Below are 54,415 nucleotides of genomic sequence, written 5' to 3' on the forward strand. Positions count from 1 at the left end.
TCGTTGCCCAAAACCGCTGCGCGTTTTGGGCAACAGGCATTAGACGCGGCGCTTCTTGCGCGGGCGGCAGCCATTGTGCGGGATCGGCGTCACGTCACGGATCGAGGTGATGGTGAAGCCGGCTGCCTGCAATGCGCGCAGCGCCGATTCACGACCGGAGCCAGGTCCGCAGACCTCGACCTCAAGCATGCGCATGCCGTGTTCCTGGGCCTTCTTGGCAACGTCCTCGGCAGCCATCTGGGCAGCGAACGGGGTCGACTTGCGAGATCCCTTGAAGCCCTGGGCTCCCGCCGACGACCAGGCAATCGAATTGCCCTGCGCGTCGGTGATGGTGATCATCGTGTTGTTGAAGGTCGAGTTGACGTGGGCAACGCCCGACGAGATATTCTTGCGTTCGCGACGGCGAACACGTGTGGCTTCCTTGGCCATGATGGTCCTTTCAGTTGATCTCTACACCGCCGTAATGCCAGCGGCTCCACCAGGGAGAAGGCAGTAGGGGAATACGGCAGTAGGGCAGTATGTCTGCCGATCCTATTGCCTTACTGCCCTACTCCCGTACTGCCCTAAATTACTTCTTCTTGCCGGCGATCGACTTGGCCGGACCCTTGCGGGTGCGCGCATTGGTATGCGTGCGCTGGCCGCGAACCGGCAGCGAGCGGCGATGACGCAGGCCGCGGTAGCAGCCAAGGTCCATGAGCCGCTTGATGTTCATCGACACTTCGCGGCGCAGATCGCCCTCGACCTGGTAGTCACGGTCGATCGTCTCGCGGATCTGCAGCACTTCCGCGTCGGTCAGCTGGTTGACGCGGCGCTCGGCCGGGATGCCGACCTTGTCGACGATCTCCTGGGCGAAGCTCTTGCCAATGCCGTGAATGTACTGAAGCGCGATGACGACGCGCTTGTTGGTCGGAATGTTGACGCCGGCTATACGAGCCATGTTCTTCTCTTCTCCATGTGGGCCGGACAAGCCGGCGCTGTCAAAGTTGCCCCGCGTCCGGTGGAGGCCGGCCCATGCGGGAGTTTCCAGTTCAAAGCGGCTGCCTTGCCCTTGCGGGCAAGCAAGCCTCGTGCCTGATAGGAAGACGGGCCGCCATACCCCAGCGAACCGCTCCAGTCAAGCGTAATCGTTTATTTTCCGTACGCAGACCCTTGCGCCGCCACTGGGGTCGCAGCCATGAGCACCGCTTCGATCTGCCGCGTCACCGCATCGATGTCGGCCATGCCGTCGACACCTCTCAGCTTGCCCTTGGCATAGTAATAGCCGATCAGCGGCGACGTCTTCTTGTAGTACTCCTTCAGGCGCTCTTCGAACACCGCCGGATTGTCGTCCTTGCGCACCGGCAGACCCGCGGCCTTGGCCTCTTCGGCGCGCTTGCCGATTCGACCAACCAGCGCCTTGTCGTCGACGACAAGTTCGATGACGGCGTCGAGAGTGAGGCGGCGAGCCGAGAGCATCGATTCAACCGCGTCCGCCTGCACCAGGGTTCGCGGATATCCGTCAAGGATGAATCCCCTTGCGCAATCGGCCTGATCGATACGCTCGGCGACGATAGCGTTGACGATGGCGTCGGAAACCAGTTCGCCAGCGTCCATCACCGCCTTGGCCCGTTTGCCGACTTCGGTGCCGGCCTGGACAGCAGCGCGCAGCATATCGCCCGTGGAGAGTTGGGGAATGCCGTATTTTTCTACCAGTCTTTGTGCTTGCGTCCCCTTGCCCGCCCCTGGCGGCCCAAGCAATATTAACCTCATCTGGCCTTCTTCCCCCCGCGCAGCTTCGACTTCTTGATCAGGCCCTCATACTGGTGCGCGATCAGGTGACCCTGAATCTGCGCCACCGTGTCGAGCGTTACACTGACCACGATCAGAAGCGATGTGCCACCGAGGTAGAATGGTACGCCAGTCGCTGAAATCAGGAACTCGGGCAGCAGACACACCAGCACCAGATAAATGGCGCCGACGACAGTTATGCGGGTAAGGACATAATCGATGTAATCGGCGGTGCGCTCGCCCGGACGGTAGCCCGGAATGAAACCCGAATGCTTCTTGAGCTGATCGGCGGTGTCCTTCGGGTTAAAGACGATCGCCGTATAGAAGAAGGCGAAAAATACGATCATCGCCGCATAGAACGCCATGTAGAGCGGCTGGCCATGACCGAGTGCCGCCAGGACGGTGCTGGCCCAGGCTGGCATGTTGGTCGTCTGCGAGAAGCCGGCGACCGTCGCCGGCAGCAACAGCAGCGAGGAGGCGAAGATCGGCGGAATGACGCCGGCGGTGTTGAGCTTGAGCGGCAGGTGCGAGGTGTCGCCCTGGAACATGCGGTTGCCGACCTGGCGCTTGGGATACTGGATCAGCAAGCGCCGCTGGGCGCGCTCGAAGAACACGATCAGCGCGATGACGACGACGGCAAGAACGATGATCGCCAGGATCAGGCCGGTCGACAGCGCGCCGGTGCGGCCAAGTTCCAGCGTACCGGAAATGGCTTGCGGCAGGCCAGCGACGATGCCGGCAAAGATGATCAGCGAAATGCCGTTGCCGATGCCGCGGGCGGTGATCTGCTCGCCGAGCCACATCAGGAACATGGTGCCGCCGACCAGCGTGATGACGGTCGAGATGCGGAAGAACATGCCGGGATCGCTGACGATGCCGCTGCCGCCTTCCAGTCCGACCGCAATGCCGTAGGCCTGGACCAGCGCCAAAAGCACGGTGCCGTAGCGAGTATACTGGTTGATGACCTTGCGGCCCTGCTCGCCTTCCTTCTTCAGCGACTCCAGTGACGGGATGACGGAGGTCATCAGCTGCATGATGATGGAAGCGGAGATATAGGGCATGATGCCGAGGGCAAAGATCGCCATGCGCTCGACGGCGCCACCGGCGAACATGTTGAACATGCCAAGCACGCCCTTGCTTTGCGACGAGAAGGCCTGGGCGAAAGCGTCGGGATTGATGCCGGGCAGCGGGATATAGGTGCCGAGGCGGTACACGAGCAGCGCGCCAACTGTGAACCAGATGCGCTTCTTCAGATCCTCCGCCTTGGCGAAGGCCGAGAAATTCAGATTCGAGGCTAGTTGTTCAGCAGCCGAAGCCATGCCTGATTCTCCGCTTGGTCACGCTCGATGGCCCGCAACTCAGGCGGCGCGTGTCACCGAAGCTCACGAGATAAGCTCCGGACTGCAAACATGCAAGCGGCCGCGTTGACGCGGCCGCCATATTGATCGGATCAAAGCGCAATCAAAAGCGAAACGTGTCCCGCTCTTGCCGATCGCGCTTCAAATCGCCGTTACTCGGCTGCTGCCTTTTCCGGCAGCTTCACCGAACCGCCGGCCTTTTCGATCTTCTCGACGGCAGCCTTGGAGGCGCCGGCCACGTCAAAGGCAAGCTTCGACTTGATCTCGCCGTCGGAGAGGATGCGCACGCCGTCCTTGACGCGGCGGATGACGCCGGCCGCGACCAGCGCTTCGGCGGTCACGGTCGTCTTGGCGTCGAGCTTCTTGGCATCGAGCGCAGCCTGGATGCGGGCCAGCGACACGACGGCAAAGCTCTTGGCGAAGATGTTGTTGAAGCCACGCTTCGGCAAGCGCCGGTAGAGCGGCATCTGGCCACCCTCGAAGCCGTTGACGGCGACGCCGGAGCGCGCCTTCTGGCCCTTGACGCCGCGACCGGCGGTCTTGCCCGAGCCGGAGCCGATGCCGCGGCCGAGACGCTTCCTGGAATGCGTCGCGCCGTCCTTGTCACGCAGATCGTTGAGTTTCATCTGAGTTCTCCTGCGCTCTGGTTCAGCCCTCGTCCACGACGCGGACGAGATGCTGGACGGCAGCGATCATGCCGCGCACGGAGGGGGTGTCCTCCAGCGTGCGCTGCTTGTGCATCTTGTTGAGGCCGAGGCCGACCAGCGTCGCGCGCTGCTCCTTCGGCCGGCGGATCGGCGAACCGATCTGCTCGACGGTGATGGTCTTGGTTGCTTTCTTGGCCATGGTCAATATCCCTGGTCAGCGCGACTATTCTTCGGCCGCAACGGCGGTGCCGCGGCGGGCCTGAAGGGTCGAATACTTGATGCCGCGCGCGGCAGCCACATCCTTGGGATGCATCTGGCTCTTCAGCGCGTCGAAGGTGGCGCGAACCATGTTGTAGGGGTTCGACGAACCCATCGACTTGGCGACCACGTCATGCATGCCGAGCGTCTCGAAGACGGCGCGCATCGGGCCGCCGGCGATGATGCCGGTACCCTGCTTGGCAGCGCGCAGCAGAACGCGTCCGGCGCCCCAGCGTCCTTCGACGTCGTGATGCAGCGTACGGCCCGAGCGCAGCGGCACGAAGATCATGTCGCGCTTGGCCGATTCGGTCGCCTTGCGGATCGCCTCTGGCACTTCGCGCGCCTTGCCGTGACCGAAGCCGACGCGGCCCTTCTGGTCGCCGACGACGACGAGTGCTGCAAAGCCGAAGCGCCGGCCGCCCTTGACGACCTTGGCGACGCGGTTGATGTGGACGAGCTTGTCCACCATGCCGTCGTCGCGCTCTTCGCGATCACGGCCGCGGCCGCCATCCCTACGTTCCTGTGCCATATCCTGTTCCTTGTTTTTTTCCGGAAGCACGGTTGATGATGATATCCGGTTCCCTCTGTGGGTTGCCGGGAGCGAAATTCATTTTTCCCTTCGCATGATCTTATCCAAAAAGTCTGCAACTTTTTGCTGCGCTGACCTCCGGTTCGGGATCATGCTTTAGAAGCTCAAGCCACCTTCACGGGCGGCCTCGGCCAGCGCCTTGACGCGGCCGTGATAGATGTATGGTCCGCGGTCGAAGACGACTTCCTTGACGCCGGCTTTCGAAGCGCGCTCGGCAATCAGCTTGCCGATTGCCACAGCGGCGGCAGTGTCGGCACCGGTCTTGAGCGAACCCTTGAGGTCCTTCTCCAGCGTCGAGGCGGCAGCGATGGTGTGGCCCTTGGCGTCGTCGATGACCTGGACGTAGATGTTCTTCGACGTGCGGTGGACCGACAGACGCGGACGCTCGCCGGCGACCTTCTTGATCTGGCGGCGGACGCGCTGAGCGCGGCGTTGGGTGGAGTCTTTCGAGCCCATGATATCAGTTCCTTGCCTTCAAAAAACGGGGGCAACCCTGTGCGGTAGGGCAAGCCTCCCGCGACCGCTCCCCGCGGCGTTGATTTGCAGTGAATGGTGAATGGAAAATGGTGAAAGGTAGAAACCAGGTGCCGCCCGGCTCCTGCTCTATCCTTCTGCCATTTTACCATTCACCGTTCACCATTGATGAAACTACTTCTTCTTGCCTTCCTTGCGGACGATCTTCTCGCCAGCGTAACGGACGCCCTTGCCCTTGTACGGCTCGGGACCGCGATATTCGCGGATCTCGGCAGCAACCTGACCGACCTTCTGCTTGTCGATGCCGGTCACGGTGATTTCCGTCGGCTTCGGCACGGTGATCGTGATGTCCTGCGGCGTTTCGTAGACGACGTCATGGCTGAAGCCGAGTGCCAGCTGCAGGTTCTTGCCCTGCATGGCGGCGCGATAGCCGACGCCGGTAATCTCGAGCTTCTTTTCGAAACCGTCCTTGACGCCCTGCAGGATGTTGACGATCTGCGTGCGCGACATGCCCCATTTGGAACGGGCGGTCTTGGTCTGGTCGCGTGGCTGGACAGCGATCTCGCTGCCTTCCATCTTGACCAGCACTTCGTCGTTGACCACGAACTTCAGCTCACCCTTGGGGCCCTTCGCCGTGACGGTCTGGCCGTCGACGGTCGCGGTCACGCCCTGCGGCAGCGAAACGGGTTTCTTTCCAATACGAGACATTTTGTTGTCCTCGTCACTTCTCTTGTTTCAGGTCTCTGTTTCGAGCGTGATCTTGTGCGAATCCGGGTTCCACTTTTCACTGCGTGGTTCGGTTCGGGATCGCGCTCCAGATCAGAAGATCTGGCAGAGGATTTCCCCGCCGACATTCTGTTCACGCGCTTCGTGGTCGGCCATCACGCCCTTCGGCGTCGAAAGGATGGCGATACCGAGGCCGTTGGCGACGTGCGGGATCGACTTCGCCGAAACGTAAACGCGACGGCCCGGCTTCGAGACGCGGGCGATTTCGCGCACCACCGGCGCACCGTCGAAATACTTCAGCTCGATCTCGATTTCGGACTTGCCGTTGTCGAAGTCGGTCTGGCTGTAGTCGCGGATATAGCCTTCCGCCTTCAGCACGTCGAGGACGCGGGTGCGCAGGCGCGAGGCCGGCGTCGAAACGCTCGACTTCTTGCGGCCATAGGCGTTGCGGATGCGGGTCAGCATATCGCCGAGAGGATCGCTCAATGACATGTTATGTCCTCCTTACCAGCTCGACTTGACCAGGCCCGGGATCTGGCCGTTATTGCCGAGATCACGAAGCGCGATGCGCGATACTTTGAGCTTGCGATAATAGGCACGCGGACGTCCGGTGACTTCGCAGCGGTTGCGGATGCGGATCTTGGCCGAGTTGCGCGGCAGTGCCGCAAGCTTCAGCTGAGCGCGGAAGCGCTCTTCCATCGGCTTGGACTGATCCATGATGATCGCCTTGAGGACCTTACGCTTGGCAGCGTACTGGTCCACAAGCTTGCGGCGCCTGTTGTTCTTCTCGACTGAGCTGGTCTTTGCCATTTCAGATTTTTCCTTTTCTCGCTGCCGTTACTGGCGGAAGGGGAAGTTGAAGGCCTTGAGCAATGCCCTGGCTTCGTCGTCCGTCTTCGCAGTCGTACAAACGATGACGTCCATGCCCCAGATCTGATCAACCTTGTCGTAGTTGATCTCCGGGAACACGATGTGTTCCTTGATGCCCATGGCATAATTGCCACGGCCATCGAAGCTCTTCGGGTTGAGCCCGCGGAAGTCGCGGACGCGCGGCAGCGCGATGTTCACGAGGCGGTCAAGGAACTCGTACATGCGTTCCTTGCGCAGCGTGACCTTGGCGCCGATCGGCATCTTTTCGCGGACCTTGAAGCCGGCGATCGAATTGCGCGCATGGGTGACGACGGCCTTCTGGCCGGCGATCAGCGCCAGATCTTCCGCCGCGATCGAAGGCTTCTTCGAATCGCCGGTCGCCTCGCCGACGCCCATGTTCAGCACGATCTTGTCGATGCGCGGAACCTGCATCTCATTCTCGTAGCCGAACTGCTCCTGTAGCGCCTTGCGGATGGTCTCGTTGTAGACCTGCTTGAGGCGCGGCGTGTTCTGGGCAGTCGCCTGCTTGGTTTGAGCCTTAGCCATTGATGACTTCTCCCGAGCGCTTGGCGACGCGCACCTTCTTGCCGTCCTTCTGGAAAATGAAGCCGACACGGGTCGGCTTGCCATCCTTGGGGTCGGCCAGCGCGATGTTCGACAGCTGGATCGGCGCTTCCTTGGTGATGATCCCGCCCTCTTGGGACTGGGACTGCTTCTGGTGACGACGGATCATGTTGACGCCGCGCACCAGCGCGGTGTCTTCCTTCGGCTGTACCGAGAGGACTTCGCCCGAACGGCCCTTGTCCTTGCCGGCCAGCACGACGACCTTGTCGCCTTTTCTAATCTTCTGCATTGGTCCGGCTCCTTACAGCACTTCAGGCGCGAGCGAGATGATCTTCATGTGGTTCTTGGCGCGGAGTTCGCGCGGAACCGGTCCGAAGATACGCGTGCCGATCGGCTCTTTCTTGTTGTCGACGAGAACGGCCGCGTTCTTGTCGAAACGGATCACGCTGCCGTCCGGGCGGCGGATGTCCTTGGCCGTGCGAACCACGACCGCCTTCATCACATCGCCCTTCTTGACGCGGCCGCGCGGGATGGCTTCCTTGATCGACACCACGATGATGTCGCCCACGGAAGCGTATTTCCGCTTCGAACCGCCCAGCACCTTGATGCACATGACACGACGGGCGCCGGAATTATCCGCGACGTCGAGGTTTGTTTGCATCTGAATCATGACTGGCCGCCTTCTTCTCTTCTAACGGGACGGGCGCAAAGCCCCTCCCCGGTCTGTCCAAAATTCGTTGTTTACGCCTGGTCCGAAGACACGACGGTCCAGCGCTTGTCCTTGGAAATCGGCTTCGATTCCTGGATGAACACCTGATCGCCGACCTTGTGGGCGTTGTTCTCGTCGTGCGCCTTGTACTTCTTGGTCATGCGCACGGTCTTCTTCATCACTGGATGCGTGAAGCGCCGTTCGACCTTCACGACAACCGTCTTCTCGTTTTTGTCGCTGACGACGGTGCCCTGCAGAATGCGCTTTGGCATGGTTTTCGTCCTTAAGCCTTCTTAGCCGCGGATTTTTCCGCAGCGATGGTCTTGATACGCGCAATGTCCTTGCGGACCTGCCTCACGCGCGCGGTCTTCTCGAGCTGGCCGGTGGCCTTCTGGAAGCGCAGGTTGAACTGCTCCTTCTTCAGGCTGGCCAACTCGTCGGTCAGCTGGTCCTGGGTCTTGGTCCGGATGTCTTCGGCTTTCATGATCAGCCCGTCCTTATTCTGCGATGCGCTGTACGAAGCGCGTCCTGACCGAGAGCTTGGCCGCGCCGAGACGCAGCGCCTCACGGGCGGTTTCCTCATTGACGCCGTCGATCTCGAACATGATCCGGCCAGGCTTGACGCGCGCCGCCCAGTAATCGACCGCGCCCTTGCCCTTGCCCATGCGGACTTCGGTCGGCTTCGACGTCACCGGCACGTCCGGAAAGATACGGATCCAGACACGGCCGGCGCGCTTCATCTCGCGGGTGATCGCGCGGCGGGCCGCCTCGATCTCACGCGCGGTGACGCGGTTCGGCTCAAGCGCCTTCAGCCCGAAACCGCCGAAATCCAGATTGGTGCCACCCTTGGCGGCACCGTGGATACGACCCTTGAACTGCTTGCGGAACTTTGTGCGCTTTGGCTGCAGCATCGTTCTAACTCCAAATTCTCAACTGTCTCAGGCGTTTTCGCGACGGCGACCGCGTTCGCGCTCACCACCACCGCCATGCGCATGATCGCCCTCGGTGGCGCGGCGCTCCGAAGCCATCGGGTCGTGCTCGAGGATTTCGCCCTTGAACACCCAGACCTTGACACCGCAGATGCCGTAGGCGGTGTGTGCTTCGGCCGTGCCGTAGTCGACGTCGGCGCGCAGCGTATGCAGCGGCACGCGACCTTCGCGATACCATTCCATGCGCGCGATCTCGGCGCCGCCGAGACGGCCGGCGCAGTTGATGCGGATGCCTTCGGCACCGAGGCGCATCGCCGACTGCACGGCGCGCTTCATGGCGCGGCGGAACGCGATACGGCGCTCGAGCTGTTGGGCGATCGACTGGGCGACCAGCGTCGCGTCGATCTCGGGCTTACGCACTTCGACGATGTTCAAATGCGTCTCGGACTTCGTCATCTCCATCAGCTTCCTGCGAAGCTTCTCGATGTCGGCGCCCTTCTTGCCGATGATCAGGCCCGGACGCGCCGCATGGATGGTGACGCGGCACTTCTTGTGCGGACGCTCGATCACGACCTTCGAAATCGCAGCCTGCTTGAGTTCCTTCTCAAGATACTTGCGGATCTTGATGTCCTCGTGCAGCAGCTTGCCGTATTCGCCGGTGTTCGCGAACCAGCGCGAATCCCAGGTGCGGTTGATGCCGAGACGCAGACCGATCGGATTGATTTTCTGGCCCATTATGCGGCCTCCACTTTTTCTTCGACTTCACGAACGACGATCGTGAGGTGCGAGAACGGCTTCTCGATACGGCTGGCGCGGCCACGGCCACGGGCATGGAACCGCTTCATGACGATCGACTTGCCGACATAGGCTTCCGCCACGATCAGCGCATCGACGTCGAGGTCGTGGTTGTTTTCCGCGTTGGCGATCGCCGATTCCAGCGTCTTCTTGACCGTGCCGGAAATCCGCTTGGCCGAGAATTCGAGATCGGAAAGCGCTGTCGCGACCTTCTTGCCGCGGATCAGCGCGGCAACCAGGTTCAGCTTCTGCGGGCTGATACGGATCGTGCGCAACACGGCGCGCGCTTCGTTGTCAGCAAGCCTGCGCGGAGCTTTGGCCTTGCCCATGATTATTTCCTCTTCGCCTTCTTATCCGCGCCGTGACCGTAATAGGTCCGGGTCGGAGCGAATTCACCGAACTTGTGACCGACCATGTCCTCGTTCACCGAAACGGGAACGTGCTTCTGGCCGTTGTAGACACCGAAGGTGAAGCCGACGAACTGCGGCAGGATGGTGGAGCGACGGCTCCACATCTTGATCACCTCATTGCGACCACCTTCACGAACCTTGTCCACCTTCTTGAGAAGGTAGCCGTCGATGAAGGGGCCTTTCCAAATCGAACGAGTCACTTGGCGTTACCTCTTCTTAGCTCTTGCGCTGATGGCGCGAGCGCAGGATGAACTTGTCGGTCGCCTTATTGGACCGCGTCTTCTTGCCCTTGGTCGGCTTGCCCCAGGGCGAAACCGGATGGCGGCCACCCGAGGTGCGGCCTTCGCCGCCGCCGTGCGGGTGGTCGACCGGGTTCATGGTCACGCCGCGGTTGTGCGGACGTTTTCCCCGCCACACCGTGCGGCCTGCCTTGCCGTCATTGATGTTGCCGTGGTCCGGGTTGGACACGGCGCCGACAGTGGCCATGCACGAGCCGTGGACGACACGCTGCTCGCCGGAGTTGAGGCGCAGGATCGCCATGCCCTGGTCACGGCCGACGAGCTGGGCATAACCGCCAGCCGAACGGGCAACCTGGGCGCCCTTGCCCGGCTTCAGCTCGATGTTGTGGACGATCGTGCCGACCGGCATCGAGGCCAGCGGCATCGCATTGCCCGGCTTCACGTCGACCGCTTCGCCGGCCACGATCTTGTCGCCGGCAGCAAGGCGCTGCGGGGCGATGATGTAGGACAGCTCGCCATCGTCATACTTGATCAGCGCGATGAAGGCGCTGCGGTTCGGATCGTATTCGATACGCTCGACCGTGCCGACAATGTCGAACTTGCGGCGCTTGAAGTCGATGATGCGGTACGTACGCTTGTGACCGCCGCCGATGAAGCGGGCCGTGATGCGGCCGTAATTGTTGCGGCCGCCCGATTTGGTCAGGCCCTGGGTCAGGCCCTTGACGGGCTTGCCCTTGTAGAGGCCCGAGCGGTCGACGATGACCAGCTGGCGGGTGCTCGGCGTTATCGGGTTGAATTTTTTCAGTGCCATGTCTGTTGTCCTCGCGGTCTTGCTCAGAGACCCGTCGCGACGTCGATCGACTGGCCGTCGGCCAGCGTCACAATCGCCTTCTTGACGTCGCTCTGGCGGCCGATCGTGCCGCGGAAGCGCTTGATCTTGCCCTTGCGGACAAGCGTGTTCACGGCCATCACCTTGACGCCGAACAGCGCTTCGACGGCAGCCTTGATTTCCGGCTTCGACGCCTTCTTGGCGACGTTGAAGACGACCTGGTTCTGCTCGGAAGCCATGGTCGACTTTTCGGTGATCGCCGGCGAGACGATCACGTCGTAGTGACGAAGGTCGGTCATTTGAAGCGCTCCTCGAGAGCCTCGACGGCGGCCTTCGAAAGGACCAGCGTGCCGCGGCGCAGAATGTCGTAGACGTTGATGCCCTGGATGGGCAGCACGTCGATGTTCGGGATGTTCGTCGCCGCCAGCTTGAAATTCTTGTCGAGCTCGGCGCCGCCGATCAGCAGGGCGTTGGACAGGCCCAGCGTCGCGAAATTCGCGATCAGCGCCTTGGTCTTGGCCTCGGTCAGCATCAGCTCATCGATGATGATGAGCGAGGCGCTCTTGGCCTTGGCCGAGAGAGCATGCTTGAGGCCCAGCGCACGCACCTTCTTCGGCAAATCGTGCTCGTGACTGCGGACGACCGGGCCGTGGGCCTTGCCGCCGCCGCGGAACTGCGGAGCGCGTGCCGAATGGTGACGGGCGCGGCCCGTACCCTTCTGCTTGTACATCTTGGCGCCGGTGCGGGCGATCTCGGCGCGACCCTTGGTCTTGTGCGTGCCCTGCTGCTTCTTGGCAAGCTGCCAGCGCACGACGCGCTGCAGGATGTCCTCGCGCGGATCAAGGCCGAAAATCTCCTCGGAGAGTTTCACCTTGCCGGCGTCCTTGCCGCCAAGCGTTGTGATCTTGAGGTCCATTATTCCGCTCCCTCTGTGGCCGGGGCATCTACTGTGGCCGGGGCATCGTTCTTGGCGCCATCACTGGTTGCAATGGCGCGGATTGCGGCGGGCTTCGGCGCATTGGCCGGCAGCGCAACCTTGGCTGCGTCACGGACCAGGATCCAGGCGCCCTTCGAACCGGGAACCGCGCCGCGGATCAGGATCAGACCGCGATCGGCATCAGTCGAGACGACCTCGACATTCTGCGTGGTGACGCGGGTGTCACCCATGTGGCCGGCCATATGCTTGCCCTTGAACACCTTGCCCGGGTCCTGGCGCTGGCCGGTCGAGCCGTGCGTACGGTGCGAGACCGAGTTGCCGTGGGTCGCGCGGCCGCCGCCCATGTGGTGCCGCTTGATGACGCCCTGGAAACCCTTGCCGATCGTGGTTCCCGTCACATCGACCTTCTGGCCGACGACGAAATGATCGACGGTGATCTCGGCGCCGACATCGATCATGTTGTCGGCGGAGACGCGGAACTCGGCAACCTTGGCCTTCGGCTCGACGGAAGCGGTCGCGAAATGGCCGCGCATCGCCTTCGACGTGTTCTTCACCTTGGCAAGGCCAACGCCGAGCTGGACGGCGGTATAGCCGTTCTTCTCCTGCGTGCGCTGCGCCACGACCTGGCAGTTCTCCATCTGGAGAACGGTGACGGGAACATGTTCCCCGGCATCGTTGTAGATGCGGGTCATTCCCACCTTCTTTGCAATCACACCTGAACGCATCGGTTCATTCCTTTAGAGTTCCCTGTCGGGGCTTTCGCCCCTCCACGCCTCTTGTTCCTTCAGAGTTCCCTGTCGGGGCTTTCGCCCCTCCACGCCTCTTGTTCCTTCAGAGTTCCGGGTCGCCCCGCCGCTCTGGTTCCTTAGAGCTTGATCTCGACGTCGACACCGGCGGCAAGATCGAGCTTCATCAAAGCGTCGACCGTCTGCGGGGTCGGATCGACGATGTCGAGCAGACGCTTGTGCGTGCGCATCTCGAACTGCTCGCGGCTCTTCTTGTCGACGTGAGGCGACCGGTTGACCGTGAACTTTTCGATCCGCGTCGGCAGCGGAATGGGGCCGCGGACGTTGGCGCCGGTGCGCTTGGCCGTCGACACGATTTCCCGCGTCGAGGCGTCAAGCACCCGGTGATCAAACGCCTTCAGGCGGATGCGGATATTCTGTCCGTTCATGCGTCACTTCCTTGTTCTGGCGCGGCGCGGGCAGCGCCCGCGACAGATCGGTTTAAGTCCAAATTACTCTTTGATGGTGACGACGATGCCGGCACCGACGGTGCGGCCGCCTTCACGGATGGCGAAGCGCAGCTTCTCTTCCATGGCGATCGGCACGATCAGCTCGACATCGACGGTGATGTTGTCGCCCGGCATCACCATCTCGGTGCCTTCCGGCAGCGACACGATGCCGGTCACGTCGGTCGTGCGGAAGTAGAACTGCGGCCGGTAGTTGGTGAAGAACGGCGTGTGACGGCCGCCCTCGTCCTTGGTCAGGATGTAGGCTTCAGCGACGAACTTCTTGTGCGGCTTGACCGTGCCCGGCTTGGCCAGAACCTGGCCGCGCTCGACACCTTCACGGTCGACACCGCGCAGCAGCGCGCCGATGTTGTCGCCGGCCTGGCCCTGGTCGAGCAGCTTGCGGAACATCTCGACGCCGGTGCAGGTCGTCTTGGTGGTCGGACGGATGCCGACGATCTCAAGCTCCTCGCCGACCTTGACCACGCCGCGCTCGACGCGGCCGGTCACAACCGTGCCGCGGCCGGAGATCGAGAACACGTCCTCGATCGGCATCAGGAACGGCTTGTCCAGCGGGCGAACCGGCGTCGGGATGTAGTCGTCGACCGCAGCCATCAATTCGCGGATCGAATCCTCGCCGATCTTCTTGTCGGAATCTTCCAAAGCCGCAAGTGCCGAACCCTTGACGATCGGAATGTCGTCGCCGGGGAACTCGTTCTTGGTCAACAGCTCGCGCACCTCGAGCTCGACCAGCTCGAGCAGCTCGGCGTCGTCGACCTGGTCGACCTTGTTCAAGAACACCACGATCGACGGCACGCCGACCTGGCGGGCCAGCAGGATGTGCTCGCGGGTCTGCGGCATCGGGCCGTCGGCGGCCGACACGACCAGGATCGCGCCGTCCATCTGCGCAGCACCGGTGATCATGTTCTTGACATAGTCGGCGTGGCCGGGGCAGTCGACATGGGCGTAGTGGCGGTTGGCCGTCTCGTATTCGACATGCGCCGTCGAGATGGTGATGCCGCGCGCCTTCTCCTCGGGCGCCGCATCGATCTGGTCGTAGCGCTTGTATTCGCCAAAATACTTGGTGATCGCCGCCGTCAGCGACGTCTTGCCATGATCGACATGGCCAATCGTGCCGATGTTCACATGAGGCTTTGTACGCTCGAATTTACCTTTTGCCATGTGATCTCTCCATTCCTGCTCGCCCGTGCGGGCTTTGAATTAAGTTAGCGCTGCAACCCGTTGGGGTTACGCGTATTTCTTCTGGACTTCCTGAGCGACCGCGGTGGGGACCGGCTCGTAGTGATCGAACTGCATCGTGTAGGCCGCGCGGCCCTGGCTCATCGAGCGCAAATTGTCGACGTATTTGAACATGTTGGCGAGCGGCACCATGGCGTTGACAACAACCGCCACGCCACGCGATTCCTGGCCCTGAATCTGGCCGCGACGGCCGTTCAGATCACCGATGACGCTGCCGACATAATCTTCCGGCGTCACCACTTCGACCTTCATGATCGGCTCGAGCAGCTGCACGCCAAGCTTGGGCGCCGCTTCACGGAAGCAGGCACGGCCGGCGATTTCGAAGGCGAGCACCGAGGAGTCGACATCATGGTAGGCGCCGTCGATCAGCGTCGCCTTGACGCCGATCATCGGGAAGCCGGCGAACGGGCCGGAGGTCATGACGCTGTTGATGCCCTTTTCGACACCGGGGATGTATTCCTTCGGCACGGCGCCGCCGACGATCTTGGATTCGAACAGGAATTCGCTGCTTTCCGGATTCGGCTCGAAGAGGATCTTGACACGGGCGAACTGGCCGGTGCCGCCGGTCTGCTTCTTGTGGGTGTAGTCCTGCTCGTGCCTGCGGGTGATCGTCTCGCGATAGGCCACCTGCGGCGCGCCGACATTGGCCTCGACCTTGAACTCGCGACGCATGCGGTCGACGATGATGTCGAGGTGCAGTTCGCCCATGCCGGAGATGATCGTCTGGCCGCTTTCCTCGTCGGTCTTGACGCGGAAGGACGGGTCCTCGGCGGCCAGGCGATGCAGCGCAAGACCCATCTTCTCCTGGTCGTTCTTGGTCTTCGGCTCGATGGCGATCTGGATGACCGGATCGGGGAACTCCATGCGCTCGAGGATGACCGGATGCAGCGGATCGCAGAGCGTGTCGCCAGTAGTCGTGTCCTTGAGGCCGGCCAAGGCGACGATGTCGCCGGCGAAGGCCTCTTCGACGTCAGCGCGCGAATTCGCATGCATCTGCAGCATGCGGCCGATGCGCTCCTTCTTGCCCTTCACCGTATTGTCGACCGAGATGCCCTTGGTGAGCTTGCCCGAATAGATGCGGGCAAAGGTGAGCGAGCCGACGAACGGGTCGTTCATGATCTTGAAGGCGAGCATCGACAGCGGCTCGCTGTCGTCGGCGTGACGCTCGATCTCGGCGTCGGTCTTGGCGTCGACGCCCTTGATGGCCGGAACGTCGGCCGGCGACGGCAGATATTCGACGACTGCGTCGAGCAGCGGCTGCACGCCCTTGTTCTTGAAGGCCGAGCCGCAGAACATCGGGTAGAACTTCACCGCGATGGTGCCCTTGCGGATCAGAGCGCGGATCTCGTCATTGCTGGGCATCTTGCCTTCGAGGTAATTCTCGAGCGCCGTCTCGTCCATTTCGACGGCGGCCTCGATCATCTTCTCGCGATATTCTTCGGCGCGAGCCTTGAGGTCGTCGGGGATCTCGACGACGTCCCAGGCGGCGCCCAGCGTCTCGTCGCGCCAGACCAGCGCGTTCATCTCGACGAGATCGACGACACCCTTGAACTCGGTCTCAGCGCCGATCGGCAGCTGCATGACGACAGCCTGCGCACCGAGGCGCGAGCCGATCATTTCGACCGAGCGATAAAAATCCGCGCCGATCTTGTCCATCTTGTTGCAGAAGATCATGCGCGGCACGCGGTACTTGTCGGCCTGGCGCCAGACGGTCTCCGTCTGCGGCTCGACACCGGCGTTGGCGTCGAGCAGCGCAATGGCGCCGTCGAGCACGCGCAGCGAACGCTCGACCTCGATGGTGAAGTCGACATGGCCGGGAGTGTCGATGATGTTGAAGCGGTGCATCTTGCCGTCACGAGCCTTCCAGAAGGTCGTGGTCGCGGCGGACGTGATGGTGATGCCGCGCTCCTGCTCCTGCTCCATCCAATCCATGGTGGCAGCGCCGTCATGGACTTCGCCGATCTTGTGCGACTTGCCCGTGTAGTAGAGGACGCGCTCGGTGGTCGTCGTCTTGCCGGCGTCGATATGCGCCATGATACCGAAATTGCGGTAGTCTTCGATTTTATATTCGCGGGCCATGGGAGGTGCCTCTTCAGTCTCGTTCGCGCTTTACCAGCGGTAGTGCGCGAAGGCGCGGTTGGCTTCTGCCATCTTGTGGGTGTCTTCACGCTTCTTGACGGCGGTGCCGCGGTTGTTGGCCGCGTCCATCAGCTCGCCGGAGAGGCGGTCGACCATCGTGGTCTCGTTGCGGTTGCGGGCGGCGGCGATCAGCCAGCGGATGGCCAGCGCCTGACGGCGCTCGGGGCGCACGTCGACCGGAACCTGATAGGTGGCGCCGCCGACGCGGCGCGAACGCACTTCCACATGCGGCGCGACATTGTCGAGCGCCTGATGGAAGACCGTGACCGGCTCCTGCTTGGTCTTGGACTGGACCTGGTCGAGCGCGCCGTAGACGATGGTCTCGGCAACCGACTTCTTGCCGTCATACATGACGGCGTTCATGAACTTGGTGACGATCAGATCGCCGAACTTCGGGTCCGGATTGATCTCACGCTTTTCTGCACTGTGACGACGGGACATTTTTTCTCTGCCTCAATTCTGCGTGGTGGCCTGGATCCCGGATCGTCGCCTGGCGCCGTCCGGGATGACCTTGGCTACGCTTCGGTCACTTCGGACGCTTGGCGCCGTACTTCGAACGGCGCTGCTTGCGGTTCTTCACACCCTGCGTGTCGAGCACGCCGCGGATGATATGGTAGCGGACGCCCGGAAGATCCTTGACGCGGCCGCCGCGGATCATCACCACCGAGTGTTCCTGAAGGTTGTGGCCTTCGCCGGGGATGTAGCCGATCACTTCAAAACCATTGGTCAGGCGGATCTTGGCCACCTTGCGCAGCGCCGAGTTCGGCTTCTTCGGCGTCGTTGTATAGACGCGCGTGCAAACGCCCCGCTTCTGCGGGTTCTGCTGCATGGCCGGGACCTTGTTGCGCTTCACCGGCGCAATGCGCGGCTTGCGGATCAGCTGGTTGACGGTAGGCATTAAACCCTCTTGTCTCTCAATTCCGTGTCTCGCCCGGTCAGGGCCGCTCAAAGGGTCATTTCCATACGCAAAGTCGGGCCACAAACCGCGCCTCGCGGTCTTGCCCGAACAAATGGCAGAGGAAGCGGAAACCGCTTCATGCACGCCGGAAATGTCTTTTCGCTCGTAAAACGAACCCTGTTTGAGGCAAACTCCAAAGCGTGTCGCTTCGGAAGTGAGAGCCTCACATCGGTTCTGACTGGGCGGCTTCTACTCGCAAGCCTGTTGCCCGTCAACCCCGGAGCACCAAATATTACGCTGAAACCGAGGCTTGGCAGCCATGCGAAAAGCGCATGCAATTTTCTTTCGCCATTTTGCAAGAGCAAGGAAGAAAGTGACCGGCCCTCGGCTGTTGCATAGCCACGCTTCATGCGAAAAAGCGACATGAACAGCGCAAATCCCCTCGCCCGGAGGAATCGGCCCGTGAACGACAATGATGAGCGCCCGGTCACCATCATCACCGGCCGGGCGTGGAAAAGAAAGGGCGGCAAGCCGGAAGGCGTCCACCTCATGCTGGTCGCGCCCGACGACGATTCGGCGGTGCGCCGGGCGCTCGAATCACTCGCGGCCGAAGGCTACGCCGAGGCGGAGCTCGACCAGATCGGCGACCTCGACGGCGTGCCCGACGAAGAGCCGCATTTGTCGGCCTATCAGGGCGCGCTCGAAGGCGAAGTGTCGATCGTCACCTTCGACGTGCCGCTGTGACCAGCCATGTCCCTGGCCGTCGCGGTTTGGGGCCGTCGCGGTCTGGCACTGCTTGCCCGGCATCGGTTCTCTGCTAAGAACCAAGCGCAATATCAACCTGCGGAGTTCCCATGTCCCTGAATAGCGGTCCCATCAAGCTCGGCATCGTCGGCGTGGGAAAGATCGTTCGCGACCAGCACCTGCCGGCCCTGGCCAAGGACCGCGACTACCTGCTCACCGCCGCCGCCAGCCGGCACGGCAAGGTCGACGGCATCGCGAATTTCCCTGATATCGAGGCGATGCTCGACGCCGTGCCGGAACTCGACGCCGTATCGCTCTGCATGCCGCCGCAGTTCCGCTACGACGCCGCGCGGACGGCACTGGAAGCAAAAAAGCATGTTTTTCTGGAAAAGCCACCCGGCGCCACGGTCAGCGAGGTCGAGGATTTGAAAGCGCTGGCGGCGGCAAACGGCGTCTCGCTGTTTGCCGGCTGGCATTCGCGCTATGCGCCGGCGGTTGAAGCGGCGCGCGCATTTTTAGGCTCGACCCAGATCAGGTCGGCCGCCATCAACTGGAAGGAGGACGTGCGCCGCTGGCACCCGAACCAGGACTGGATCTGGGCGCCGGGCGGCTTCGGCGTGTTCGATCCCGGCATCAACGCGCTGTCGATCGCGACCCACATATTGCCGGCGATGTTCATCAGCTCGGCAATCCTCGATTTTCCCGAAAACCGCGCCGCCCCGATCGCCGCGCACATCGCCTTCCGCACCTCGAACGGCTTGCCGGTGACGATGGAACTCGACTGGCGCCAGACCGGCCCGCAAAGCTGGGACATCCTGGCCGAGACGGACAAGGGCGCGATGGTGCTGTCTGGCGGCGGCGCAAAACTCGCGGTCGACGGCCGCGTCGTTCACGACGAGCCGGAAGCCGAATATCCGATGCTCTACAAGCGCTTCGCCGAGATCGTGCGCGCCGGCGTTTCCGATGTCGATCTCGCTCCGCTGCAGCATGTCGCCGACGCTTTTATGCTCGGCAAGCGCAATGTGGTGGAAGCGTTTTTCGATTGACGCCGCGGCGCTGCAAGGAGTGGCCTTCGCTCCGGCCCTGACCATCTTGCAAGCGTCGCGCCGGCCCTCATCTGGCTGCCGCCATCTTCTCCCCGTGAACGGGGAGAAGGACGCCGTCATCAAAGATTTCGCCAATCTCCACCGTCGCAGAAAGAGCGCCAAGGTTGCGGCCAGCTTCTTTCTCCCCGTTTACGGGGAGAAATGCCCGGCAGGGCAATGAGGGGCGGCGCCGGACGATCGAAACAAGTCGCAACAATCGACGACGCCTCCTCCAGTCCGTCGCCAACTCAACACGCAAAAAAGCCGCCGGGTTGCCCCGACGGCTTTGTTGCCTGAGATCTTTACCCGCCGCGCTTACTGCGCGGCGGAAGCCATGTCGGTCAGCATCGGATCGGCGACCTCGACGCCCGACGCCTTGCGGCGCTCGTCGATGATCAGCTCGTCGCGCGAGGTGGCGATGCGCCGGATCTGGCTCATCGTGCCGCCGGTGCCGGCCGGGATCAGACGGCCGACGATGACGTTTTCCTTCAGCCCCTGCAGCATGTCGGTCTTTCCGGCAACCGCCGCTTCGGTCAGCACCCGGGTCGTCTCCTGGAAGGAGGCGGCCGAGATGAAGGACGGCGTCTGCAGCGAGGCCTTGGTGATGCCCAACAGCACCGGCTGGCCTTCGGCCGGCTTCTTGCCGTCTTCGACCAGGCGCTCGTTGACCTCTTCCAGCTCGATCACGTCGACGTGGTCGCCCGGAATGTAGGTCGAGTCGCCCTGCGCGGTGATCTCGACCTTCTGCAGCATCTGGCGAACGATCACCTCGATGTGCTTGTCGTTGATCGACACGCCCTGCAAACGGTAGACCTCCTGGATCTCGTTGACGAGGTAGGAGGCAAGCGCCTCCACGCCCTTGATCGCCAGGATGTCGTGCGGCGCCGGATTGCCGTCGAGGATGTAGTCGCCCTTCTCGATGACGTCGCCGTCCTGAAGATGGAACGGCTTGCCCTTCGGGATCAGGTATTCGACCGGCTCAAGCGTCGAGTCATGCGGCTCGATGATGATGCGTCGCTTGTTCTTGTAGTCGCGGCCGAAGCGGATCGTGCCATCGATCTCGGCGATGATGGCGTGATCCTTCGGACGGCGTGCCTCGAACAGTTCGGCAACACGCGGCAGACCGCCGGTGATGTCCTTGGTCTTGGCGCTTTCCATCGGGATACGCGCCAGCACGTCGCCGGGGCGAACCTGTGCACCCGGCTCGACCGAAAGAATGGCCTCGACCGAGAGCAGGAAGCGAGCGTCGCCGCCCTTCGACAGCTTGCCGACCTTGCCCTTGGCGTCCTGGACGACGATCGCCGGCTTGAGGTCGTTGCCGCGTGGCGTCGAACGCCAGTCGATGACCTCGCGCTTGGTGATGCCGGTCGATTCGTCGGCCGTTTCCTGGACGGAAATGCCGTCGACCAGATCCTCGAACGCCACCTTGCCCTCGATTTCGGTGAGGACCGGGCGGGTATAGGGATCCCACTCGGCGATGCGCTGACCGCGCTTCACCTTGTCGCCATCGTCCACGAAGATGCGCGAGCCATAGGTGAGGCGGTGCGTGGCGCGCTCCTTGCCGGCCTCGTCGAGGATCAGCACCGCCATGTTGCGGCCCATGACCATCTGCTGGCCGTCGGAGTTGCGCACCACGTTGCGGTTGCGGATCTCGACCTTGCCCTCATACGAGGCTTCAAGGAACGACGAGTCCACCACCTGCGCCGTACCGCCCATGTGGAAGGTACGCATGGTGAGCTGGGTGCCCGGCTCGCCGATCGACTGCGCCGCGATGACGCCGACAGCCTCGCCCTGGTTGACCGGGGTGCCGCGGGCCAGATCGCGTCCGTAGCAGACCGCGCAGACACCGACCCTGACGTCGCAGGTCAGCGCCGAGCGGATGCGGACCGACTGGACGCCGGCCTTTTCGATCTGCTCGACGTCGCGTTCGTCCATCAGGGTTCCGGCCTTGACCAGAACCTCACCCGACACCGGATGCGTGATGTCGTCGAGCGCTGTGCGGCCGAGAACCCGCTGGCCGACGGAAGCGACGACCTGGCCGGCATCGACGATCGGCTGCATGGTGAGGCCCTTGTCGGTGCCGCAGTCGACGGAGTTGACGATGCAATCCTGCGCCACGTCGACCAGACGACGGGTGAGGTAACCCGAGTTCGCCGTCTTCAAGGCGGTGTCGGCCAGACCCTTGCGGGCGCCGTGGGTCGAGTTGAAATACTCGAGCACGGTCAGGCCTTCCTTGAAGTTGGAGATGATCGGCGTCTCGATGATCTCACCGCTCGGCTTGGCCATCAGGCCGCGCATACCGGCAAGCTGGCGCATCTGGGTGGGCGAGCCGCGCGCACCGGAATGCGACATCATGTAGATCGAGTTCATCGGCTTTTGACGGCCATTGTCCTCGAACTCGACCGCCTTGATGCGGGCCATCATCTCGTCGGCGACCTTTTCCGAGCACTTGGCCCAGGCGTCGACGACCTTGTTGTACTTCTCGCCCTGCGTGATCAGGCCGTCATTGTACTGCTGCTCGTATTCCTTGGCCAAGGCCTCGGTGTCGGAAACCAGCTTGATCTTGGCATCCGGGATCAGCATGTCGTCCTTGCCGAACGAGATGCCGGCGCGGCAGGCGTGGCTGAAGCCGAGGGCCATGATGCGATCGCAGAAAATGACCGTCTCCTTCTGACCGCAATGGCGGTAGACGGTGTCGATCATCTTGGAGATGTTCTTCTTGGTCATCTCCTGGTTGGCGGTCTCGTACGGCACATTGACGTTCTTCGGCAGAAGCTCGCCGATGATCATGCGGCCGGGCGTGGTGTCGTAGATCTTCGACACGACTTTGCCGTCCGCATCGACCGTGCGGAAGCGGCCCTTGATCTTGGAGTGCAGCGTCACCGCCTTGGTCTCGAGCGCGTGCTGGAGTTCGCCCATGTCGGCAAACACCATGCCCTCGCCCGGCTCGTTCTGGTTGACGATCGAGAGATAGTAGAGACCCAGGACCATGTCCTGCGACGGCACGATGATCGGCGCGCCGGAAGCCGGGTGCAGGATGTTGTTAGTCGACATCATCAGCACGCGGGCTTCAAGCTGTGCTTCCAGCGACAGCGGCACGTGAACCGCCATCTGGTCGCCGTCGAAGTCGGCGTTGAAAGCCGTGCAGACCAGCGGGTGAAGCTGGATCGCCTTGCCTTCGATCAGGATCGGCTCGAACGCCTGGATGCCGAGGCGGTGCAGTGTCGGCGCACGGTTCAACAGCACCGGATGCTCGCGAATGACCTCGTCGAGGATATCCCAGACCTCCGGACGCTCCTTCTCGACCAGCTTCTTCGCCTGCTTGACGGTCGAGGAATAACCCTTGGCGTCGAGACGGGCATAGATGAAGGGCTTGAACAGTTCGAGCGCCATCTTCTTCGGCAGGCCGCACTGGTGCAGCTTGAGCTCCGGGCCGGTCACGATGACCGAGCGGCCGGAATAGTCGACGCGCTTGCCGAGCAGGTTCTGGCGGAACCGGCCCTGCTTGCCCTTCAGCATGTCGGACAGAGACTTCAGCGGACGCTTGTTGGCGCCGGTGATGACGCGGCCGCGACGGCCGTTGTCGAACAGCGCGTCGACGGCTTCCTGCAGCATGCGCTTTTCATTGCGCACGATGATGCCGGGCGCGCGCAGCTCGATCAGCCGCTTCAGGCGGTTGTTGCGGTTGATGACGCGGCGATAGAGATCGTTGAGATCGGACGTGGCGAAGCGGCCGCCGTCCAGGGGAACCAGCGGGCGCAGGTCCGGCGGGATCACCGGCACCACCTTCATGATCATCCATTCCGGACGGTTGCCGGACTCCATGAAGTTCTCGACGACCTTGAGCCGCTTCAGATACTTCTTCTGCTTGAGCTCGGATGTGGTCGAAGCCAGCTCCGAACGCAGGTCGCCGGCGATCTTCTCCAGGTCCATGCCGGCCAGAAGGTCGTGGATGGCCTCGGCGCCGATCATGGCGGTGAAGCTATCCTCGCCATATTCGTCGACGGCCATCATGTATTCTTCCTCGCTGAGGAGCTGGTGCTCCTTCAGCGCGGTCAGGCCGGGCTCGGTGACGATGTAGTTCTCGAAGTAGAGAACGCGCTCGATGTCCTTCAGCGTCATGTCGAGCAGGGTGCCGATACGCGACGGCAGCGACTTCAGGAACCAGATATGGGCGACCGGCGCGGCCAGCTCGATATGGCCCATGCGCTCGCGACGGACGCGCGACAGCGTGACTTCGACGCCGCACTTCTCGCAGATGACGCCCTTGTACTTCATGCGCTTGTACTTGCCGCACAGGCATTCGTAGTCCTTGATCGGACCGAAAATGCGCGCGCAGAACAGACCGTCGCGCTCCGGCTTGAAGGTGCGGTAGTTGATGGTCTCCGGCTTCTTGATCTCGCCGAACGACCAGGACAGAATCTTCTCAGGGCTGGCGAGCGAAATCCGGATGGAATCGAACACCTGTGCAGGCGCCTGGGGATTGAAGAGATTCATGACCTCTTGGTTCATGCCGTTCTCCTTTTCGGGGTCATCGAAAACCCCTTGCATCTAGCGCGGGCCAAACGCCCGCCGACTTGGTCGACCATCGGTCGAAAAAACTCTTGTTTGAGCATGATCTTGGCCGAAAACCGGTAACCACTTTTCGGGATCATGCTCGGCGTCCGGCCGCGGGGAACCGCGACCGGACGTCTTGCTTACTCGGCCGCGTCGGGCAGCCGGATCGGGTTGTCGTCGAGCTTGGTGTTCTCCAGCTCGACATTGAGGCCCAGAGACCGCATTTCCTTGACGAGAACGTTGAAGCTCTCGGGGATGCCGGCCTCGAAGGTGTCATCGCCTCTGACGATCGCCTCATAGACCTTGGTGCGGCCGGCGACGTCGTCCGACTTCACCGTCAGCATCTCCTGCAGCGTGTAGGCGGCGCCGTATGCTTCGAGCGCCCAGACCTCCATCTCGCCGAAGCGCTGGCCACCGAACTGCGCCTTGCCGCCCAGCGGCTGCTGGGTAACGAGCGAGTACGGCCCGATCGAACGCGCGTGGATCTTGTCGTCCACAAGATGGTGAAGCTTGAGCATATATATGTAGCCCATCGTCACTTTGCGATCGAACGGCTCGCCGGTGCGTCCGTCATAGAGCTGCGACTGACCGCTGGTGTGCAGGCCCGCCTGCTCCAGCATGATGTTGATGTCGGCCTCGTGCGCGCCGTCGAACACCGGTGTCGCGATAGAGACGCCGCGGCGCATCTGCTCGCTGAGGCGAACGACGCTCTCGTCGTCATAGTCGCGGACCGGCTCGTTGCGGTCGTTGGCCGGCATGAAGCTCTCGAGCGTCTTGCGCAGCGGCTTGATGTCGCCGCCTGTCTTGTACGCGTCGATCAGCTCGCCGATCTTCCTGCCCATTCCGGCGCAAGCCCAGCCCAGATGCGTCTCCAGGATCTGGCCGACATTCATGCGGCTCGGCACACCCAGCGGGTTGAGCACGATATCGGCATGCGTGCCGTCCTCGAGGAACGGCATGTCCTCGACCGGAACGATCCGCGACACGACACCCTTGTTGCCGTGCCGGCCGGCCATCTTGTCGCCGGGCTGCATCTTGCGCTTCACGGCCACGAAGACCTTGACCATCTTCATGACGCCGGGAGGCATCTCGTCGCCGCGCTGCACCTTCTCGACCTTGTCCATGAAGCGCTGTTCGAGCGCCTTCTTGGAATCGTCGTACTGGCCACGCAGGGCTTCCAGTTCGCTCTGGAGCTTTTCGTTCTCCACCGCAAACTGCCACCACTGTGAACGCGGATACTCGTCGAGCGTGTCCTTCGACAGCTTCGAGCCCTTCTTGAAACCCTTCGGCCCGGCAATCGCATCCTTGCCGACGAGAACGTCGGACAGGCGCGAATAGACGTTGCGGTCGAGGATCGCCTGCTCGTCGTCGCGGTCCTTGGCGAGGCGTTCGATCTCCTCGCGTTCGATCGCCATGGCGCGCTCGTCCTTCTCCACGCCGTGGCGGTTGAAGACGCGCACTTCGACGACGGTGCCGAAGGTTCCGGGCGGCATTCGCATGGAGGTGTCACGCACGTCCGATGCCTTTTCGCCAAAAATGGCGCGCAGAAGCTTTTCTTCCGGCGTCATCGGGCTTTCACCCTTCGGCGTGATCTTGCCAACCAGGATGTCGCCCGGCTGCACTTCGGCACCGATATAGACGATGCCGGCCTCGTCGAGGTTCTTCAGCGCTTCTTCCGAGACGTTGGGGATGTCGCGGGTGATTTCCTCCGGCCCGAGCTTGGTATCGCGCGCCATGACCTCGAACTCCTCGATGTGGATCGAGGTAAAGACGTCATCGGCGACGATGCGCTCGGACAAGAGGATCGAGTCCTCGTAGTTGTAGCCGTTCCACGGCATGAACGCGACCAGCACGTTGCGGCCGAGCGCCAGATCGCCGAGCTCGGTCGACGGACCGTCGGCGATGATGTCACCCTTGTTGACCAGGTCGCCCATGCGCACCAGCGGACGCTGGTTGATGCAGGTGTTCTGGTTCGAACGCTGGAACTTCATCAGCCGGTAGATGTCGACGCCCGACTTGCCGGGATCGAGATCTTCCGTGGCGCGGATGACGATACGCGTCGCGTCGACCTGGTCGACGATGCCGCCGCGGCGGGCGCCGATGGCGGCGCCGGAGTCACGGGCGACGATCGGCTCCATGCCGGTGCCGACGAACGGCGCTTCGGCGCGCACCAGCGGCACGGCCTGACGCTGCATGTTCGAGCCCATCAGCGCGCGGTTGGCGTCGTCGTTCTCGAGGAACGGGATCAGCGCCGCGGCCACCGACACCATCTGCTTGGGCGACACGTCCATCAGATCGACGTTTTCGCGCGGCGCCATCATCACTTCGCCGGCATTGCGGCAAATGACGAATTCGTCGACGAAACCACCATTCTTGTCGAGCTCGGCATTGGCCTGGGCGACGTGGTGCTTGGCCTCTTCCATCGCGGAGAGATAGACGACCTCATTGGTCAGCTTGCCGTTGACGATCTTGCGGTACGGGCTCTCGATGAAGCCATACTTGTTGACGCGCGCAAATGTGGCCAGCGAGTTGATCAGACCGATGTTCGGGCCTTCCGGCGTCTCGATCGGGCAGATGCGGCCGTAATGCGTCGGATGCACGTCGCGCACCTCGAAGCCGGCGCGCTCGCGGGTCAGACCACCGGGTCCAAGCGCCGAGAGACGGCGCTTGTGGGTGATCTCCGACAGCGGGTTGGTCTGGTCCATGAACTGCGACAGCTGCGAGGAACCGAAGAACTCGCGCACGGCGGCAGCCGCCGGCTTGGCGTTGATCAGGTCCTGCGGCATCACCGTATCGATCTCGATCGAGGACATGCGTTCCTTGATCGCGCGCTCCATGCGCAAGAGGCCGACGCGGTACTGGTTCTCCATCAGCTCGCCGACCGAGCGCACGCGGCGATTGCCGAGATTGTCGATGTCGTCGATCTCGCCCTTGCCATCACGCAGTTCGACCAGCGTCTTGACCACGGCTAGGATGTCGTCCTTGCGCAGCACGCGCACGGTGTCCTCGGCCTTGAGCTCGAGGCGCATGTTCATCTTGACGCGGCCGACGGCCGACAGGTCATAGCGCTCGCTGTCGAAGAACAGCGAGTTGAACATGGCTTCGGCGGTTTCCAGCGTCGGCGGCTCGCCGGGGCGCATGACACGGTAGATGTCGAACAGCGCGTCCTGGCGGCTCTCGTTCTTGTCGACGTTGAGCGTGTTGCGGATATAGGCGCCGACATTGACGTGGTCGATGTCGAGAACCTTGATCTCGTCGTCGCCGGCGGCGAGAAGCACTTTTAGCGTCTTTTCGTCGATCTCGTCGCCGGCCTCGAGGAAAATCTCGCCGGTCGCATAGTTGACGATGTCCTCGGCAAGGTAGTTGCCGAGCAGATCCTCGTCGGTCGCCTTGATCGCCTTGAGACCCTTTTCGCCGAGCTGACGGGCCTGGCGTGCGGTGATCTTCTTGCCGGCCTCGACGACGACCTCGTTGGTGTCTGCATCGATCAGGTCGCCGACAGCCTTGAGGCCGCGGAAACGCTCGACGTTGAACGGGATGCGCCAGTGGTCGCCGGCGCGCTTGTAGGTGATCTTGTTGTAGAAGGTCGACAGGATCTCCTCGGCGTCCATGCCGAGCGCCATCAGCAGCGACGTCACCGGGATCTTGCGGCGGCGGTCGATGCGGGCGTGCACGACGTCCTTCGAGTCGAACTCGATGTCGAGCCACGATCCGCGATAGGGGATGACGCGCGCGGCAAACAGCAGCTTGCCCGACGAGTGCGACTTGCCCTTGTCATGGTCGAAGAAGACGCCCGGCGAACGGTGCATCTGCGAGACGATGACGCGCTCGGTGCCATTGACGATGAAGGTGCCGTTCAAGGTCATGAGCGGCATGTCGCCCATATAGACGTCCTGCTCCTTGATGTCCTTGATCGACTTGGCGCCGGTATCCTCGTCGATATCGAACACGATGAGGCGCAGCGTCACCTTGAGTGGCGCGGCATAGGTCAGGTCGCGCTGACGGCATTCGTCAACGTCGAATTTCGGTGCTTCGAACTCGTACTTCACGAATTCCAGCATCGAGGAGCCGGAAAAGTCGGAAATCGGGAACACCGATTTGAAAACCGCCTGCAGTCCCTCGTCAGGACGCCCGCCCTTGGGCTCCTCGACCATCAGGAACTGGTCATAGGATGCCTTCTGAACCTCGATCAGGTTCGGCATCTCCGCAACTTCCGGAATCTTTCCGAAGAATTTGCGTACGCGTCTGCGGCCATTGAAAGTTTGTGTCTGGGCCATCGTCGCTCCTTAGCTCGATTCTCGGGGCGAGCCTCGCCGCGGCTCGCCTTGCATTCTCGGCCACCTTCGGCGGCGGCCTTTATTTGTTCACCCGCCACCTGTCGGTGGCCGGCCAAAACGGGAGAAAACCCGTTTCCTGAAGGCCGGCTTACGGCCCTTAGGAAAGAGGTTTTCGTACTCTTCGCGTTACGCAGCCTCCCTTCGCGCCAAGGGAGCGGCGGACGGCGCGAAGCCGCCCGCCGATATCAAACGCTTACTTCAGTTCGACCTTGGCGCCGGCTGCTTCCAGCTGGGCCTTGAACTTGTCCGCGTCGGCCTTGGAAACAGCTTCCTTGACCGGCTTCGGAGCCGCCTCGACCAGGTCCTTGGCTTCCTTGAGGCCAAGACCAGTGATGGCGCGAACTTCCTTGATGACGTTGATCTTCTGAGCGCCCGCCTCGGTGAGGACGACGTCGAATTCCGTCTTTTCCTCGACCGGAGCAGCAGCAGCCGCAGCACCGCCGGCGGCAGCAACCGCCACCGGAGCAGCAGCGGAAACGCCCCACTTTTCTTCCAGAAGCTTCGACAGCTCGGCCGCCTCGAGGACGGTCAGCTTCGAAAGGTCGTCTACGATCTTTGCCAGATCAGCCATTGCAATATTCCTTCATAAGGTTCGAACGTGTGTTTGTGATAGCGAGGAACGGCCTCATGCCGCCTCGTCCTTCCGGGCGTAAGCGCCGATGACACGCGCGACCGAAGCCGCAGGCGCATTGACGATCTGGGCGATCCGGGTTGCCGGCGTGGCGATCATGCCAACCAGCCTGGCGCGCAGCTCATCGAGCGACGGAAGTGTGGCGAGTGCCTTCACACCGTCGGCGTTGAGCGAGGTGGTGCCCATTGCGCCGCCGAGAATGACGAGCTTGTCATTTCCCTTGGCGAAATCGGACGCGACCTTCGGCGCCGCAATCGGATCCTCCGAATAGGCGATCAGCGTCTGTCCCTTGAACAGGTCGATGATCGATGCGGAGTCCGTGCCCTGAAGAGCGATTTTGGCGAGACGGTTCTTCGCGACTTTGACGGTGCCACCGGCGACACGCATTTTCGACCGAAGGTCGTTCATTTGCGCGACGGTAATACCGGCGTAGTGGGCCACGACGACTGAACCAGCGCCCGAAAACGCTTCATTCAGGCCCGTGACGAGTTCGCGTTTTTCCGCTCTGTCCACTGCCTATCTCCAGTTGACCCCAATCCTGTTAACGGGAACATTCCCATTACGAGGACAGGTGTCGGGTTGCCTTTTGCCGGCCGGGCCATCCAGTAACGGATCTCCCGAACGACGCTCGAGGATCCTGCCCCCTTTCGCCACACCAGCCGGCAAGCCGAATGGTGCGCAGACAAAAGGCAAACACGGTTCGAACCTTTCATTGGAGCAGTCGCTCCGTTGTCCGGTCTTCACCCGTCTCATGCAGGCCCACATGAATTAAGGCCCCCCTTGAACCAAGGCCTGGGGCCGCCCGCAATCTCGGACAGGATGTCCGGAAGCCTTCCGACTTCCGGTACCGGGCCGCCAAGATAAATCGGAGGCCCGGAATTCTGTTTGCGGATCAGCCCTTTAGCGGCAGATCCAAATGGTTCGTATCAGGACGCTGCCAGCGTCGAGACGTCGAGCTTGAGGCCAGGGCCCATCGTCGAGGTGACCGACACCTTCTTGACGTAGTTGCCCTTGGCGCCAGCCGGCTTCGCCTTGGTGACCGCGTCAGCGAAGGCGCGAACATTCTCTTCCAGCGCCTTGACGTCGAACGAGATCTTGCCCACGCCGCCATGAACGATGCCGGCCTTCTCGACGCGGAACTCGACCGCGCCACCCTTCGACGCCTTGACGGCGGCGGTAACGTCGGCGGTGACAGTGCCGACCTTCGGGTTCGGCATCATGCCACGCGGGCCGAGCACCTTGCCCAGACGGCCGACCAGCGGCATCATGTCCGGCGTGGCGATGCAGCGATCGAAGTCGATCGTGCCCTTCTGGACGATGTCGACCAGATCCTCGGCGCCAACGATATCGGCGCCCGCCGCCTTGGCTTCCTCGGCCTTGTCGCCACGCGCGAAAACCGCGACGCGGACGGTACGGCCGGTGCCGTTCGGCAGGTTGACCACGCCACGGACCATCTGGTCGGCATGGCGCGGGTCGACACCCAGGTTCATCGCGATTTCAACGGTCTCGTCGAACTTCACCGAGGACCGGTCCTTGAGCAGCTTCAGCGCATCACCCAAGGCATAGGCCTTGTTGGGATCGATGCCTTCGCGGGTCTTCGATACACGCTTTGCAATCTTTGCCATGATCTCAGCCCACCACTTCCAGACCCATCGAGCGGGCGGAGCCCTCGACCATGCGCATGGCCCCCTCGATATCGGTCGCGTTCAGATCCTTCATCTTCTGCTCGGCGATGGCGCGCACCTTGTCGCGGCCGATCGTGCCGGCCTTGACCTTGCCCGGCTCCTTCGAGCCCGACTTCAGGTTTGCGGCCTTCTTCAGGAAGTAGCTCACCGGCGGCGTTTTCATGACGAAGGTGAACGACTTGTCCTGGTAGTAGGTGATCACGACCGGAACCGGCGATCCCTTTTCCATTTCCTGGGTCTGCGCGTTGAACGCCTTGCAGAACTCCATGATGTTGATGCCGCGCTGACCAAGCGCCGGTCCGATCGGGGGCGACGGCGTCGCCGAGCCCGCGGAAACCTGGAGCTTGAGCTGGCCTGCAATTTTCTTAGCCATCTCTTCCTGCCTTTATCTCATGCCGGCCCCAAATCTGGGCAACCGGCGGTTGCAGTCTGGTGGTGCGGTTCCTGCGGCCGGCTACAGCCCATTCGCCTCCCACCCGTTTTGGCGGCGATTTCCACGCCGCCTCCCTCACCGCCGAATTGGCGACAAGGATTTCGGATCAGCCCTTTTCGACCTGTCCGAATTCGAGATCGACCGGCACGGCGCGCCCGAAGATCGAAACTTCCACCTTGAGCCGCGCCCGCTCCTCGTCCACTTCCTGGACGAAACCGTTGAACGAGGCGAACGGACCGTCCGAGACGCGGATCGCCTCGCCGATCTCGAAAGTGACCGACGGCTTCGGCCGCTCGACGCCTTCCTGCACTTGGTTCAGGATGCGCTGGGCCTCGGCCTCGGTGATCGGCACCGGCTTCGAATCACCCAGGAAGCCGGTGACCTTCGGCGTGTTCTTCACGAGCGAGAACACTGCGTCGGTCAGGTTGGCCTTCAGCAGCACGTAGCCCGGGAAGAACTTGCGCTCGGCATCGACCTTGCGGCCGCGGCGTATCTCGACGACCTTCTCGGTAGGCACCACGATCTGCTCGATGTCAGCGGACAGGCCTTTCTGCTTGGCCTTGTTCTCGATGTCCTCAGCGACCTTTTTTTCAAAGTTCGAATAGGCGTGGACGATGTACCACCGCGCAGTCATTTCAAGGCTTCTCCGTAATCGCCGGACTCAGCGTCCAATGCCCAGAATCTGCTCGACCGCGAGGCCCATGAGCTGATCGGCAGTAAAGAAAAAGATCATCGCGATCACAGCGAACGCCAGAACCATCACCGTCGAGATCATCGTTTCGCGACGCGACGGCCAAGTCACCTTGGCGGTCTCCGCGCGAACCTGCTGGAGAAAGACGAATGGATTTGTGGTTTTCGAAGCCATGTGCCGCTCTGTCTGCAAGACCCGTTGACCGGATCTCCTGGATGATCCCGCTGGCCGGGATGTGCCGCCTGAGCCTGTGTTCGCGCCGAATCAGCGCAATCATTTCGCCCATGCAAATCGGACGCGTAAAGCCGGCTTCCCAGCTCCACGCGTCGCGTGTCTGTTTCGTCTACATAAAACCGATTCTTGATCCACGCAAGTGGCAAGTGTCCGCTTTATGCCAAACGCCGCCTCGGAACCATCCAGTCGTCCCGTTCCGGCTATGGCGCTCTTATGCCTCAAGACAGCCTATATGGCAAGCCACCGCGCGATTTTCAAAAGGTCGATGCGCGGAAGACCAGAAATTTTTCATGAATTGGCCATTTCGAAAAATGGCACGGGCAGCAGGGCTCGAACCTACGACCTGCGGTTTTGGAGACCGCCGCTCTACCAACTGAGCTATGCCCGTATCGCGCGCTGCTATTTCATAAAGCGGACAAGAACTCAAGTCGAGTTTTCAGGCGTGGCCGCGCCGGGCTGCAATCGTCGAGATCCGAGGGCCAGCGCCCAGGCGCATATCAGAAGTTCGAGGGCAAAAGTCCAATGCAACATGAAGCTCATGACCCAGTTGCGATAGATCGCCGGGACCGTGACGAGTTCGAGCGCGCGCCGGTCGAACGGCATTAGCCACATGATAGGCGACGCCACTGAGTCCAGGATCATGTGTATCATTGCGGCGACAAAGAAGGCGCCGACGGGGGCCAGATATCGCGGATCCCGCCATTTCGCGACCGACACTGCCACAAGGCCAACCGCTGCCCAGAAGAGCGGCCAGTGCGTGATGTAGGCGTGGTGATGGGTTCGTCCGCCATCGACAAAATGGAAATAGACCATGTCGAGGTCCGGGACGACGCTGCCGAGCATTGCCGCCGCCATCATCCCCGACCTGCCGGGCCAATGGTTTCGTGCGAAAGTACCGAGTATGTAGCCAGCCGGAAGATGAGCGATCAGCATCGTCAAACCTTGTTCATTGCCGAATCGGTCGAACGTCGCGGCGGATTGTGGCGCATTCAGGAAGGACTACCCCGCCTCGCCCTATCGCGCTCGGCTGGGGCGTGACTGCGCCTTACAGCTTGACGGCCGCCTCGGCCTGAACCTCGGACGTCGACACGACGCGGCAATTCTCCGGCATTGGCTGCGACTTGCAGATGGTCGGGCCGGTAAATTCATCGGCCGAACCAAGCCCGGTCGTCAGCCCGACTTTCAGCATCATCTCGGGTTCGAGCTGCCGATGGCGCGAGGCCGGCACCGACCGCATCGCCACCAGCAGACCGGGTCCGACCGCCATTTCCCTGAGATAGGTTTTGACCCGCTGCTCCAACCCGATCGGGTGCACGGTCAACTGCGCGCGAGGACCGACAAGGCGCCTGACACCGCCGGCAAGCATGATCGGGCAGGCCGCGCCACACGCGCCGCTCGCATCGATCGTCAGTCCGACATGGACGCCATCCTTGGCGGCGCAATCCGCCTTGTCCGGCTCGCATCCAATGAAGTCCGTCCGCGCAACCGCCACCTCGAGCTTGCGTTCTCGGATCAACCTTCCGGCGGCCAAAGCGCCGAGCACGTCACCTCCCGGCGAGTTGATCACCATGGGCAGTCGCCGGTCACCGATCGTGTCCAGCAGTTGGCGCAGCCGTTCCGGCGTTCGAGCGCTGATCATGCCTTCCGCCGAGATCCATTCGGGACAATTGGGATCGCAGAGAAAACTTCTGCCGCGAACCAGGACGAAGCGCATATCGCCAACATCGGCCCGCTGCCCGGTTTCAGGTTCGACCGGCGCGGCCGGAGCGGGCTTGGCGTACGCCACCACTTCGCCGGCCGGCGCCGGTATTTCCCTGCAGTTCGCGGCCACCGGATCGGTGTTGCACAGGGTTGGCGCGGTCAGCAGGTCGACGGCATCCAGGCTGGTCACCAGCTTCGCCTGCAGCATGTCGTATGGAGCCAGCTGCTGGATGGTGCTGGCCGGCGTGTCCTTCATCGTCTCGAGCACGGCCTGGCCGACGCCCATTTCGTTCAGATAGGCAGCCAGTCTTTTCTCCACCGACTTGCTCATCTCGTAGGTCTTGTAGCTGCCGGCGTTCTTGCGGCCGACGATCTTCTTGCTGAGGATCTTCTTCTTGCCTCCGACCACGCGATAGGTGGTCCGGTACTGCAATTTCGTGCGGATGTAGGTCGTGGTGATCTGATGCACGCCGAGAAAGGCCCATTGCCCGACGACGCGCCTGATGCCGCCGGCAAACATCAGCGGACAGGCGGAATTGCAGATGGCGCCGCCGGCATAGGCATTGCCGAAATAGCGAGCGCCCTTGCCGTCGTTTTCCTTGCAGTCCTTGGCATCGGGCTGGCAGCCGGTGAACCGGGTTTTACCGACCGCGATATCGAGCTTGTTCTTGCGGAGCAGCCGACCAAGCGCCAGCGCCGCTTCGACGTTGCCGCCGGGAGAGTCCACGACAACGGGCAGTTTTCGGCCACCAAGCCCCTTGAGCGTGCGCTTGAACAGGGCCGGCGTGCCGGCCTCTATCGAGCCTTCAGCCGATATCCATTCCGGGCAGGTCGGTTCGCAACCAGGCGCGCTGCTGCGGACAACGACAAACCGCATCGTCGGACCAAGATCCGGCGCGGATTTTTTGGTGTTCGCCGCGAAGGCAGCGTGTCCCATGACCAGGAACGACGCCAGGCAGATCAGCCCAAGCATCGACCATGCCTGGCTATTCAGACGGTGCCACGAAACCATTCGGGAAGCCCCCCGCAATGCGACCTATAGTAGTTCAGCTTTGCCGGCTTGCAACAGGGTTTTGCGACGACGCCGCAGGCGCCGGCATACCTAAAAAGGCAAGCCGGGTGTACGCAAATAAGCAAAAAGGGCAGCCCGAGGACCACCCTTCGCATCCGATCTCGACCGACAAGCCGGCGGTCGATTACTCCAGCCAAACACCGGCTACTAATTCCCCTGTCGTCGAATTGCCCTGTCGTTGAGGCAGGGCTTTGGGTATTTCAACGGCTACGGCTTTAGTGGGAATTGTGCGTCAACCTTGAGCGCCGATGCCGCCGGACAATTTTGCGGCCTCGGTTCGGTTTTACAGACAGTCGGCCCCACCAAATGGTTCGCCGATTCAGGTCCCGTCGTCAGTCCCATCGTCAACATTGTGCCGGGTTCGAGCCGGAGCCGGTTACGCTTATAATCGAAGCGGTCGAGCGGCATCGGCGGAAACAGATGCTGCCTGACCGACATTTCCGCAAGATAAGAGCGTATCCGCTCCGCGAATGCCAGTGATTGAACGCTGACTGGCACCTTGGGGCCCACGAAACGTCTGACGCCCCCAGCAAGCATGATCGGACAGGCGGCATCGCACCCCGCACCTAAATCGGTCGCGACACCAGGATAGAACCCATCCGGTGGCGCGCACCCTTTGTCCTGCGGCTTGCACCCGGTAAAATCGGTGCGCGCAATCGCGACGTCAAGTTTGCGGTCGCGGATCAATCTTCCCATTGCCAAGGCGCTGAGCAAATCGCCTCCCGGCGAACTCACGATCAACGGTAGACGCCGGCCGCCGACCGTATCGAGCAATTGGCGAAATATCTTCTGCGTATCGGGAGTGATCGTGCCTTGCGCTGCAATCCATTCGGGACAATCGAGACCGCATTTCGGATCGCTGCTCCGGACCAGGACGAAACGCATCGAATTGTCGACCGGCGCTGGACGGGCCGCCGGAGTGGCTGGAACGGCCCCTCGGACGGCCACCACTGCCGTCTTGGCCGGCTTGGCATTCGCAGGGACCTCCCTGCAGTTCGGCGGCGCCGGGCTCCGCCGGCATATGCCCGCCAGCGTAAGTATGTCGAGGGAGTCCCTGCTGGTGACCAGCTTCATCGTCAGCATGTCGTCGAGAGCGATCTGGCGGATGTCGCTGGCAGGCGTGGCCTTCATTGTGTCCAGCACGCCCCGCCCGACCCCCATCTCCCTGAGATAGGCCGAGATCTTTCTCGAAAACGCCTTGCTCATTTTATAGGTCTTGTAGCTCTCGCCTTGAGTGACGGTCTCCGTGGTGACCCGATATCTTTTGCCACGGATGGTTTGATGGGTGGTTCGAAAATGCCGTGTTGAGGGGAAATAAGTGGTGGTGATCTGATGAACACCCAGATAGGCCCAGCTGCCCGCCACGCGGCGGACGCCTCCGGCAAACATCAGCGGACAGGCGGAATTGCACATGGCGCCACCGTCGGACGCGACGCCGAAATAGGCTACGCCTTTGCCGTAGCTGGCCCCGCAACCCTCCATCCCCGGCCAACAATCGGAAAACTCGGTCTTACCGATGGCGATGTCGAGCCTGTTCTTGCGTATTATGCGACCGAGTTGGAGCGCAGCGTCGACATCACCGCCAGGGGAATTGACGATAATCGGCAGTTTGCGAGTGCCGAGCTTTTTCAGTACCCGCTTTAGTAGAGCCGGCGTGCCGGCTGCGATGGCGCCTTCCGCTGAAATCCATTCCGGACAGTTGGGCTTACAGCCGACTGCACTGCTGCGGGCAATGATGAACCGCATCTCCGAAAAACCATCGGACGAACTGCCCGGAAGGTACCATGACTTCGGATCCCATGTCTTGGGATCGGACACATCCTCGGCGTTCGCGGCGAAGGCCGCCATCGCCATCGCAACCACCGGCGCCAGGCGAACCAACCCGCGCCACCACCCGGCCCTACTGCTTAAACGGCGTCCCCAAACCACGTTTTGGCAAAAGCCCCCTTGATGCAACCTATAATAGTGGCGGCCGTGGTACTTGCAATAGCTTCGAAACGACCGCGCAAGATTTTTCTGCGTGGGGCAAGTAAACGTAGAAAAGGCGGCCCGAAGACCGCCCTTCCCTGTCGATCCGACAAATGCCGGTATCGATTACTCTTTGATGGTGACGACGATGCCGGCACCGACGGTGCGGCCGCCTTCACGGATGGCGAAGCGCAGCTTCTCTTCCATGGCGATCGGCACGATCAGCTCGACATCGACGGTGATGTTGTCGCCCGGCATCACCATCTCGGTGCCTTCCGGCAGCGACACGATGCCGGTCACGTCGGTCGTGCGGAAGTAGAACTGCGGCCGGTAGTTGGTGAAGAACGGCGTGTGACGGCCGCCCTCGTCCTTGGTCAGGATGTAGGCTTCAGCGACGAACTTCTTGTGCGGCTTGACCGTGCCCGGCTTGGCCAGAACCTGGCCGCGCTCGACACCTTCACGGTCGACACCGCGCAGCAGCGCGCCGATGTTGTCGCCGGCCTGGCCCTGGTCGAGCAGCTTGCGGAACATCTCGACGCCGGTGCAGGTCGTCTTGGTGGTCGGACGGATGCCGACGATCTCAAGCTCCTCGCCGACCTTGACCACGCCGCGCTCGACGCGGCCGGTCACAACCGTGCCGCGGCCGGAGATCGAGAACACGTCCTCGATCGGCATCAGGAACGGCTTGTCCAGCGGGCGAACCGGCGTCGGGATGTAGTCGTCGACCGCAGCCATCAATTCGCGGATCGAATCCTCGCCGATCTTCTTGTCGGAATCTTCCAAAGCCGCAAGTGCCGAACCCTTGACGATCGGAATGTCGTCGCCGGGGAACTCGTTCTTGGTCAACAGCTCGCGCACCTCGAGCTCGACCAGCTCGAGCAGCTCGGCGTCGTCGACCTGGTCGACCTTGTTCAAGAACACCACGATCGACGGCACGCCGACCTGGCGGGCCAGCAGGATGTGCTCGCGGGTCTGCGGCATCGGGCCGTCGGCGGCCGACACGACCAGGATCGCGCCGTCCATCTGCGCAGCACCGGTGATCATGTTCTTGACATAGTCGGCGTGGCCGGGGCAGTCGACATGGGCGTAGTGGCGGTTGGCCGTCTCGTATTCGACATGCGCCGTCGAGATGGTGATGCCGCGCGCCTTCTCCTCGGGCGCCGCATCGATCTGGTCGTAGCGCTTGTATTCGCCAAAATACTTGGTGATCGCCGCCGTCAGCGACGTCTTGCCATGATCGACATGGCCAATCGTGCCGATGTTCACATGAGGCTTTGTACGCTCGAATTTACCTTTTGCCATAGTCTCTTTCCTTGGACGGCCGGGACCTTCAGTTCAGTCGAATGCGGGGCGATTAGCGACTGCGGCCGAAAAACACAAGTGTCTTGTGGCCGGGGCTTTCTCACCCGGTCTGAACCCATGATCCGGTTTTCGGGGATGTGGCGCGGATATAGGAACGAACAAGGAGAAATGGAATGGCCAAAGATAGGTTCCGCGGGTATCGCCATTCAGCGAATGGACATCGCTGCTTCCGCCTGTCCGCCTTGCCGGATTTTACTGCCGGATCTGGCCCATTGCCGGTGTGACGCCGGTCTGATTTCCTGATCCGATGCATTTCATTCCGATCGCCATCCGCGGCCCGCTGTTCATGATCCTGTCGACCGGGTCCTATGTCGCCAACGACACCATGTTGAAACTCGCCACGGTTGGGCTGCCGCCCTATGAAGTGCTGTTTCTGCGCGGGACGGCGGCAACGCTGTGGGGAATCCCGTTGCTGTTTGCGCTGGGCTACGCCAGGCAGATCCCGCTGATCCTCGACAGGAGAGTGTTGCAAAGAAACCTGCTCGAGCTGGCGGCAATCCTTTGCTACGTGGTGGCGCTTGCCAACATGCAGATCGCCGATTCGACCGCCCTGGGACAGATCACGCCCCTGCTCATGCTGATTGGCTCCTCTGTCCTGTTCGGCGAACGGATCGGCGGCTTGCGCATGGCGCTGATCGGGCTCGGCTTCATCGGCGCGGTGATGGTGGCGCAGCCGACCATGCAGGGAATCTCGGTCTACGCCTTGCTGGCGCTCGGCAATGCGGCGTTCGCCGCCGCGCGCGATCTCGCCGGGCGCCGGGTCGCCGCCGACGTGCCCGGAATGATCGTCGCAATTTCCGCGGTGGTGGTGGTGCTGGTCGGATCAGGCGTCGCGCATCTGATGTCGGAGCGGTGGGTGGCGCCCGAGACGCATCATTTACTGCTGATGGCCGGGGCCGGATTGTTCCTGATTTTTGGCCATTTCTTCATCTTCATGGCCTATCGCGCCGGGCCAACCGGCGTCGTGGCGCCGTTCTATTACTGCTTCACCGTCTGGGCGGTCATTTCCGGCCTGGTGGTGTTCCAGCAATTGCCGAACGCACTGGCGATCGGCGGTATCCTGCTGGTGGTGGCCAGCGGGCTGACCATCGTGTCGCTCGACGAGCGGCGGCGCCGACTGACCGTCGTCGCATAATTTGGGCAGTGGTGACCAAACGGTTACATCACAATTTTCAACTTGGCCGCTGCCCGCAAAAAATGGAGAAACCTGTGACAAGCCAGGAGAACGTCGGCAACCGCATGCTTGCCGGAAAATGCCTGTGCGGCGCCGTGCAATACGCGGTGGCCGACGAGTTCATCTACGCCGCCAACTGCCACTGCTCGGACTGCCGGCGCACCACCGGTTCGGCCTTCAAGCCGTTTGCCGGCATCGAGCGTGAGAGACTGAGCCTGACCAAGGGCGAGGACAACCTCCCGATCTTTGGCGATGAGACCGGCCACAACGTGCACTGCAAGACCTGCGGCTCATTGCTCTACTCGGTCGTCCGCGACGGCGCCTTCGTCCACGTCGCCACGGGGACCCTCGTCGACGAGCCGGCCATCCGTCCGACGCACCACATCTTTGTCGGCTCCAAGGCGAAGTGGTCCACGATCACCGACGACCTGCCTCAATATGAAGATCATGTCACCGGAGGCGCCGACTGAAGACCTGGCGATGCGGCTGACGGCATTGCCGCTCGGGCACTGCAGAACCGCCACAGACAGTGACACGGCGCATTTTCAAGGAAGTTATTTATTTTCGATAATGACTTCAACAGCATGCTTGGAGCGGGTAGCGGGAATCGAACCCGCATATTCAGCTTGGAAGGCTGCTGCTCTACCACTGAGCTATACCCGCGCATTTCACCCGAAAACCGCTATGCACTTTTCGGTCCGAGGCTTTGCGTTTCAGGGCTTCCGGGCCGGCAGTGGTGGAGAGGGTTGGATTTGAACCAACGTAGGCATAGCCAACGGATTTACAGTCCGTCCCCTTTAACCACTCGGGCACCTCTCCAGTCTGCCGCCGGAGCCATGCAACGAGGCATCGACGCGTCGCGGCCGCAGGAGCAGCCCGTCGCGAAGCGCCTTATGGCGGCAGCGCCCAAAACTGTCAACCGCAACATCCCGGCAAAACGCGCTGAATTTGTTGACGACCCGACGAGCAGGGGTTTTGCAGCTGTATCCTTAGACAGACGACACGGCTATAGAACCGGCCATGAGCAATGATAACAAGCCCAAGACCCCAAAAGACACCCACTACGCCAAGCTGCGCCGCGCGCATCGCGACGAGAAGAGCGGCGGCGCGCCGGCGTTCAGGCCGCGCCAGCCGGTACCACCAGGAGAGACCGCCGCGGATGGGCTGGTGCGGCTGTACGGCCTGCACACGGTGCGAGCAGCACTCGACAATCCGCGCCGGCGGATCAAGAAGATGCTGGTGACGCGCAACGCCGCCGAGCGGCTGGCGATCGCCGACCTCGCCGCCCTGCCCTTTGAGACAGAGATGGTCGAGCCGAAAGACATCGACAAGGTCACCGGCTCCGAAGCCGTGCATCAGGGCGTGCTGATCGAAGCCGAGCCGCTAAAGCCGAAGCGGCTCGATGCGCTCGGCGATACCACGCTGGTGCTGGTGCTCGACCAGGTCACCGATCCACACAATGTCGGCGCGATCCTGCGCTCGGCGGTCGCCTTCGGCGCCGGCGCGCTGATCACCACGGCGCGCCACAGCCCGCATGAATCCGGCGTGCTGGCAAAGTCGGCCTCCGGCGCGCTGGAGCATATCGACCAGATCGAGGTGAAGAACCTCGCCGACGCGCTCGGCCAGTTGCACGAGGTCGGCTTCCAGACCATCGGCCTCGATTCGGACGGACCGGCGGAACTCGAAAAGAGTTTTTCGGGAGAAAAGATCGCGCTGGTGCTGGGCGCCGAGGGCAAGGGCCTGCGCCAGAAGACGCGCGAAACGGTGACGACGCTGGCGCGGCTCGACATGCCCGGCGCCATCCGCTCGCTCAACGTGTCGAACGCCGCCGCGGTGAGCCTTTATGCGGCGAGGAAGTTTTTGGGTTAGGGGAGTAGGGGAGTAGGGGAGTAGGGGAATGGGAGAGTAAGAATAAGGCAGCAAGAAAGGCCGGTTGCGGCTCGCTGCAAGCGCTATCCCTACTGCCTTACTGCCCTACCGCCTTACTGCCCTATTCCCCTATTCCCCTATTCCCCTACTCCCCTAACTCCTGCCCCGCCATTCGCTCCAGCGCCCTGACCAGCGCCGAATGATCCTCCTTGGCGCCGCCATTGGCCGCGCAGGCGTTGAACAATTGCTGCGTCGTCGAGGTGTTGGGCAGCGCGACGCCAAGCGCTTTTGCCCCTTCCAGAGCGAGATTAAGGTCCTTCTGGTGCAGTTCGATGCGAAAGCCCGGCGCGAAGCTGCGCTTGATCATGCGCTCGCCATGCACTTCGAGGATGCGCGAGGCCGCCAGCCCGCCCATCAGCGCTTGCCGCACCTTGGCCGGATCGGCGCCGGCTTTCGATGCAAAAACAAGCGCTTCCGCGACTGCTTCAATGGTCAGCGCGACGACGATCTGGTTGGCGACCTTGGTGGTCTGGCCGACGCCGTTGGGGCCGACCAGCGTGATGTTCTTGCCCATTTTTTCGAACACCGGCCTGGCGCGCTCGAAGGCCTTTTCCTCGCCGCCGACCATGATGGTCAGCGACGCGGCCTTGGCGCCGACCTCGCCGCCCGACACCGGCGCATCGAGATAGTCGCAGCCCAGCGCATTGATTTTCGTGGCGAATTCCTTGGTCTCGATCGGCGAGATCGAACTCATGTCGATGACCAGCTTGCCCGCGGTCAAACCCGAGGCGACGCCGCTGTCGCCGAACAGCACGTCGGCCACCTCCGGCGTGTCGGGAACCATGGTGATGACGACGCCGGCGGCACGTGCCACGGCGTGATGGCCAGTGACGGTTTTTAGACCCTTGGCGACGAGATCGGCCGGCGGTTTCGAGCGATGGTCGCTGGCGACGACGTGATAGCCGGCGTCGAGCAGATGCCCCGCCATCGGCGCGCCCATGATGCCGAGGCCGATGAAACCGATGGTGTCCATTGTTGTTCTCCTGAAAATCTTGTCCAAACTCATCAGAGATCGGCGCTGCCCCTCATCCGCCTGCCGGCACCTTCTCCCCGTATAGCGACGGGGAGAAGGGAAGCGCTCCAACGCTGGCGCCCCCCTCTCCCCGTTTCTTACAGGGAGAGGGTAAGGGTGAGCGGCAGCGCAAGCGTTAGGCGATGATCACTAAGCCGCAGCGTTCCCATGCCCGGCAAACTCCCGGAACCAGCCCAGCCCGGCTTCGGTCCCGCCCTTCGGCTTGTATTCCGCCCCTACCCAGCCGGTATAGCCGATACGGTCGATGTGGCTGTACAGAAAAGGAAAATTGATCTCGCCCGTCCCAGGCTCATGACGGCCGGGATTATCCGCCAGCTGGATATGCGCGATGCGGTCGAGGTTGGCCTCGATGGTGCGGGCGAGATCGCCCTCCATGATCTGCATGTGATAGATGTCGTATTGCAGGAACAGGTTTTTTGAGCCGACGCGGTCGATGAGCGCCAGGGCCTGGTCCGAATAGTTGAGGAAGAAGCCGGGAATGTCGCCGGTGTTGATCGGCTCGATCAGCAGCCTGATTCCGGCCTGCTCCAGCTTCTCGGCCGCGAAAGCCAGGTTCTCGGCGAAGACGTCTTCCAGCACCGAACGCTCGACGCCTTGCGGCGCGATGCCGGCGAGGCAGTTGACCTGTTCGCAGCCCAGCGCCTGCGCGTAGGTTATCGCCTTGGCGACGCCTTGCCGGAACTCGGGAACACGATCCGGCAACACCGCAATGCCGCGCTCACCCTTGGCCCAGTCGCCGGCCGGCAGGTTGAACAGCACCTGCGTCAGGCCGTTTTTCTTCAGCCTCGCCGCAACGACATCGGGCGCATGATCATAGGGGCCGATATATTCGACACCCCTAAAGCCGGCGCGGGCGGCGGCTTCGAAGCGGTCGAGGAAATCGTGCTCGCCAAAGAGCATCGAAAGATTGGCTGAAAACCGTGGCATTCTTTTTCTCCGTTCAGTCCAGCATGACGATCGCCGTCGGCGCGTCTTCGTGATGTTCGGCAAGCTCCTCGAATTCGGTGATCTTGTCGATCTCGGTGCCCATCGAAACATTGGTGATGCGCTCAAGGATGAATTCGAGCACCACCGGAACCTGGTGCTCCTTCATCAATTGTTGCGCCTGTTTGAAGGCGCCGGCGAATTCCTCCGGCCGGCGCACCCGGACCGCCTTGCAGCCCATGGCCTCGGCAACCGCGACGTGGTCGACGCCATAGCCAGCCTCGGGATCATCCTTCCGGTTGACGTTCTCGAAGGCAAGGCTGACCTCGAAATCCATCGAAAAGCCGCGCTGCGCCTGGCGGATCAGGCCAAGATAGGCATTGTTCACGACGACATGAATATAGGGCAATCTGTGCTGCGCGCCGACCGCCAGTTCCTCGATCATGAACTGGAAATCATAGTCGCCGGACAGCGCCACGATGTTGCGCTGCGGATCGGCGGCGCGAATGCCAAGTGCGGCCGGCAGCGTCCAGCCGAGCGGGCCGGCCTGGCCGCAATTGATCCAGTTGCGCGGCTTGTAGACATGCAGGAACTGAGCGCCGGCGATCTGCGAAAGCCCGATCGTGGTGACATAGGTGGTGTCGCGGCCGAATGCCTTGTTCATCTCCTCGTAGACGCGCTGCGGCTTCAGCGGCACCTGGTCGAAATGCGTCTTGCGCTTCATCGTCTTCTTGCGGTCCCGGCATTCCCTGGCCCAACCCGACCAGTCGCGCAGTTTTCCAGCCGTTTTCCACTCGGTGGCGACGTCGAGCAGCATTTTCAGCGCCGCACCGGCATCCGAAACGACGCCGAGGTCCGGCGCGAAGACACGGCCGATCTGCGTCGGCTCGATGTCGACATGGATGAATTTTTTGCCCTTGGTGTAGACGTCGACGGAGCCGGTGTGGCGGTTGGCCCAGCGGTTGCCGATGCCGAAGACGAAATCGGCCTCGAGCATCGTTGCGTTGCCGTAGCGATGCGATGTCTGCAGCCCGCACATGCCGGCCATCAGCCGGTGGTCGTCGGGAATCGCGCCCCAGCCCATCAGCGTCGGGATCACGGGCACGCCGGTGACTTCGGCGAACTCGATCAGCAGATCCGAGGCATCGGCGTTGATGATGCCGCCGCCGGCAACGATGACAGGCTTTTCGGCCGCGTTGAGCATCGCCAAGGCCTTCTCGGCCTGGCCGCGCGACATTGCCGGCTTGAACGGCACTAGCGGCTCATAGGCATCGATGTCGAACTCGATCTCGGCCAGTTGCACGTCGACCGGCAGATCGATGAGAACCGGCCCCGGCCGCGACGAGCGCATCAGGTGGAACGCCTTCTGCAGCGCCATCGGCACCAGATAGGGTTCCATGACGGTGACCGCCCATTTGGCGACGGGTGCTGCGATGGCTGCGATGTCGACGGCCTGGAAATCCTCCTTGCTGAGACGCGCCCGCGGCGCCTGGCCGGTGATGCAGAGGATCGGGATGGAATCGGCCGCGGCCGAATAGAGGCCGGTGATCATGTCGGTGCCGGCCGGACCCGAAGTGCCGATGCACAGGCCGATATTACCTGATCTGGCGCGGGTATAACCTTCGGCCATGTGCGAGGCCGCCTCGACATGGCGCGCCAGGATATGGCGGATCGTACCCCTCGCCCTCAGCGCCGAATAGAACGGGTTGATGGCAGCACCCGGCACGCCAAAGGCGCAGGAGGTGCCTTCTTTTTCCAAACCGAGAACCGCTGCGTCGACTGCGCGCATCCTGGCCATGTCAGCCTCCACGGAATTGTTGATGGCCGAGAATGCCAGCGCGCCTGTTATTTTTCAATTTTTTCAGAATATTTTTTCATTTCTAAGAAACTGCGGCTATTTACTGATTTCATTGGATTTTCTGTTTTCCACGAAGTCGCATAGCATATTTGTGAAAAACTTTTTCATTGCGCATTTGGCGAAATCGGCAAGAATGCCACTATGGAAACCGCCGAAAAACGCCAGCGCGGACGGCCGCGCGCCTTCCACGGTCCGGCCGAGGCGGCTTCGGTGCAGTCGCTCGACCGGGCGCTGCGCATCCTGGCCATCGTCGCCGAAGGCAGCGGCCTGTCGCTGAGCGAGATCGCCGCGCAGAGCGGCCTCCCCGCCTCCACCGCCTACCGCATGCTGACGACGCTGGAAAACCACGGCATGGTCGAGTTCGACAGCACCGACCAGCTGTGGTCGATCGGCGTCGAGACCTATCGCATGGGCGCGGCGTTCCTGCGCCGCCGCAAGCTGGTCGACCGCGCCCGTATTGTCATGCAGGAATTGATGGAGAAGACCGGCGAGACCGCCAATCTCGGCGTCGCCGAGGACGATTGCGTCATCTTCGTCAGCCAGGTCGAGACGCATCAGGCGATCCGCGCCTTCTTCCGGCCGGGCACGCGCAGTTCCTTCCATGCATCGGGCATCGGCAAGGCGGTGCTGGCGCATCTCGAGCCGCAGCGCGTCGGCGCCGTCCTGCGCCGGACCGGGCTGGAGCGCTTCACCGAAAAGACGCTTTCCGACGTCTCGGCGCTGGCCCGTGATCTGGTGACGATCAAGCTGCGCGGCTGGTCGGTCGACGACGAGGAACGGCACCCCGGCATGCGCTGCGTGGCCGCCGCCATCTTCAACGAGTTCGGCGAGCCGATCGGCGGCGTTTCGGTTTCGGGGCCGACGGTGCGGGTCACGCCGCAGCGGCTGGCCGAGATCGGCCCGCTGGTGCGCGATGCGGCAGCGGAAATAACCAGGATGATTGGTGGTCTGCCGCCCCCTTCTTCACCAAGCCGCGCCGCCGAACCGGGTTCACTCTTCGAGATTGGCGCTGCGCGCTCACCTTGACAGCCGCCCGGCTACGGCCAAGTTTGCGTCCACCTTCCGCCAGCCGACGCCCGAAAGACGCATGAGCCTCCAATCCGTCAAAGCCTTCTTCGCCGAGTATGCCCGCGACATCGAGGTGATCGAAACGCCGACAAGCTCGGCGACCGTCGCGCTCGCGGCCGAGGCGCACGGCGTCGAGCCGGGGCAGATCGCCAAGACCATCTGCCTGCGCGTCGGTGACCGGGCCATGCTGGTCGTCGCCCGCGGCGACGCGCGCATCGACAATCGCAAATCGCGCGATGCATTCGGCGGCAAGCCGCGCATGCTCGATGCCGAGCAGGTGGCCGAAATCACTGGCCATCCGATTGGCGGCGTCTGCCCCTTCGGCCTCGCCTCGCCGTTGCCGGTCTATTGCGACGTATCGCTGCGCGCCTACGATCAGGTCGTGCCAGCGGCCGGCGCAACCAATGCAGCGGTGAAAATAGGCGTCGAGCGCATGGCAGCGCTGACCGGCGCCGAATGGTGCGACATCTGTCAGGATGAGCTAGGCCCCGGGCACCGCGCTCTTGGTCGATAGGTCGTAGAAATCAAGGAGCATCGCCAGCCCAACTCCGCAGGCCGTGAAGATCAGGCCGGCGATGAAGATGCGGATGGCGCGTTCATAGACGCGTCGCTGTAGAGACGTTGTGTCGAGCAGCAACCGCAGCGCTCGTATCTGCAAGGCAATGCCTATCAAAATCGGCACGACGGCTGCCAGGTGATAGATTTCCCAAGGGAGCGGGTTGGCGGCCCAATGCGTGATGAAGCCCAGCGAGAAGGCCAGTAGAATGCCGACGGTGGTGATCGTGCCGTTGCGGAAATCCGTCTCAATCTGCTCTTCCTTGGGGTCGTGCTCGTCCAAGCGTCCCTCTCCCTCTGGTGCCTTCACCGCCAGACTAAGCTGTCGAAAAATCCCTGTACATCCCTCGCTGGAACCGGTCGCGGTGCCGGGTTCAATTTTGCAACCCAGACAGCTGAAAAAGGGCAGTGGGTGCCCCTTTTTCCCTTGCCTGAAACGGTTCACCTCCCCTCAAAGCCGGCAGCGGTGACGGTAGCCGTCGTAGCCGACATAGGTGTCGGAGTACGGATCGTAACTCTGATAGCGGTTGAGGCAGCGCCGGACGTGCCATGAGCCGCCATTTTCCTCGATGTAAACGGTGCGCGGCTGGGCGAGCGCGCTGCCGAGCAGGAAGCCGCCGACGCCGGCGGCGATGCCGATGCCAAGGTGCTTGTTGTGATGGTGCTTGTGATGGGCGGCCGAAGGCTGAACGGTGCCGGCCAGCATGGCGGCGGCGACAGTGGTGGCGATGAGGCCGGAAACGATGGTGCGCTTCAACATGACGATCTCCTTGCTGCGTTGTCTGAGAGGCGATCCATCCCGCCTCTTGACCATCAGTCGTTGCAGCAAGGAAAAAGGTTCGACGGTTTTTTTGGATTTTTTCAAAAGCGCAAAAGCGGCCGAACTGAACAGGTTTGCAGGCAGGCGCGCAAATGTCGACCGGCGAGAGCGCCGATCGACAGTCCGGCGGCGGGAGGCCTCAGCCCATGCCGGTGATGTGGCGCAGCCAGAAGGCAAGCGCGATGAAGCCGATAATGGTGGTGACGCCGGTCCAGTCGACATTGGCGCTCTTCAAAATCTTGATGAGCTTCACCAGGAGAAACCAGGTCACGACGACGATCAGGGCAATGACGACAAGTCTGATCATGCGACACTCTCGCCCATGCGATTGCACCTTAGAACGATATAGGAAGCCAATTGGCCGTTTTCAGGATGCCTGCGCCGGCAGCTCCGGCGGGCTCAAGACGGAGTTTTGTCTTTACTGGCGCACCAAATATGCTAACCGGAGCGCCGTGCCCTTGTAGCTCAGCTGGTAGAGCAGCGGTTTTGTAAACCGAAGGTCGGCGGTTCGATTCCGTCCGGGGGCACCAAAGCCTGTCGTCTTGAATGAGGCCGGCCTTTCGGATTTTGCCGCGCTGCGCAAGGGGGCGAGGGCTAATCGGGACCTCTAGATCCCATACATCAGGGCAATGTAGAGTACCGGTGCAAAGATCAGGAAGATCGCCATTACTATGATCACGGCGAGGGACAGGCGCTCTGTTCGCCTGACGATTGCAACGACGTCGTCGTCGCTCGACGAAACAAGATCAACCACCGAGAAATCTGTTGGGTCAGGAGTTTGATTGTCATTGGCGGGTCGGCTTGCGACCGCATCGACATTCTGTTTGCTCTGGATAATGGTCACAGTTGTTTCCGCGGTTAGGGTGCCGTATCGGGTGCCCGCCGATGAGTATACAGCGGGGCACCCGGAACCACCGATGAAGGGACTTTGCTCGGCGGCCAAATACCAATCCTTTGCCAAGATCTTGGTTGCCAGCCTCAGCCCTCTGTCTTTAACGCACAGACTTCAGTCTTATTGTGTCATGGACCATAGCCCGGCGCCGGAACTAAGTGCCCGCCGGTCCCGTTGCCGACCAGTGATAATTGAGAATAGGAGATAGTCATGGCTGACGGTCCCACCGTTGTTAACTCAGGCGGAAATGGCGCCGGCACCGCTGTCGCCGTCGTTCTCGCTATTATCGCAATCGTGATCCTGCTGTTGTTCACCGGCGTTATCAACATCAACGGCGGGGGCACCGGAAAGGACGTCGACGTAAAGGTTGAAGCGCCTAGGGTTGAAGCGCCTACGGGCGAAGCGCCAGCCGCGTCCGCTCCGGCAGAGCCGGCCGCGCCCGCTCCGGCAGAGCCGGCCGCACCTGCTCCGGCAGCACCCGCTCCGGCAGCACCTGCTAACGGCGGCTGATTGTGACATCGGATATCAGGCCCGGCGGGATGCGCTTCCGGGCTTGATGTTGAGGGCCGTCCACACTCTGCAAAGCGGCCCACGCAACAGAAAGCCGTTCGATGGAGTTTCAATCAGTTGCGGGGACCAGCAAAGGAGGATCGCTTATGAAGATGCTCGTCACCCTCCTGGCCGGCATTTCGCCCCGCTGACGCTTCTGCCGCTTGGAAAAGATATCAACGACCAAGTTGGTGCACCCGCTTCTGCAATATAATTTTCGGTTAATGATGGCGACAGCTATCTACCGGTAGAGTCTCGGGTATTTGGCCTTCTCAGTCTGGCAATCATCCCTGCGCCGCACCGCTTTGTTGTAAGCGGCTTCATAGGCGCGGACGGCCCTCTTGAACTTAGGTGGATTGGGTGTCAGGTGTTTATCCAGACCGTCCCACAAAAGGCTTGGAACGGCTATAATTGCTTTTCCATCTTCGGTTGGCCTCAGCGCCCGGCATCTTTGCATAGCACCGATGACGTTACCTGCCATTGTAGCGGCCAAATTCAACTTGGCGTCGGGCATCCGAGCCATGAAGTTAATGTTTTGCTGCAATCCCTGTCCGGCTGAAGCAGCCGAAATATGACGCAGACTGCCGCGCCGAGGACAATCAAAATCCGGTTCAACGTTGCCCCTCGATATTTGGCGATCTCGACCCAAGCATCGCCCGATCCTGCAAGGCGAGGTTGAAATAATTCAATTCGAAAAGCAATTGGCGTTACGCGACATTGCGAGGATCACCGCACCCCATAACCTCGCCACCGCGTGTTCGATCAACATGTCGATGGTCTGGCAGTAGCCGACGCGAGATTATAAGCAAGCGGAATGGTTATTGAGCTCGAAGCGTGCCCTGCTCTTTAGCTACTGCGTCGAAGCTTTCCTGGGGCGAAGCTTGATCCTAAGATGTAGCCGAAGGGGCACAGGAGACGCGGTTACTGTGATCCCCCGACATTCTTTCCGGCACGGCATGGCTTGGTCATCGCTTTCTCTTTGTCATGAGTGCGCGGACTTTGACGATCATCGCAGCATTGGACTTCAGCTGAAAGGCACGGATCTTTCGCATGTGTCGATCGGCTACCTCCTTGTAGTAAAGGATCGGCCGCATCGCTCGCTCGTATGCTGCTTCTTGTCCGGCGCACAATTGCTGCGCTTTTCTCGCTAACGAATACGGATCGCCGCGCTGAACTGACAGCTTTGCCGACCACAACTGATTGCATTTAATCAAGGCGCTCTGTTCGGCCTTGTACCTCGGATCGACTGCTGCTCGGGCGTCAGCAGTAAAAATCATAAGTCCCACTAGTGTCGCGAGTAAAAAACGCTTCATTGCAGCCCCCCAAGAGGGGTAACAAAAACTGAAATTTCTCTACCTTTCAAGCCCGATCTGCCGGAAGTCTTTAATGGAGCAAGCCATATGGCCCGTCCCGCCACTACTGTTGTTCGTCTTTTGACCGGCCGCGCCGTGGTCAGACGCGAAGATGTTACAACGCGCGGCACCAGACGACGCCCTAGTGATCGTCAGGGTCGGTCGAAAATCTGCTCGTCCCCGATTTCCACAGGCCGGGCCATAGCCCATCAGCTTCAACGCATATATTCCTGAGCAGAACCACAGGTATTCCGTAGTGGAAACCATAGGAGTCGCCGTTGGAGCAGAAACGCACGATCGCCCCGTTGATTGGTGGCATGTATGGTGGTCTTGCTGCCCTCGCGTTGGCGTTCGGTTTCCGCTTTCTGATGATTGCCGATCCCGATCCGACCTCGCAGGCAACGATAGCCTTTTCGGGATTGGCCTTTTCGATCTGTTTCAGCCTGGCCTTCCTTCGCGAGCATCGACGCCAGATCGCTGCCGCCAGAGAATTTCTAAGCCGTCCAAGATCGTATCAGGAGTAATCCCCGCGTTCGCAAAGCAAGCGCCCACGCCTCCGGTCCGGGGCATCAGAACCAATGGATGCACAGGGATGCGGACCGGCCGGCATCTCCCGCTCCCGGCCATTAATGCCATTCGATTAAAATGCCCCTGTGTATATTAGCAATCGCTCAATTTAGCGCGCTGACAATGTCCGGGCGGTGGGCTGAACGACGGGTGGTGTCATGCGAAGCGACTTCGCTGCGGCGCGCGAGCTCTTGGAGTGCGCCCAAAACCGGCTCTGCGGCATGGATGAAACGAGCCAGCGCGTCAACGAGGCACTGGACTTGCTGATTGAAGAAATAGCCATCGCCGAATTCCGTAAGGCGCCCTTGACCGTCGTGCCGTTTCCACGTGCGCGGCCACCCAGGCATGCTCGGTAGAACACCGCCGATGTAGTCGACAGCGGAGGTGCTCCCACCAGCGGAATTGAACCTGCGCGATTGCGGTTAGCGGCGTCCGGGCCACAGAAATCCCATCGGGAGCCCTTCACACCGCGATCGCCGCCACCAGAATCCGGTTCTGCCTTCGTATCGCGGCGCGCAATTCGGCAATCCTCGCCTCATCGCGCTTCACGAACTCGATGAACATCATGTTCATGTTGTTGAACACCAGTTCGCCTAAGGCGTGTCCATCGATATCCCGGCGCACCAGGCCGAGCCCCTGCAGCCGGGCGATCAGCGCGCGGATCTGTTCGGTCAGCGCCCGGTCGAGCGCGGTATAGGCCTGGCCGAACGGGCTGTCGGGCAGTTGCGTCGAGATCGCCATCGCCTGCCGCCACATCTCCTTGCTGAGATAGTGCAGCGAATGCTCGATATAGATGCCGAGCAGCGTGTCGAGCGCATCGCCGACATTGGCCGGCGGGTTGGCGACGACGCCGCGCCCGGCATTGAGCACCTCGTTGACCTCCATCGAGACGATGGCGCCGAGGATGTCGCCCTTGTTCTGGTAATAGTTGTAGATCGTGCCGACCGAGACTTCCGCCTGCGCCGCGATCGTCTCGATCTTGGCGGCTTCATAGCCGGTGTCGCGAAAAAGCGCCGCCGCCGCCTCGATGATCCGGCGATGCCGATCCGCCTTCTGCCTTGCCCGCAATCCGCTCATGTCGGCTATCTGCCATAAAAACAGAATTGACTCAATTTTAGAATTGGTTCAATTTTTTGCCAGAAGCCAGAAAGGCAAGGGAGAACACTCGATGACCATCAATCCAGACACCCCGAATCCAACAACCAGGAAGCCGCTTTCCGTTCTGAAGAGGTATCTCCACGCCGCGTGTGCAGCGACAGCATTGTTGCTGGCGACGGGCAGCCTCGCCCAGGCCGCTGATCTCAACGCTCTGATCTGGTGCGATCACGCCGACCCGGCGCTGCTGCAGCCCTTCGAGGAGGCGAATGGCGTCAAGGTCAATGTCAAGGAATTCGAGGGCACCGGCGCCGGCATGGCGATTGTCGAGCAGTCGCAGCCCGGCGACTGGGACGTGATGGTGATCGACAGCATCGACATACCGCGCGGCGTCGAAAAAGGCCTGTTCGAACCGCTGCCGGAAGACGAGCTGCCGCTGGCCGACCTCTTTCCCCAGGTGAAGATGGACAGCTCCACCGTGGTCGACGGCAAGCGCTACGGCATCACCGAAAAGTTCGGCTACAACACCATCGGCTACAACAAGACCAAGGTCGATCCGGCCGACATGCAGTCGCTGGCCGCGCTGACCGGCGACAAATACAAGGGCAAGATCGCCATCTACGACTATTACCTGCCGGTCATCGGCATGGCGGCGCTGGCGATCGGCAAGAAGACCGCCGAGCTCACCGAAGCCGACCTTCCGGCCATCAAGCAAGAGTTGCTCAAGATGAAGGCCAATGCCAAGCTGGTCGGCGAGGTGACCGCCAGCCAGACCGCGCTGGCGACCGGCGAGGTCGACATTCTGGTCGGCGGCGGCGAATGGGTGACGGCCGGGCTGGCCAAGGAGAACCCTGCCCTCGATTTCTCGATCCCCAGAGAAGGTGCTGTGCTGTGGTCGCAGTCGCTGGCCATGTTCAAGGATTCCAAAAACAAGGACACGGCGCTAAAATTCATCCAGTACATTATGAGCCCTGAAGGCCAGGCGCGGCTTGCCACTTCTGCCTGCTATTGGGGCATGCCGGCGAATACCAAGGCGGCTCTGACCGATGAGCAGAAGAAGATCCTGCGCTTCGACGAGCAGCCGGATTTCCTCGCCCGCGCCCAGCCCTATCCGGCGCCGAACGCCGATCTCGACAAGAAGATGCAGGACGTCTGGACCGAAATGCTGCAGGCGCAGTGACCGGTCGCCGGTCGTGAACTCTGCCACCAACAGCGGGCGTGCCCTGCCCCGGGCGGGCCGTGCCCTGCCCCGGGCGGGCCTCCCCTGGGCGCTGGTCACGCCGGCGCTCGGCTGGACGCTGCTGTTCTTCGTGCTGCCGTTCGTCGCCATGGGGTTTTCCAGCCTGACGGCGCATGACGGCAGGGGCTTTACACTCGCTAATTACAGCCAGTTCTTCACCAACCCGGCCTATTGGCAGGCGATGGTGAATTCGCTGCAGGTTACAGCCATCGTCACCGTGATTTCGGTGCTGCTCGCCTACCCTTTCGCCTGGATCCTGGCCGAACAGGTGCCGGAACGCTGGCAGCGGCTGGCGCTGATGCTGGCGGTGCTGCCGTTCTGGACCTCCTATGTCGTGCGCTCCTACACCTGGCTGCTGGTGCTGGCGCAGAACGGCGTGATCAACCGCGCCCTGACCGGCTCCGGCCTGTTCAGCGAGCCGCTGCAGCTCGCCAACACGCGGCTGGCCACGGTCATCGGCTTCGTGCATTTCTTCGTCATGCTTTTGACGCTGACGATCTTCGCCAATCTGAAGCAGCTCAGCCCGAGCTACCGCAAGGCAGCCGCCGATCTCGGCGCCGGGCCGGTGCGCACGTTCCTGCATGTCGTCCTGCCGCTGACCTTGCCCGGCATCATGGTCGGCGCCTTCCTCACCTTCGTGCTGTGCATCGGCGACTACATCACGCCGCAGATCCTCGGCGGCAACAACGAGCTTTTGATGCCGCAACTGGTGATGATGCAGATCGGCCGGCGCGGCGATTTTCCGCTCGCCTCGGCGCTGTCGATCATCCTGATGGCGGTCGTCACCATTGCCTATCTCGCCTGCGCCCGCTGGCTCAAGATCGAGCGGGCCTGACTGTGCGCGCCGTTGTCCGCATCGTCTCCTGGTTTTACGCCATCGCCATCTATGGCTTCATCTTCCTGCCGGTGGTCGTGCTAGTGCTGTTTTCGCTGCAGGCGACGTCGTTTCCGATCCCGCCCTTCACCGGCCCGTCGCTGCGCTGGTACGACGCCGTGCTCGCCGACACGCGGCTGACCTCGGCGCTGGTCAATTCGCTTCTAGTCGCGGTCCTCTCCTCGGCTGCTGCCGTCACGCTCGGTTTCCTCTCAGCCTGGGGTTTTGCGCGTTTCGTGCTGCCGGGCTCGGCCCTGCTGCGCGGGCTGATCACGCTGCCGCTGACCGTGAGCTATCTCATCATCGGCATGGGGCTGCTGGTGCTGTTCAACTGGGCCGGCATACCGAAATCGCTG

62 protein-coding genes and 4 tRNA genes (1 of these 66 cut by a window edge) are annotated in these 54,415 nt (G+C 61.9%); 13 read left to right on the top strand and 53 right to left on the bottom strand.

Annotated elements, in window-relative coordinates:
- Positions 1-39: 39 nt before the first annotated feature.
- The 29 genes from rpsK to rpsL form a co-directional block, all read right to left on the bottom strand.
- Positions 40-429, bottom strand: a complete 390-nt coding sequence (gene rpsK, locus AC0L28_RS17595) for a 30S ribosomal protein S11 (RefSeq protein WP_023799279.1) — start codon at positions 427-429, stop codon at positions 40-42.
- 139 nt (positions 430-568) lie between these two features.
- Positions 569-937, bottom strand: a complete 369-nt coding sequence (gene rpsM, locus AC0L28_RS17600; protein WP_023799280.1) for a 30S ribosomal protein S13 — start codon at positions 935-937, stop codon at positions 569-571.
- A gap of 191 nt (positions 938-1,128) precedes the next feature.
- The gene (locus tag AC0L28_RS17605) at positions 1,129-1,749 is read right to left on the bottom strand and encodes an adenylate kinase (protein WP_473478997.1); all 621 of its coding nucleotides are present in this window, start codon (positions 1,747-1,749) and stop codon (positions 1,129-1,131) included.
- Positions 1,746-3,086, bottom strand: a complete 1,341-nt coding sequence (gene secY / locus AC0L28_RS17610; RefSeq protein ID WP_023799282.1) for a preprotein translocase subunit SecY — start codon at positions 3,084-3,086, stop codon at positions 1,746-1,748. Before secY ends, AC0L28_RS17605 begins: the two co-directional genes overlap by 4 nt.
- A gap of 191 nt (positions 3,087-3,277) precedes the next feature.
- Complete coding sequence (rplO, locus tag AC0L28_RS17615) at positions 3,278-3,751, bottom strand: 50S ribosomal protein L15 (RefSeq protein ID WP_023799283.1); 474 nt, start codon at positions 3,749-3,751, stop codon at positions 3,278-3,280.
- Positions 3,752-3,773: 22 nt separating this feature from the next.
- Positions 3,774-3,971: a 50S ribosomal protein L30 gene (gene rpmD / locus AC0L28_RS17620; protein ID WP_006205449.1), complete on the bottom strand. Its 198-nt coding sequence runs from the start codon at positions 3,969-3,971 to the stop codon at positions 3,774-3,776.
- A 24-nt stretch (positions 3,972-3,995) separates the two neighbouring features.
- Positions 3,996-4,559 carry a 30S ribosomal protein S5 gene (gene rpsE, locus AC0L28_RS17625; protein ID WP_006333394.1) on the bottom strand — a complete coding sequence of 188 codons (564 nt, stop codon included), beginning with the start codon at positions 4,557-4,559 and terminating at the stop codon, positions 3,996-3,998.
- A 156-nt stretch (positions 4,560-4,715) separates the two neighbouring features.
- Positions 4,716-5,075 (bottom strand): 50S ribosomal protein L18, encoded by a 360-nt coding sequence (gene rplR / locus AC0L28_RS17630; protein WP_023799284.1) that lies wholly within the window; start codon positions 5,073-5,075, stop codon positions 4,716-4,718.
- A gap of 192 nt (positions 5,076-5,267) precedes the next feature.
- Positions 5,268-5,801 carry a 50S ribosomal protein L6 gene (gene rplF, locus AC0L28_RS17635; RefSeq protein ID WP_023799285.1) on the bottom strand — a complete coding sequence of 178 codons (534 nt, stop codon included), beginning with the start codon at positions 5,799-5,801 and terminating at the stop codon, positions 5,268-5,270.
- Positions 5,802-5,912: 111 nt separating this feature from the next.
- Positions 5,913-6,311: a 30S ribosomal protein S8 gene (gene rpsH, locus AC0L28_RS17640; protein WP_006205453.1), complete on the bottom strand. Its 399-nt coding sequence runs from the start codon at positions 6,309-6,311 to the stop codon at positions 5,913-5,915.
- Positions 6,312-6,323: 12 nt separating this feature from the next.
- A complete protein-coding gene (gene rpsN, locus AC0L28_RS17645) occupies positions 6,324-6,629 on the bottom strand; it encodes a 30S ribosomal protein S14 (protein ID WP_023799286.1) in 306 nt (101 codons plus the stop codon).
- Between the two features lie 27 nt (positions 6,630-6,656).
- Complete coding sequence (gene rplE / locus AC0L28_RS17650) at positions 6,657-7,235, bottom strand: 50S ribosomal protein L5 (protein WP_023799287.1); 579 nt, start codon at positions 7,233-7,235, stop codon at positions 6,657-6,659.
- Positions 7,228-7,542 (bottom strand): 50S ribosomal protein L24, encoded by a 315-nt coding sequence (rplX, locus tag AC0L28_RS17655; protein WP_013531428.1) that lies wholly within the window; start codon positions 7,540-7,542, stop codon positions 7,228-7,230. Before rplX ends, rplE begins: the two co-directional genes overlap by 8 nt.
- 12 nt (positions 7,543-7,554) lie before the next feature.
- Entirely contained in the window at positions 7,555-7,923 is a 369-nt protein-coding gene (gene rplN, locus AC0L28_RS17660) for a 50S ribosomal protein L14 (protein WP_006205457.1), read from the bottom strand.
- Between the two features lie 71 nt (positions 7,924-7,994).
- On the bottom strand, positions 7,995-8,234 hold the full coding sequence (gene rpsQ, locus AC0L28_RS17665; protein WP_023799288.1) for a 30S ribosomal protein S17: 240 nt from the start codon (positions 8,232-8,234) through the stop codon (positions 7,995-7,997).
- 11 nt (positions 8,235-8,245) lie between these two features.
- Entirely contained in the window at positions 8,246-8,446 is a 201-nt protein-coding gene (rpmC, locus tag AC0L28_RS17670) for a 50S ribosomal protein L29 (protein WP_023799289.1), read from the bottom strand.
- Positions 8,447-8,459: 13 nt separating this feature from the next.
- The gene (gene rplP, locus AC0L28_RS17675; RefSeq protein ID WP_023799290.1) at positions 8,460-8,873 is read right to left on the bottom strand and encodes a 50S ribosomal protein L16; all 414 of its coding nucleotides are present in this window, start codon (positions 8,871-8,873) and stop codon (positions 8,460-8,462) included.
- Positions 8,874-8,900: 27 nt separating this feature from the next.
- A complete protein-coding gene (gene rpsC / locus AC0L28_RS17680) occupies positions 8,901-9,626 on the bottom strand; it encodes a 30S ribosomal protein S3 (RefSeq protein WP_023799291.1) in 726 nt (241 codons plus the stop codon).
- Entirely contained in the window at positions 9,626-10,015 is a 390-nt protein-coding gene (gene rplV, locus AC0L28_RS17685; RefSeq protein WP_023799292.1) for a 50S ribosomal protein L22, read from the bottom strand. The genes rpsC and rplV overlap by 1 nt, the downstream gene beginning before the upstream one ends.
- Before the next feature lie 2 nt (positions 10,016-10,017).
- Positions 10,018-10,296, bottom strand: a complete 279-nt coding sequence (rpsS, locus tag AC0L28_RS17690; protein WP_006205463.1) for a 30S ribosomal protein S19 — start codon at positions 10,294-10,296, stop codon at positions 10,018-10,020.
- A gap of 16 nt (positions 10,297-10,312) precedes the next feature.
- The gene (gene rplB, locus AC0L28_RS17695; RefSeq protein WP_027154041.1) at positions 10,313-11,146 is read right to left on the bottom strand and encodes a 50S ribosomal protein L2; all 834 of its coding nucleotides are present in this window, start codon (positions 11,144-11,146) and stop codon (positions 10,313-10,315) included.
- Positions 11,147-11,169: 23 nt separating this feature from the next.
- Entirely contained in the window at positions 11,170-11,463 is a 294-nt protein-coding gene (locus AC0L28_RS17700) for a 50S ribosomal protein L23 (protein ID WP_010909275.1), read from the bottom strand.
- Complete coding sequence (rplD, locus tag AC0L28_RS17705) at positions 11,460-12,080, bottom strand: 50S ribosomal protein L4 (protein ID WP_027154042.1); 621 nt, start codon at positions 12,078-12,080, stop codon at positions 11,460-11,462. Before rplD ends, AC0L28_RS17700 begins: the two co-directional genes overlap by 4 nt.
- Positions 12,080-12,826: a 50S ribosomal protein L3 gene (gene rplC, locus AC0L28_RS17710; protein WP_023799295.1), complete on the bottom strand. Its 747-nt coding sequence runs from the start codon at positions 12,824-12,826 to the stop codon at positions 12,080-12,082. The genes rplD and rplC overlap by 1 nt, the downstream gene beginning before the upstream one ends.
- A gap of 140 nt (positions 12,827-12,966) precedes the next feature.
- On the bottom strand, positions 12,967-13,275 hold the full coding sequence (gene rpsJ / locus AC0L28_RS17715; RefSeq protein ID WP_006205468.1) for a 30S ribosomal protein S10: 309 nt from the start codon (positions 13,273-13,275) through the stop codon (positions 12,967-12,969).
- Positions 13,276-13,338: 63 nt separating this feature from the next.
- Positions 13,339-14,514 (bottom strand): elongation factor Tu, encoded by a 1,176-nt coding sequence (tuf, locus tag AC0L28_RS17720; RefSeq protein WP_091591201.1) that lies wholly within the window; start codon positions 14,512-14,514, stop codon positions 13,339-13,341.
- Positions 14,515-14,580: 66 nt separating this feature from the next.
- Entirely contained in the window at positions 14,581-16,671 is a 2,091-nt protein-coding gene (gene fusA, locus AC0L28_RS17725) for an elongation factor G (protein ID WP_023798114.1), read from the bottom strand.
- Between the two features lie 30 nt (positions 16,672-16,701).
- Positions 16,702-17,172 carry a 30S ribosomal protein S7 gene (gene rpsG, locus AC0L28_RS17730; protein WP_008875664.1) on the bottom strand — a complete coding sequence of 157 codons (471 nt, stop codon included), beginning with the start codon at positions 17,170-17,172 and terminating at the stop codon, positions 16,702-16,704.
- 85 nt (positions 17,173-17,257) lie between these two features.
- Positions 17,258-17,629 (bottom strand): 30S ribosomal protein S12, encoded by a 372-nt coding sequence (gene rpsL / locus AC0L28_RS17735; RefSeq protein WP_006333356.1) that lies wholly within the window; start codon positions 17,627-17,629, stop codon positions 17,258-17,260.
- Positions 17,630-18,091: 462 nt separating this feature from the next.
- Here rpsL and AC0L28_RS17740 point away from each other — a divergent pair, with 462 nt between their 5' ends.
- Together AC0L28_RS17740 and AC0L28_RS17745 are read left to right on the top strand one after the other, a co-directional pair.
- Complete coding sequence (locus AC0L28_RS17740; protein ID WP_023798115.1) at positions 18,092-18,373, top strand: hypothetical protein; 282 nt, start codon at positions 18,092-18,094, stop codon at positions 18,371-18,373.
- Between the two features lie 110 nt (positions 18,374-18,483).
- Positions 18,484-19,419, top strand: coding sequence for a Gfo/Idh/MocA family protein (locus tag AC0L28_RS17745; protein ID WP_473479004.1), 936 nt, complete (start codon positions 18,484-18,486; stop codon positions 19,417-19,419).
- A 354-nt stretch (positions 19,420-19,773) separates the two neighbouring features.
- Here AC0L28_RS17745 and rpoC read toward each other — a convergent pair whose 3' ends face one another.
- From rpoC to tuf (AC0L28_RS17810), 13 genes are all read right to left on the bottom strand, one after another.
- Positions 19,774-23,970: a DNA-directed RNA polymerase subunit beta' gene (gene rpoC / locus AC0L28_RS17750; RefSeq protein WP_287248045.1), complete on the bottom strand. Its 4,197-nt coding sequence runs from the start codon at positions 23,968-23,970 to the stop codon at positions 19,774-19,776.
- Positions 23,971-24,155: 185 nt separating this feature from the next.
- Complete coding sequence (rpoB, locus tag AC0L28_RS17755) at positions 24,156-28,292, bottom strand: DNA-directed RNA polymerase subunit beta (protein ID WP_023798118.1); 4,137 nt, start codon at positions 28,290-28,292, stop codon at positions 24,156-24,158.
- Between the two features lie 253 nt (positions 28,293-28,545).
- A complete protein-coding gene (gene rplL / locus AC0L28_RS17760; protein ID WP_023680442.1) occupies positions 28,546-28,923 on the bottom strand; it encodes a 50S ribosomal protein L7/L12 in 378 nt (125 codons plus the stop codon).
- 54 nt (positions 28,924-28,977) lie between these two features.
- Positions 28,978-29,496, bottom strand: a complete 519-nt coding sequence (gene rplJ, locus AC0L28_RS17765; protein WP_023798119.1) for a 50S ribosomal protein L10 — start codon at positions 29,494-29,496, stop codon at positions 28,978-28,980.
- A gap of 413 nt (positions 29,497-29,909) precedes the next feature.
- Positions 29,910-30,608: a 50S ribosomal protein L1 gene (rplA, locus tag AC0L28_RS17770; protein ID WP_473479008.1), complete on the bottom strand. Its 699-nt coding sequence runs from the start codon at positions 30,606-30,608 to the stop codon at positions 29,910-29,912.
- 4 nt (positions 30,609-30,612) lie between these two features.
- Positions 30,613-31,041, bottom strand: a complete 429-nt coding sequence (gene rplK, locus AC0L28_RS17775) for a 50S ribosomal protein L11 (RefSeq protein WP_023798121.1) — start codon at positions 31,039-31,041, stop codon at positions 30,613-30,615.
- Between the two features lie 166 nt (positions 31,042-31,207).
- Positions 31,208-31,735: a transcription termination/antitermination protein NusG gene (gene nusG, locus AC0L28_RS17780; RefSeq protein WP_006333333.1), complete on the bottom strand. Its 528-nt coding sequence runs from the start codon at positions 31,733-31,735 to the stop codon at positions 31,208-31,210.
- Between the two features lie 27 nt (positions 31,736-31,762).
- A complete protein-coding gene (gene secE / locus AC0L28_RS17785) occupies positions 31,763-31,966 on the bottom strand; it encodes a preprotein translocase subunit SecE (protein WP_013531408.1) in 204 nt (67 codons plus the stop codon).
- A gap of 372 nt (positions 31,967-32,338) precedes the next feature.
- A tRNA-Trp gene (locus tag AC0L28_RS17790) sits at positions 32,339-32,414 on the bottom strand.
- A gap of 35 nt (positions 32,415-32,449) precedes the next feature.
- Positions 32,450-32,959 carry a metal-dependent hydrolase gene (locus AC0L28_RS17795; protein WP_473479152.1) on the bottom strand — a complete coding sequence of 170 codons (510 nt, stop codon included), beginning with the start codon at positions 32,957-32,959 and terminating at the stop codon, positions 32,450-32,452.
- Positions 32,960-33,071: 112 nt separating this feature from the next.
- Positions 33,072-34,739 carry a COG3904 family protein gene (locus AC0L28_RS17800; RefSeq protein WP_473479013.1) on the bottom strand — a complete coding sequence of 556 codons (1,668 nt, stop codon included), beginning with the start codon at positions 34,737-34,739 and terminating at the stop codon, positions 33,072-33,074.
- Positions 34,740-35,006: 267 nt separating this feature from the next.
- Positions 35,007-36,653, bottom strand: a complete 1,647-nt coding sequence (locus AC0L28_RS17805) for a COG3904 family protein (RefSeq protein ID WP_473479015.1) — start codon at positions 36,651-36,653, stop codon at positions 35,007-35,009.
- Between the two features lie 240 nt (positions 36,654-36,893).
- A complete protein-coding gene (gene tuf / locus AC0L28_RS17810; RefSeq protein WP_091591201.1) occupies positions 36,894-38,069 on the bottom strand; it encodes an elongation factor Tu in 1,176 nt (391 codons plus the stop codon).
- 307 nt (positions 38,070-38,376) lie between these two features.
- On the opposite strand from tuf (AC0L28_RS17810), the gene AC0L28_RS17815 reads away from it, so the two are divergent.
- Both AC0L28_RS17815 and AC0L28_RS17820 read left to right on the top strand, forming a co-directional pair.
- Positions 38,377-39,264 carry a DMT family transporter gene (locus AC0L28_RS17815; RefSeq protein ID WP_287248050.1) on the top strand — a complete coding sequence of 296 codons (888 nt, stop codon included), beginning with the start codon at positions 38,377-38,379 and terminating at the stop codon, positions 39,262-39,264.
- A gap of 62 nt (positions 39,265-39,326) precedes the next feature.
- Positions 39,327-39,773 (top strand): GFA family protein, encoded by a 447-nt coding sequence (locus tag AC0L28_RS17820; protein ID WP_473479019.1) that lies wholly within the window; start codon positions 39,327-39,329, stop codon positions 39,771-39,773.
- Positions 39,774-39,892: 119 nt separating this feature from the next.
- Here the strand turns inward: AC0L28_RS17820 and AC0L28_RS17825 are convergent.
- Positions 39,893-39,966: transfer RNA gene (locus AC0L28_RS17825), tRNA-Gly, on the bottom strand.
- 71 nt (positions 39,967-40,037) lie between these two features.
- Positions 40,038-40,122: transfer RNA gene (locus tag AC0L28_RS17830), tRNA-Tyr, on the bottom strand.
- A gap of 201 nt (positions 40,123-40,323) precedes the next feature.
- On the opposite strand from AC0L28_RS17830, the gene AC0L28_RS17835 reads away from it, so the two are divergent.
- Complete coding sequence (locus AC0L28_RS17835; protein ID WP_473479021.1) at positions 40,324-41,172, top strand: TrmH family RNA methyltransferase; 849 nt, start codon at positions 40,324-40,326, stop codon at positions 41,170-41,172.
- 145 nt (positions 41,173-41,317) lie between these two features.
- Here AC0L28_RS17835 and AC0L28_RS17840 read toward each other — a convergent pair whose 3' ends face one another.
- From AC0L28_RS17840 to gcl, 3 genes are all read right to left on the bottom strand, one after another.
- Positions 41,318-42,205: a 2-hydroxy-3-oxopropionate reductase gene (locus tag AC0L28_RS17840; protein WP_473479024.1), complete on the bottom strand. Its 888-nt coding sequence runs from the start codon at positions 42,203-42,205 to the stop codon at positions 41,318-41,320.
- A 189-nt stretch (positions 42,206-42,394) separates the two neighbouring features.
- On the bottom strand, positions 42,395-43,192 hold the full coding sequence (hyi, locus tag AC0L28_RS17845) for a hydroxypyruvate isomerase (protein ID WP_473479027.1): 798 nt from the start codon (positions 43,190-43,192) through the stop codon (positions 42,395-42,397).
- A gap of 13 nt (positions 43,193-43,205) precedes the next feature.
- Positions 43,206-44,987, bottom strand: a complete 1,782-nt coding sequence (gcl, locus tag AC0L28_RS17850; protein WP_473479029.1) for a glyoxylate carboligase — start codon at positions 44,985-44,987, stop codon at positions 43,206-43,208.
- A gap of 201 nt (positions 44,988-45,188) precedes the next feature.
- On the opposite strand from gcl, the gene bhcR reads away from it, so the two are divergent.
- Together bhcR and AC0L28_RS17860 are read left to right on the top strand one after the other, a co-directional pair.
- Positions 45,189-46,073: an HTH-type transcriptional regulator BhcR gene (gene bhcR / locus AC0L28_RS17855; protein ID WP_473479031.1), complete on the top strand. Its 885-nt coding sequence runs from the start codon at positions 45,189-45,191 to the stop codon at positions 46,071-46,073.
- Between the two features lie 61 nt (positions 46,074-46,134).
- Positions 46,135-46,629, top strand: a complete 495-nt coding sequence (locus tag AC0L28_RS17860) for a YbaK/EbsC family protein (protein ID WP_128245081.1) — start codon at positions 46,135-46,137, stop codon at positions 46,627-46,629.
- On the opposite strand, the gene AC0L28_RS17865 is transcribed toward AC0L28_RS17860, so the two are convergent.
- The 3 genes from AC0L28_RS17865 to AC0L28_RS17875 form a co-directional block, all read right to left on the bottom strand.
- Complete coding sequence (locus tag AC0L28_RS17865; RefSeq protein WP_473479035.1) at positions 46,597-46,953, bottom strand: hypothetical protein; 357 nt, start codon at positions 46,951-46,953, stop codon at positions 46,597-46,599. The two genes, AC0L28_RS17860 and AC0L28_RS17865, sit on opposite strands and share 33 nt — an antisense overlap.
- Positions 46,954-47,121: 168 nt before the next feature.
- Entirely contained in the window at positions 47,122-47,430 is a 309-nt protein-coding gene (locus AC0L28_RS17870; protein ID WP_473479037.1) for a BA14K family protein, read from the bottom strand.
- A gap of 199 nt (positions 47,431-47,629) precedes the next feature.
- Complete coding sequence (locus AC0L28_RS17875) at positions 47,630-47,797, bottom strand: hypothetical protein (RefSeq protein WP_473479039.1); 168 nt, start codon at positions 47,795-47,797, stop codon at positions 47,630-47,632.
- Between the two features lie 147 nt (positions 47,798-47,944).
- Between AC0L28_RS17875 and AC0L28_RS17880 the strand changes: the two genes are divergently transcribed.
- Positions 47,945-48,020 (top strand) — tRNA-Thr (locus AC0L28_RS17880).
- 77 nt (positions 48,021-48,097) lie between these two features.
- Here the strand turns inward: AC0L28_RS17880 and AC0L28_RS17885 are convergent.
- On the bottom strand, positions 48,098-48,334 hold the full coding sequence (locus tag AC0L28_RS17885) for a hypothetical protein (protein WP_473479042.1): 237 nt from the start codon (positions 48,332-48,334) through the stop codon (positions 48,098-48,100).
- A gap of 258 nt (positions 48,335-48,592) precedes the next feature.
- On the opposite strand from AC0L28_RS17885, the gene AC0L28_RS17890 reads away from it, so the two are divergent.
- A complete protein-coding gene (locus AC0L28_RS17890) occupies positions 48,593-48,892 on the top strand; it encodes a hypothetical protein (RefSeq protein WP_473479044.1) in 300 nt (99 codons plus the stop codon).
- Positions 48,893-49,896: 1,004 nt separating this feature from the next.
- Here the strand turns inward: AC0L28_RS17890 and AC0L28_RS17895 are convergent.
- The gene (locus AC0L28_RS17895) at positions 49,897-50,244 is read right to left on the bottom strand and encodes a hypothetical protein (RefSeq protein WP_473479046.1); all 348 of its coding nucleotides are present in this window, start codon (positions 50,242-50,244) and stop codon (positions 49,897-49,899) included.
- A gap of 317 nt (positions 50,245-50,561) precedes the next feature.
- On the opposite strand from AC0L28_RS17895, the gene AC0L28_RS17900 reads away from it, so the two are divergent.
- Positions 50,562-50,807 (top strand): hypothetical protein, encoded by a 246-nt coding sequence (locus AC0L28_RS17900; protein ID WP_473479049.1) that lies wholly within the window; start codon positions 50,562-50,564, stop codon positions 50,805-50,807.
- 505 nt (positions 50,808-51,312) lie between these two features.
- On the opposite strand, the gene AC0L28_RS17905 is transcribed toward AC0L28_RS17900, so the two are convergent.
- Positions 51,313-51,927: a TetR/AcrR family transcriptional regulator gene (locus AC0L28_RS17905; RefSeq protein ID WP_473479052.1), complete on the bottom strand. Its 615-nt coding sequence runs from the start codon at positions 51,925-51,927 to the stop codon at positions 51,313-51,315.
- Positions 51,928-52,018: 91 nt separating this feature from the next.
- Between AC0L28_RS17905 and AC0L28_RS17910 the strand changes: the two genes are divergently transcribed.
- The 3 genes in view from AC0L28_RS17910 to AC0L28_RS17920 are tightly spaced (at most 13 nt apart) and all read left to right on the top strand, a layout consistent with a single transcriptional unit that may run on beyond the window.
- Positions 52,019-53,125, top strand: a complete 1,107-nt coding sequence (locus tag AC0L28_RS17910; protein ID WP_473479054.1) for a polyamine ABC transporter substrate-binding protein — start codon at positions 52,019-52,021, stop codon at positions 53,123-53,125.
- 13 nt (positions 53,126-53,138) lie between these two features.
- The gene (locus AC0L28_RS17915) at positions 53,139-54,020 is read left to right on the top strand and encodes an ABC transporter permease (RefSeq protein ID WP_473479057.1); all 882 of its coding nucleotides are present in this window, start codon (positions 53,139-53,141) and stop codon (positions 54,018-54,020) included.
- A gap of 2 nt (positions 54,021-54,022) precedes the next feature.
- A protein-coding gene (locus tag AC0L28_RS17920) for an ABC transporter permease (protein WP_473479060.1) crosses the window boundary here: on the top strand, positions 54,023-54,415 show its 5' portion. The gene runs 390 nt beyond the window's last position; 393 of the gene's 783 nt are visible here — the first part of the coding sequence; its start codon is at positions 54,023-54,025; its stop codon lies beyond the right edge, outside the window.

It is taken from the genome of Mesorhizobium sp. WSM4847 (genome assembly GCF_055811335.1).

What these genes read in the sequence shown, in the direction of transcription:
- rpsK (WP_023799279.1), bottom strand. Translation starts at nt 429, where the DNA reads ATGGCCAAGGAAGCCACACGTGTTCGCCGTCGCGAACGCAAGAATATC.
- rpsM (WP_023799280.1), bottom strand. Translation starts at nt 937, where the DNA reads ATGGCTCGTATAGCCGGCGTCAACATTCCGACCAACAAGCGCGTCGTC.
- AC0L28_RS17605 (WP_473478997.1), bottom strand. Translation starts at nt 1,749, where the DNA reads ATGAGGTTAATATTGCTTGGGCCGCCAGGGGCGGGCAAGGGGACGCAA.
- secY (WP_023799282.1), bottom strand. Translation starts at nt 3,086, where the DNA reads ATGGCTTCGGCTGCTGAACAACTAGCCTCGAATCTGAATTTCTCGGCC.
- rplO (WP_023799283.1), bottom strand. Translation starts at nt 3,751, where the DNA reads ATGAAACTCAACGATCTGCGTGACAAGGACGGCGCGACGCATTCCAGG.
- rpmD (WP_006205449.1), bottom strand. Translation starts at nt 3,971, where the DNA reads ATGGCCAAGAAAGCAACCAAGACCATCACCGTCGAGCAGATCGGTTCG.
- rpsE (WP_006333394.1), bottom strand. Translation starts at nt 4,559, where the DNA reads ATGGCACAGGAACGTAGGGATGGCGGCCGCGGCCGTGATCGCGAAGAG.
- rplR (WP_023799284.1), bottom strand. Translation starts at nt 5,075, where the DNA reads ATGGGCTCGAAAGACTCCACCCAACGCCGCGCTCAGCGCGTCCGCCGC.
- rplF (WP_023799285.1), bottom strand. Translation starts at nt 5,801, where the DNA reads ATGTCTCGTATTGGAAAGAAACCCGTTTCGCTGCCGCAGGGCGTGACC.
- rpsH (WP_006205453.1), bottom strand. Translation starts at nt 6,311, where the DNA reads ATGTCATTGAGCGATCCTCTCGGCGATATGCTGACCCGCATCCGCAAC.
- rpsN (WP_023799286.1), bottom strand. Translation starts at nt 6,629, where the DNA reads ATGGCAAAGACCAGCTCAGTCGAGAAGAACAACAGGCGCCGCAAGCTT.
- rplE (WP_023799287.1), bottom strand. Translation starts at nt 7,235, where the DNA reads ATGGCTAAGGCTCAAACCAAGCAGGCGACTGCCCAGAACACGCCGCGC.
- rplX (WP_013531428.1), bottom strand. Translation starts at nt 7,542, where the DNA reads ATGCAGAAGATTAGAAAAGGCGACAAGGTCGTCGTGCTGGCCGGCAAG.
- rplN (WP_006205457.1), bottom strand. Translation starts at nt 7,923, where the DNA reads ATGATTCAGATGCAAACAAACCTCGACGTCGCGGATAATTCCGGCGCC.
- rpsQ (WP_023799288.1), bottom strand. Translation starts at nt 8,234, where the DNA reads ATGCCAAAGCGCATTCTGCAGGGCACCGTCGTCAGCGACAAAAACGAG.
- rpmC (WP_023799289.1), bottom strand. Translation starts at nt 8,446, where the DNA reads ATGAAAGCCGAAGACATCCGGACCAAGACCCAGGACCAGCTGACCGAC.
- rplP (WP_023799290.1), bottom strand. Translation starts at nt 8,873, where the DNA reads ATGCTGCAGCCAAAGCGCACAAAGTTCCGCAAGCAGTTCAAGGGTCGT.
- rpsC (WP_023799291.1), bottom strand. Translation starts at nt 9,626, where the DNA reads ATGGGCCAGAAAATCAATCCGATCGGTCTGCGTCTCGGCATCAACCGC.
- rplV (WP_023799292.1), bottom strand. Translation starts at nt 10,015, where the DNA reads ATGGGCAAGGCCAAAGCTCCGCGCAGGCTTGCTGACAACGAAGCGCGC.
- rplB (WP_027154041.1), bottom strand. Translation starts at nt 11,146, where the DNA reads ATGGCACTGAAAAAATTCAACCCGATAACGCCGAGCACCCGCCAGCTG.
- AC0L28_RS17700 (WP_010909275.1), bottom strand. Translation starts at nt 11,463, where the DNA reads ATGACCGACCTTCGTCACTACGACGTGATCGTCTCGCCGGCGATCACC.
- rplD (WP_027154042.1), bottom strand. Translation starts at nt 12,080, where the DNA reads ATGGACCTCAAGATCACAACGCTTGGCGGCAAGGACGCCGGCAAGGTG.
- rplC (WP_023799295.1), bottom strand. Translation starts at nt 12,826, where the DNA reads ATGCGTTCAGGTGTGATTGCAAAGAAGGTGGGAATGACCCGCATCTAC.
- rpsJ (WP_006205468.1), bottom strand. Translation starts at nt 13,275, where the DNA reads ATGAACGGACAGAATATCCGCATCCGCCTGAAGGCGTTTGATCACCGG.
- tuf (WP_091591201.1), bottom strand. Translation starts at nt 14,514, where the DNA reads ATGGCAAAAGGTAAATTCGAGCGTACAAAGCCTCATGTGAACATCGGC.
- fusA (WP_023798114.1), bottom strand. Translation starts at nt 16,671, where the DNA reads ATGGCCCGCGAATATAAAATCGAAGACTACCGCAATTTCGGTATCATG.
- rpsG (WP_008875664.1), bottom strand. Translation starts at nt 17,172, where the DNA reads ATGTCCCGTCGTCACAGTGCAGAAAAGCGTGAGATCAATCCGGACCCG.
- rpsL (WP_006333356.1), bottom strand. Translation starts at nt 17,629, where the DNA reads ATGCCTACCGTCAACCAGCTGATCCGCAAGCCGCGCATTGCGCCGGTG.
- AC0L28_RS17745 (WP_473479004.1), top strand. Translation starts at nt 18,484, where the DNA reads ATGTCCCTGAATAGCGGTCCCATCAAGCTCGGCATCGTCGGCGTGGGA.
- rpoC (WP_287248045.1), bottom strand. Translation starts at nt 23,970, where the DNA reads ATGAACCAAGAGGTCATGAATCTCTTCAATCCCCAGGCGCCTGCACAG.
- rpoB (WP_023798118.1), bottom strand. Translation starts at nt 28,292, where the DNA reads ATGGCCCAGACACAAACTTTCAATGGCCGCAGACGCGTACGCAAATTC.
- rplL (WP_023680442.1), bottom strand. Translation starts at nt 28,923, where the DNA reads ATGGCTGATCTGGCAAAGATCGTAGACGACCTTTCGAAGCTGACCGTC.
- rplA (WP_473479008.1), bottom strand. Translation starts at nt 30,608, where the DNA reads ATGGCAAAGATTGCAAAGCGTGTATCGAAGACCCGCGAAGGCATCGAT.
- rplK (WP_023798121.1), bottom strand. Translation starts at nt 31,041, where the DNA reads ATGGCTAAGAAAATTGCAGGCCAGCTCAAGCTCCAGGTTTCCGCGGGC.
- nusG (WP_006333333.1), bottom strand. Translation starts at nt 31,735, where the DNA reads ATGACTGCGCGGTGGTACATCGTCCACGCCTATTCGAACTTTGAAAAA.
- secE (WP_013531408.1), bottom strand. Translation starts at nt 31,966, where the DNA reads ATGGCTTCGAAAACCACAAATCCATTCGTCTTTCTCCAGCAGGTTCGC.
- AC0L28_RS17795 (WP_473479152.1), bottom strand. Translation starts at nt 32,959, where the DNA reads ATGCTGATCGCTCATCTTCCGGCTGGCTACATACTCGGTACTTTCGCA.
- AC0L28_RS17800 (WP_473479013.1), bottom strand. Translation starts at nt 34,739, where the DNA reads ATGGTTTCGTGGCACCGTCTGAATAGCCAGGCATGGTCGATGCTTGGG.
- AC0L28_RS17805 (WP_473479015.1), bottom strand. Translation starts at nt 36,653, where the DNA reads ATGGCGATGGCGGCCTTCGCCGCGAACGCCGAGGATGTGTCCGATCCC.
- tuf (WP_091591201.1), bottom strand. Translation starts at nt 38,069, where the DNA reads ATGGCAAAAGGTAAATTCGAGCGTACAAAGCCTCATGTGAACATCGGC.
- AC0L28_RS17815 (WP_287248050.1), top strand. Translation starts at nt 38,377, where the DNA reads ATGCATTTCATTCCGATCGCCATCCGCGGCCCGCTGTTCATGATCCTG.
- AC0L28_RS17820 (WP_473479019.1), top strand. Translation starts at nt 39,327, where the DNA reads ATGGAGAAACCTGTGACAAGCCAGGAGAACGTCGGCAACCGCATGCTT.
- AC0L28_RS17835 (WP_473479021.1), top strand. Translation starts at nt 40,324, where the DNA reads ATGAGCAATGATAACAAGCCCAAGACCCCAAAAGACACCCACTACGCC.
- AC0L28_RS17840 (WP_473479024.1), bottom strand. Translation starts at nt 42,205, where the DNA reads ATGGACACCATCGGTTTCATCGGCCTCGGCATCATGGGCGCGCCGATG.
- hyi (WP_473479027.1), bottom strand. Translation starts at nt 43,192, where the DNA reads ATGCCACGGTTTTCAGCCAATCTTTCGATGCTCTTTGGCGAGCACGAT.
- gcl (WP_473479029.1), bottom strand. Translation starts at nt 44,987, where the DNA reads ATGGCCAGGATGCGCGCAGTCGACGCAGCGGTTCTCGGTTTGGAAAAA.
- bhcR (WP_473479031.1), top strand. Translation starts at nt 45,189, where the DNA reads ATGGAAACCGCCGAAAAACGCCAGCGCGGACGGCCGCGCGCCTTCCAC.
- AC0L28_RS17860 (WP_128245081.1), top strand. Translation starts at nt 46,135, where the DNA reads ATGAGCCTCCAATCCGTCAAAGCCTTCTTCGCCGAGTATGCCCGCGAC.
- AC0L28_RS17870 (WP_473479037.1), bottom strand. Translation starts at nt 47,430, where the DNA reads ATGTTGAAGCGCACCATCGTTTCCGGCCTCATCGCCACCACTGTCGCC.
- AC0L28_RS17875 (WP_473479039.1), bottom strand. Translation starts at nt 47,797, where the DNA reads ATGATCAGACTTGTCGTCATTGCCCTGATCGTCGTCGTGACCTGGTTT.
- AC0L28_RS17890 (WP_473479044.1), top strand. Translation starts at nt 48,593, where the DNA reads ATGGCTGACGGTCCCACCGTTGTTAACTCAGGCGGAAATGGCGCCGGC.
- AC0L28_RS17895 (WP_473479046.1), bottom strand. Translation starts at nt 50,244, where the DNA reads ATGAAGCGTTTTTTACTCGCGACACTAGTGGGACTTATGATTTTTACT.
- AC0L28_RS17905 (WP_473479052.1), bottom strand. Translation starts at nt 51,927, where the DNA reads ATGAGCGGATTGCGGGCAAGGCAGAAGGCGGATCGGCATCGCCGGATC.
- AC0L28_RS17910 (WP_473479054.1), top strand. Translation starts at nt 52,019, where the DNA reads ATGACCATCAATCCAGACACCCCGAATCCAACAACCAGGAAGCCGCTT.